Annotated in this window: 57 protein-coding genes (1 of these 57 cut by a window edge); 24 read left to right on the forward strand and 33 right to left on the reverse strand. The window is 39.2% G+C overall.

Annotated elements, in window-relative coordinates; all coding sequences use genetic code 11:
* Positions 1-23: 23 nt before the first annotated feature.
* From DV942_RS06875 to DV942_RS06885, 3 genes are all read left to right on the forward strand, one after another.
* Entirely contained in the window at positions 24-596 is a 573-nt protein-coding gene (locus DV942_RS06875; RefSeq protein WP_090982611.1) for a hypothetical protein, read from the forward strand.
* Positions 597-966: 370 nt separating this feature from the next.
* Entirely contained in the window at positions 967-2,286 is a 1,320-nt protein-coding gene (locus DV942_RS06880; protein WP_145856304.1) for a PQQ-dependent sugar dehydrogenase, read from the forward strand.
* 79 nt (positions 2,287-2,365) lie between these two features.
* Positions 2,366-4,417, forward strand: a complete 2,052-nt coding sequence (locus tag DV942_RS06885) for a TonB-dependent receptor (protein ID WP_145856306.1) — start codon at positions 2,366-2,368, stop codon at positions 4,415-4,417.
* Between the two features lie 55 nt (positions 4,418-4,472).
* Here DV942_RS06885 and DV942_RS06890 read toward each other — a convergent pair whose 3' ends face one another.
* Positions 4,473-4,820 carry a single-stranded DNA-binding protein gene (locus tag DV942_RS06890; protein WP_090982605.1) on the reverse strand — a complete coding sequence of 116 codons (348 nt, stop codon included), beginning with the start codon at positions 4,818-4,820 and terminating at the stop codon, positions 4,473-4,475.
* Positions 4,821-5,053: 233 nt separating this feature from the next.
* On the opposite strand from DV942_RS06890, the gene DV942_RS06895 reads away from it, so the two are divergent.
* The 6 genes from DV942_RS06895 (at position 5,054) to DV942_RS06920 (ending at position 8,177) form a co-directional block, all read left to right on the forward strand.
* Positions 5,054-5,413, forward strand: a complete 360-nt coding sequence (locus DV942_RS06895) for a hypothetical protein (RefSeq protein ID WP_090982604.1) — start codon at positions 5,054-5,056, stop codon at positions 5,411-5,413.
* A gap of 98 nt (positions 5,414-5,511) precedes the next feature.
* Entirely contained in the window at positions 5,512-5,850 is a 339-nt protein-coding gene (locus DV942_RS06900; RefSeq protein ID WP_090982602.1) for a n-acetylglutamate synthase, read from the forward strand.
* A gap of 26 nt (positions 5,851-5,876) precedes the next feature.
* Positions 5,877-6,410, forward strand: coding sequence for a MepB family protein (locus tag DV942_RS06905; RefSeq protein WP_145856308.1), 534 nt, complete (start codon positions 5,877-5,879; stop codon positions 6,408-6,410).
* An 89-nt stretch (positions 6,411-6,499) separates the two neighbouring features.
* A complete protein-coding gene (locus tag DV942_RS06910) occupies positions 6,500-7,348 on the forward strand; it encodes a bifunctional helix-turn-helix domain-containing protein/methylated-DNA--[protein]-cysteine S-methyltransferase (protein ID WP_145856310.1) in 849 nt (282 codons plus the stop codon).
* The gene (locus tag DV942_RS06915) at positions 7,345-7,632 is read left to right on the forward strand and encodes an Ada metal-binding domain-containing protein (RefSeq protein WP_145856312.1); all 288 of its coding nucleotides are present in this window, start codon (positions 7,345-7,347) and stop codon (positions 7,630-7,632) included. The genes DV942_RS06910 and DV942_RS06915 overlap by 4 nt, the downstream gene beginning before the upstream one ends.
* Positions 7,569-8,177, forward strand: a complete 609-nt coding sequence (locus DV942_RS06920) for an alpha-ketoglutarate-dependent dioxygenase AlkB family protein (protein ID WP_134203994.1) — start codon at positions 7,569-7,571, stop codon at positions 8,175-8,177. The genes DV942_RS06915 and DV942_RS06920 overlap by 64 nt, the downstream gene beginning before the upstream one ends.
* 440 nt (positions 8,178-8,617) lie before the next feature.
* On the opposite strand, the gene DV942_RS06925 is transcribed toward DV942_RS06920, so the two are convergent.
* Positions 8,618-9,409 (reverse strand): hypothetical protein, encoded by a 792-nt coding sequence (locus tag DV942_RS06925; RefSeq protein WP_145856314.1) that lies wholly within the window; start codon positions 9,407-9,409, stop codon positions 8,618-8,620.
* A gap of 393 nt (positions 9,410-9,802) precedes the next feature.
* Here DV942_RS06925 and DV942_RS06930 point away from each other — a divergent pair, with 393 nt between their 5' ends.
* The 5 genes from DV942_RS06930 to DV942_RS06950 all read left to right on the forward strand — a co-directional run bounded on the left by DV942_RS06930 (position 9,803) and on the right by DV942_RS06950 (position 13,038).
* The gene (locus DV942_RS06930) at positions 9,803-10,216 is read left to right on the forward strand and encodes a response regulator transcription factor (protein WP_244950839.1); all 414 of its coding nucleotides are present in this window, start codon (positions 9,803-9,805) and stop codon (positions 10,214-10,216) included.
* A 106-nt stretch (positions 10,217-10,322) separates the two neighbouring features.
* Positions 10,323-10,865, forward strand: a complete 543-nt coding sequence (locus tag DV942_RS06935; protein ID WP_145856318.1) for a DUF4199 domain-containing protein — start codon at positions 10,323-10,325, stop codon at positions 10,863-10,865.
* Positions 10,866-11,041: 176 nt separating this feature from the next.
* Positions 11,042-11,581: a GNAT family N-acetyltransferase gene (locus tag DV942_RS06940; RefSeq protein WP_134203998.1), complete on the forward strand. Its 540-nt coding sequence runs from the start codon at positions 11,042-11,044 to the stop codon at positions 11,579-11,581.
* Between the two features lie 60 nt (positions 11,582-11,641).
* Positions 11,642-12,040, forward strand: coding sequence for an META domain-containing protein (locus tag DV942_RS06945; protein ID WP_145856320.1), 399 nt, complete (start codon positions 11,642-11,644; stop codon positions 12,038-12,040).
* 74 nt (positions 12,041-12,114) lie between these two features.
* Complete coding sequence (locus tag DV942_RS06950) at positions 12,115-13,038, forward strand: YihY/virulence factor BrkB family protein (protein ID WP_145856322.1); 924 nt, start codon at positions 12,115-12,117, stop codon at positions 13,036-13,038.
* A 6-nt stretch (positions 13,039-13,044) separates the two neighbouring features.
* On the opposite strand, the gene DV942_RS06955 is transcribed toward DV942_RS06950, so the two are convergent.
* The 4 genes from DV942_RS06955 to DV942_RS06970 all read right to left on the reverse strand — a co-directional run bounded on the left by DV942_RS06955 (position 13,045) and on the right by DV942_RS06970 (position 15,308).
* Complete coding sequence (locus DV942_RS06955) at positions 13,045-13,479, reverse strand: MarR family winged helix-turn-helix transcriptional regulator (RefSeq protein WP_145856324.1); 435 nt, start codon at positions 13,477-13,479, stop codon at positions 13,045-13,047.
* Positions 13,480-13,801: 322 nt separating this feature from the next.
* Positions 13,802-14,221, reverse strand: coding sequence for an organic hydroperoxide resistance protein (locus tag DV942_RS06960; protein WP_145856326.1), 420 nt, complete (start codon positions 14,219-14,221; stop codon positions 13,802-13,804).
* 187 nt (positions 14,222-14,408) lie between these two features.
* Entirely contained in the window at positions 14,409-14,999 is a 591-nt protein-coding gene (locus DV942_RS06965) for a porin family protein (protein WP_145856328.1), read from the reverse strand.
* A 12-nt stretch (positions 15,000-15,011) separates the two neighbouring features.
* A complete protein-coding gene (locus DV942_RS06970) occupies positions 15,012-15,308 on the reverse strand; it encodes a hypothetical protein (protein ID WP_145856330.1) in 297 nt (98 codons plus the stop codon).
* Between the two features lie 129 nt (positions 15,309-15,437).
* Here DV942_RS06970 and DV942_RS06975 point away from each other — a divergent pair, with 129 nt between their 5' ends.
* Positions 15,438-16,592 carry a tetratricopeptide repeat protein gene (locus DV942_RS06975; RefSeq protein WP_145856332.1) on the forward strand — a complete coding sequence of 385 codons (1,155 nt, stop codon included), beginning with the start codon at positions 15,438-15,440 and terminating at the stop codon, positions 16,590-16,592.
* Here the strand turns inward: DV942_RS06975 and DV942_RS06980 are convergent.
* From DV942_RS06980 to DV942_RS07000, 5 genes are all read right to left on the reverse strand, one after another.
* Entirely contained in the window at positions 16,589-17,050 is a 462-nt protein-coding gene (locus DV942_RS06980) for a DUF4268 domain-containing protein (RefSeq protein ID WP_145856334.1), read from the reverse strand. The two genes, DV942_RS06975 and DV942_RS06980, sit on opposite strands and share 4 nt — an antisense overlap.
* Before the next feature lie 170 nt (positions 17,051-17,220).
* Positions 17,221-19,863, reverse strand: a complete 2,643-nt coding sequence (locus DV942_RS06985; protein ID WP_145856336.1) for a glycoside hydrolase family 78 protein — start codon at positions 19,861-19,863, stop codon at positions 17,221-17,223.
* 144 nt (positions 19,864-20,007) lie between these two features.
* On the reverse strand, positions 20,008-20,592 hold the full coding sequence (locus tag DV942_RS06990; RefSeq protein ID WP_145856338.1) for a riboflavin synthase: 585 nt from the start codon (positions 20,590-20,592) through the stop codon (positions 20,008-20,010).
* Between the two features lie 108 nt (positions 20,593-20,700).
* A complete protein-coding gene (accC, locus tag DV942_RS06995; RefSeq protein WP_145856340.1) occupies positions 20,701-22,212 on the reverse strand; it encodes an acetyl-CoA carboxylase biotin carboxylase subunit in 1,512 nt (503 codons plus the stop codon).
* A 63-nt stretch (positions 22,213-22,275) separates the two neighbouring features.
* Complete coding sequence (locus tag DV942_RS07000) at positions 22,276-23,301, reverse strand: threonine aldolase family protein (RefSeq protein WP_145856342.1); 1,026 nt, start codon at positions 23,299-23,301, stop codon at positions 22,276-22,278.
* 220 nt (positions 23,302-23,521) lie between these two features.
* Here DV942_RS07000 and DV942_RS07005 point away from each other — a divergent pair, with 220 nt between their 5' ends.
* Entirely contained in the window at positions 23,522-24,382 is an 861-nt protein-coding gene (locus DV942_RS07005; protein ID WP_090982560.1) for an N-acetylglucosamine kinase, read from the forward strand.
* A 214-nt stretch (positions 24,383-24,596) separates the two neighbouring features.
* Here DV942_RS07005 and DV942_RS07010 read toward each other — a convergent pair whose 3' ends face one another.
* Positions 24,597-25,286 (reverse strand): NUDIX hydrolase, encoded by a 690-nt coding sequence (locus DV942_RS07010; RefSeq protein WP_090982558.1) that lies wholly within the window; start codon positions 25,284-25,286, stop codon positions 24,597-24,599.
* 111 nt (positions 25,287-25,397) lie between these two features.
* Between DV942_RS07010 and pfkA the strand changes: the two genes are divergently transcribed.
* From pfkA to DV942_RS07030, 4 genes are all read left to right on the forward strand, one after another.
* Entirely contained in the window at positions 25,398-26,384 is a 987-nt protein-coding gene (pfkA, locus tag DV942_RS07015) for a 6-phosphofructokinase (protein WP_090982556.1), read from the forward strand.
* A gap of 1 nt (position 26,385) precedes the next feature.
* Complete coding sequence (locus DV942_RS07020) at positions 26,386-27,228, forward strand: hypothetical protein (protein WP_145856344.1); 843 nt, start codon at positions 26,386-26,388, stop codon at positions 27,226-27,228.
* A 6-nt stretch (positions 27,229-27,234) separates the two neighbouring features.
* Positions 27,235-28,233, forward strand: a complete 999-nt coding sequence (gap, locus tag DV942_RS07025) for a type I glyceraldehyde-3-phosphate dehydrogenase (RefSeq protein ID WP_090982552.1) — start codon at positions 27,235-27,237, stop codon at positions 28,231-28,233.
* 843 nt (positions 28,234-29,076) lie between these two features.
* Entirely contained in the window at positions 29,077-30,300 is a 1,224-nt protein-coding gene (locus DV942_RS07030; protein ID WP_145856346.1) for a GAF domain-containing sensor histidine kinase, read from the forward strand.
* Positions 30,301-30,735: 435 nt separating this feature from the next.
* Here DV942_RS07030 and DV942_RS07035 read toward each other — a convergent pair whose 3' ends face one another.
* The 12 genes from DV942_RS07035 to DV942_RS07090 form a co-directional block, all read right to left on the reverse strand.
* On the reverse strand, positions 30,736-31,344 hold the full coding sequence (locus tag DV942_RS07035; protein ID WP_090982548.1) for a Crp/Fnr family transcriptional regulator: 609 nt from the start codon (positions 31,342-31,344) through the stop codon (positions 30,736-30,738).
* Positions 31,345-31,425: 81 nt separating this feature from the next.
* Positions 31,426-31,773 (reverse strand): hypothetical protein, encoded by a 348-nt coding sequence (locus DV942_RS07040; protein ID WP_145856348.1) that lies wholly within the window; start codon positions 31,771-31,773, stop codon positions 31,426-31,428.
* A gap of 189 nt (positions 31,774-31,962) precedes the next feature.
* On the reverse strand, positions 31,963-32,934 hold the full coding sequence (locus DV942_RS07045) for a PorP/SprF family type IX secretion system membrane protein (RefSeq protein ID WP_145856350.1): 972 nt from the start codon (positions 32,932-32,934) through the stop codon (positions 31,963-31,965).
* Between the two features lie 22 nt (positions 32,935-32,956).
* On the reverse strand, positions 32,957-33,892 hold the full coding sequence (locus DV942_RS07050) for a T9SS type B sorting domain-containing protein (RefSeq protein ID WP_145856352.1): 936 nt from the start codon (positions 33,890-33,892) through the stop codon (positions 32,957-32,959).
* A 31-nt stretch (positions 33,893-33,923) separates the two neighbouring features.
* Positions 33,924-34,643 carry a hypothetical protein gene (locus DV942_RS07055; RefSeq protein WP_145856354.1) on the reverse strand — a complete coding sequence of 240 codons (720 nt, stop codon included), beginning with the start codon at positions 34,641-34,643 and terminating at the stop codon, positions 33,924-33,926.
* Positions 34,644-34,680: 37 nt separating this feature from the next.
* Positions 34,681-36,840: an Ig-like domain-containing protein gene (locus DV942_RS07060; protein WP_145856356.1), complete on the reverse strand. Its 2,160-nt coding sequence runs from the start codon at positions 36,838-36,840 to the stop codon at positions 34,681-34,683.
* Between the two features lie 672 nt (positions 36,841-37,512).
* Positions 37,513-39,477, reverse strand: coding sequence for a 1,4-alpha-glucan branching protein GlgB (gene glgB / locus DV942_RS07065; RefSeq protein ID WP_145856358.1), 1,965 nt, complete (start codon positions 39,475-39,477; stop codon positions 37,513-37,515).
* Positions 39,478-39,539: 62 nt separating this feature from the next.
* The gene (locus DV942_RS07070; protein WP_145856360.1) at positions 39,540-42,002 is read right to left on the reverse strand and encodes a glycoside hydrolase family 31 protein; all 2,463 of its coding nucleotides are present in this window, start codon (positions 42,000-42,002) and stop codon (positions 39,540-39,542) included.
* 154 nt (positions 42,003-42,156) lie between these two features.
* On the reverse strand, positions 42,157-43,095 hold the full coding sequence (locus DV942_RS07075) for a HipA domain-containing protein (RefSeq protein WP_145856362.1): 939 nt from the start codon (positions 43,093-43,095) through the stop codon (positions 42,157-42,159).
* A complete protein-coding gene (locus DV942_RS07080; protein WP_145856364.1) occupies positions 43,088-43,423 on the reverse strand; it encodes a HipA N-terminal domain-containing protein in 336 nt (111 codons plus the stop codon). The genes DV942_RS07075 and DV942_RS07080 overlap by 8 nt, the downstream gene beginning before the upstream one ends.
* A complete protein-coding gene (locus DV942_RS07085) occupies positions 43,416-43,625 on the reverse strand; it encodes a helix-turn-helix transcriptional regulator (RefSeq protein WP_145856366.1) in 210 nt (69 codons plus the stop codon). Before DV942_RS07085 ends, DV942_RS07080 begins: the two co-directional genes overlap by 8 nt.
* Positions 43,626-43,873: 248 nt before the next feature.
* The gene (locus DV942_RS07090; RefSeq protein WP_145856368.1) at positions 43,874-46,783 is read right to left on the reverse strand and encodes a TonB-dependent receptor; all 2,910 of its coding nucleotides are present in this window, start codon (positions 46,781-46,783) and stop codon (positions 43,874-43,876) included.
* A gap of 196 nt (positions 46,784-46,979) precedes the next feature.
* Between DV942_RS07090 and DV942_RS07095 the strand changes: the two genes are divergently transcribed.
* Genes DV942_RS07095 through DV942_RS07105 form a run of 3 tightly spaced genes read left to right on the forward strand, consistent with a single transcriptional unit; the run spans position 46,980 to position 50,778 of the window.
* Positions 46,980-49,409 (forward strand): penicillin acylase family protein, encoded by a 2,430-nt coding sequence (locus tag DV942_RS07095; protein ID WP_145856370.1) that lies wholly within the window; start codon positions 46,980-46,982, stop codon positions 49,407-49,409.
* Positions 49,410-49,415: 6 nt separating this feature from the next.
* Positions 49,416-49,775, forward strand: coding sequence for a hypothetical protein (locus tag DV942_RS07100; protein ID WP_145856372.1), 360 nt, complete (start codon positions 49,416-49,418; stop codon positions 49,773-49,775).
* A gap of 19 nt (positions 49,776-49,794) precedes the next feature.
* Positions 49,795-50,778 carry a LuxE/PaaK family acyltransferase gene (locus DV942_RS07105; RefSeq protein ID WP_145856374.1) on the forward strand — a complete coding sequence of 328 codons (984 nt, stop codon included), beginning with the start codon at positions 49,795-49,797 and terminating at the stop codon, positions 50,776-50,778.
* A gap of 2 nt (positions 50,779-50,780) precedes the next feature.
* Here DV942_RS07105 and DV942_RS07110 read toward each other — a convergent pair whose 3' ends face one another.
* From DV942_RS07110 to DV942_RS07140, 8 genes are read right to left on the reverse strand one after another with little or no spacing between them, the layout of a single operon-like run.
* On the reverse strand, positions 50,781-51,218 hold the full coding sequence (locus DV942_RS07110) for a Fur family transcriptional regulator (RefSeq protein WP_090982523.1): 438 nt from the start codon (positions 51,216-51,218) through the stop codon (positions 50,781-50,783).
* A 20-nt stretch (positions 51,219-51,238) separates the two neighbouring features.
* The gene (locus DV942_RS07115) at positions 51,239-51,688 is read right to left on the reverse strand and encodes a hypothetical protein (protein WP_244950840.1); all 450 of its coding nucleotides are present in this window, start codon (positions 51,686-51,688) and stop codon (positions 51,239-51,241) included.
* Positions 51,685-52,119, reverse strand: a complete 435-nt coding sequence (locus DV942_RS07120; RefSeq protein ID WP_145856376.1) for a hypothetical protein — start codon at positions 52,117-52,119, stop codon at positions 51,685-51,687. The genes DV942_RS07115 and DV942_RS07120 overlap by 4 nt, the downstream gene beginning before the upstream one ends.
* A 12-nt stretch (positions 52,120-52,131) precedes the next feature.
* Positions 52,132-52,572: a hypothetical protein gene (locus DV942_RS07125; RefSeq protein ID WP_145856378.1), complete on the reverse strand. Its 441-nt coding sequence runs from the start codon at positions 52,570-52,572 to the stop codon at positions 52,132-52,134.
* Positions 52,573-53,787, reverse strand: a complete 1,215-nt coding sequence (locus DV942_RS07130) for an ABC transporter permease (protein ID WP_145856380.1) — start codon at positions 53,785-53,787, stop codon at positions 52,573-52,575. It lies immediately after the preceding gene.
* Positions 53,787-54,413, reverse strand: a complete 627-nt coding sequence (locus DV942_RS07135) for an ABC transporter ATP-binding protein (RefSeq protein WP_145856382.1) — start codon at positions 54,411-54,413, stop codon at positions 53,787-53,789. The genes DV942_RS07130 and DV942_RS07135 overlap by 1 nt, the downstream gene beginning before the upstream one ends.
* The gene (locus tag DV942_RS23435; RefSeq protein ID WP_186462439.1) at positions 54,406-54,564 is read right to left on the reverse strand and encodes a hypothetical protein; all 159 of its coding nucleotides are present in this window, start codon (positions 54,562-54,564) and stop codon (positions 54,406-54,408) included. Before DV942_RS23435 ends, DV942_RS07135 begins: the two co-directional genes overlap by 8 nt.
* A 13-nt stretch (positions 54,565-54,577) precedes the next feature.
* A complete protein-coding gene (locus DV942_RS07140) occupies positions 54,578-54,970 on the reverse strand; it encodes a MerC domain-containing protein (RefSeq protein ID WP_145856384.1) in 393 nt (130 codons plus the stop codon).
* An 86-nt stretch (positions 54,971-55,056) separates the two neighbouring features.
* On the opposite strand from DV942_RS07140, the gene DV942_RS07145 reads away from it, so the two are divergent.
* A complete protein-coding gene (locus tag DV942_RS07145) occupies positions 55,057-56,268 on the forward strand; it encodes a GTP-binding protein (protein WP_145856386.1) in 1,212 nt (403 codons plus the stop codon).
* A gap of 476 nt (positions 56,269-56,744) precedes the next feature.
* On the opposite strand, the gene tyrS is transcribed toward DV942_RS07145, so the two are convergent.
* On the reverse strand, positions 56,745-57,671 hold the 3' portion of the coding sequence (gene tyrS, locus DV942_RS07150; RefSeq protein ID WP_145856388.1) for a tyrosine--tRNA ligase. The gene runs 360 nt beyond the window's last position; only the last 927 of its 1,287 coding nucleotides appear in the window; its start codon lies off the right edge, out of view — the gene reads right to left on this strand; the stop codon is at positions 56,745-56,747.

The following is a 57,671-nucleotide window of genomic DNA, read 5'->3' on the forward strand; positions in this document are numbered from 1 at the left end:
CCGACAATATAATGCTCACACAAATGAAAAATCTTACTAAAATCAGATCACCATTATTTAGCCTTCTTCTACTCTCCATCTTTATATACGCCTGTTCTCCGAAATTGTATGTTGACGAAAGTAAACGTTATCAGGCGGGTACATTATCTGAAACACAAATCGATTCGCTGCATACTTTCTTAAAACAAAACGAAAGGCTCAGTCTAAAAGATACCATCATTATTAAATACGATTTCAATAAAGACGTTTGCTGGAATGACCTTAGCTACCAAAACGCAGAATTCCTGAACAATGTGAGGTGGGCCTTTCAAAAAAACATTCAGGAAAAAGCGGAGGCCAGGCCAAAAGTTGCTATTTACCAATACCGGGAACCGGGAGAAAGTTTCAGCCCGATTAAATCGAAGGGTTTAGAAATTGAAACTGATTCGGGCTTCCTTAGAAAATTATTATTTAAAGAGGTTACTACCTGCGGAACTTCAGCTATTATCCTTCCAAACGGAAAATTTCTACTGGTGAAATCAGATCCGCAATTTTCTGCGCTGATTTTAAATGCCAAAGATATTGAGCAAAAATTACAGGAAAATTTGGTTAGATAAGGCTAAAAAAAATCAACCTTGAATTTAACAAAATTTAACTAAAACATTAGGTTAATGTTCGTAATTTAGTTTTTATAATCGCTTTCAAATGAATAACCGGAACCTAATGTTTAATACCTTAAGCTAAAAATAACGCCTTTTTGTTGTCCGTTCTTGTACACCAAACAACGATTTCAATTTAAATGTATGCCATAAAGGTACTTTCCTGCCGTTATTAACAGGGAAAATAATATGCGCTCTCCAGGAAGGTGCTCTCGGGTGCTTTCCTTTTATTATTTAAGCCTTGGGCAATTATGCTTGCGCTAAAAACTTCTCTCCTTTTTCGATGTTATCTTTTTAAGATAAAAACCTTAATCAAAAACCGGTTAACATGAAAAATAAGATTTTTTACGCATCAGTACTTTCTACTGCCTTCCTGTTTGGATGTCAATCCAATTCGAATTCGCAAAAACAAGGAGAAGATACTACGGTAACTACCAAAATCGGAGCGGTAGATTTGCCTGCACCAGATACCAATGCGGCCAAAAACAAATTCAGCAAAGTAATTGGCTGGCCTGACGGGAAAACACCTGTTGCGCCTGAAGGCTTTGTGGTTACGAAATTTGCAGCCAACATTAAAAGCCCACGCAACACCTACATCACACCAAATGGCGATGTATTGGTAGCACTTTCCAACTCAGAGAGAAGTACTGTCGAAGCGGTGGCCAATAAGGTAACGGGCAAAGCAAAGTCAGAAGTACCAGGAAAAAGCGCCAATACCATCCTTCTCTATCGTGATGAAAATAAGGATGGTAAACCCGAAATGGTGACCACTTTTTTAAATGGCCTGAACCAGCCTTTCGGCATGCTGATTATTGGCAATTCATTTTATGTCGCTAATACCGATGGCATCTGGCAATATCCTTATAAACAAGGCGATACCAAAATAACTGCCACAGGTAAAAAGATTTTGAGCCTTCCTGCTGGTGGTTATAATAACCACTGGACAAGGAATCTGATTGCCAATGCAGATAAAAGCAAGATTTATGTAACTGTCGGATCGGGCAGCAACATCGGTGAAAATGGAATGGAAAATGAGGTAAGAAGGGCCAATATCTTAGAAATTAATCCTGATGGAACCGGTGAAAAGATTTATGCCAGCGGTTTGCGGAATCCTGTCGGGATAGACTGGGCACCAGAAACAAATATGCTGTGGACAGCGGTCAACGAACGCGATGGATTAGGCGACGATCTCGTTCCAGATTACATCACAAGTGTTAAACAAGGTGCATTTTACGGTTGGCCATATTCCTATTATGGTCAGAATGAAGATCCCCGCTTAAAAGGACAGAACCCGGAAATGGTTAAAAAAGCAATTGCTCCGGATGTGGCGGTTGGTGCACATACGGCATCATTAGGGCTGGCTTTCTATAAAGACAAAAAATTCCCGCAGAAATATCAGGGAGGTGCGTTTATAGGCCAGCATGGTTCATGGAACCGATCGGCTATTTCTGGATATAAAGTAGCTTTCGTACCTTTTAAAAATGGAAAACCAATTGGAAAACCGGAAGATTTTTTAACCGGTTTTATTGCTGATGAGGAAAAGGCAGAAGTTTATGGCCGTCCGGTTGGCATTACCTTAACGCCTGACGGTGCTTTATTGGTGGCAGACGATGTGAGCGGTGTAATTTGGAAAGTAGCTGCAAAATAATTTAAAATTAGCCACAGATTATCAGAATATGCAGTAAATTTATTCGCTAATCTGTGGCTTAACACTAACTTTTCCCAATTTGAAATCGAACTTTACCTTACTGTTTACCCTATTCTTTTCTACTGCCTTAGCGCAGCACATCAAACCCGATTCGATCAAAAAACTCGAAGAAGTTACCGTAAAAGGCTATTATAACCACCAAACTTTACTCAGATCAGTATCAGCTGTAAACCTGATAGATAGCAGTTTGATAAAAAATCAACCGAACAGCTCATTAGTGAGTATGTTAAACACCGTACCAGGAGTACGCATGGAGGAACGCTCACCAGGGAGCTATCGCCTGTCACTTCGGGGCAGTTTACTTCGCTCCCCTTTCGGCATAAGAAATGTAAAAATTTATATTGATGATTTTCCATTAACTGATGCAGGAGGAAATACTTACTTGAATTTACTAGATGCTTCCGCAATAGGTACAATGGAAATTTATAAGGGTCCGGAAGCCAATATCTTTGGAGCAAATACCGGTGGCGCCATTTTAATTAATCCTTTTACCATCAACAACAATGAGATAAATGTGTCTGCCACTGGTGGTTCTTATGGCCTCTTCCATCAAAATGCATCAATCAGGCAGCAGTATAAAAAATACAGCTTTAGTGTTAATGAAGGCTATCAGCGAAGTGATGGCTATCGGCAAAACAGTGCAATGGACAGAAAATATTTTCAAACCTTGCAGCAATGGGATTATAGCAATGCGGGGAGTTTAAAGGCTTTTGCTTTTTATAGCGATTTAACGTACCAGACACCAGGAGGATTAACGGCTTCGCAGTTAGATCAAAATCCTAGACTGGCACGTCCGGCAACCGCTACTTTACCTGGCGCCCTTTCGCAGCAAGCTGCTATCTACAACAAAACCATTTTTGGGGGAATATCCAACTCTTATCAGATCAGCAAACGCTTAAAACACGTAATTGCTTTATTTACTTCTTATACCGACTTTAAAAATCCTTTTATTACCAATTATGAAAAACGCTATGAAAGTACACTCGGTTTAAGGACATTTCTGGATTATGCACAGGTTAAAGAAAACATAAGGCTTAATGCACAGATCGGGTTAGAAAGTTCAGGTACTAAAAGCCAGATCAAAAACTTTAATAATAATGGCGGAGAAGCTACTGCTCTACAAGCTTCTGATCAGTTAAAGGCAGGACAGGATTTTGCTTATCTGAGGTTAAATTTCGATATTAATAACAAACTTCTGATCGAACTTGCGTCGAGTTTAAACTTTTACAGATACCATTACGAGAGTTATTTTCCGAATGTTGTGGCCACTAAGCAAAGAAAATTCAATGCCCAGTTTATGCCAAAGGCAGCAGTATCTTATCTGATCACTTCTGATTTTTCGGCCAGGGCTTCGGTCAGTAAGGGCTATTCGCCACCAACTATTGCGGAAGTAAGGGCGTCAGATAATAATATCAATAATGACCTGCAGGCCGAGCTTGGCTGGAACTATGAATTGGGTTTACGTTATAAAGCCAAAAACAACCGCTTTTACACCAGTGCTAACCTATTCACTTATCATTTGAAAGATGCTATTGTCAGAAGGTTAAATCAAAACGACACGGAATACTTTACCAATGCCGGCGGAACCAGGCAACAAGGATTTGAACTGGAAACTGCCATTTGGATAATCAGAAATAACCCATCATTTTTAACCGGCTTACAATGGAGAGCTAATTACACTTATAACCATTTTAGATTCGAAAATTTTACAAGTGGTATGAATGTTTTTGATGGCAATAAACTTACAGGAGTTCCAGAAAACGTCTTAATCAATAGTTTAGAATTTGACTTTCCAAAAGCAATTTACCTTTTTGTGCAACATAATTATACCTCTTCAATCCCTTTGAATGATGCCAATACCGTCTTTGCGAACAGATATCATTTGGTTGAAGGCAAATTTGGTGTCAGAAATTTAAAGATAAACAAAATCCGTTTAGTTCTTTTTGCAGGAGTAAATAACCTGCTGAATGTACAATACAGTTTAGGCAACGATTTAAACGCGGCAAACGGAAGATATTTTAACACAGCCCCAGGCATTAATTTTTATACAGGCCTTGCTGTTAAATTGTAATTGCTAAATCGCATCATATAAATGATCTGTCTATATGATGCGATTTTGCTATAAACTAAAACATTTCTTTCTTTTCTTTTTCCTTAATCACGACATCGCCGACAACGATTTCGATTGCATAGCGTTTCTTCCCGTCTGCCCCATCATAACTATTGGTTTGCAATCTACCTTCAATGGTTAAAGCCGTCCCCTTTTTAACCTGCGCTTCGGCAAGTTCGGCTTTCGCATTCCAAAAAATTAAATTAAACCATTGTACTCTTTTTACTTCCTCTCCGGATGAATTTCTGTAGTTTTCGTTTATTGCCAGATTAACCTTAGCTAATTTTTGACTTCCAAAATTTTTAACCTCTGCATCTGCTCCTGCAAATCCGCTTAATACTACTTTGTTAACTGCACTTTCCATAATTTTTAAATTTAAGTTTCTAAATGTTTAACGAACAGTCATCACCTCGACAACCGACAGGACAAAATTGCAAACAGCGTCAAAAATTAGTCGGATGGTAAACATTTATAGCCGTTTATAAACGTTTATAAACGGATAATATACCTTTAAGCATCATTAAAGCTATTTATTTTTTATTCACTATTTTATTTTATAAATTAGGTCATCATCCCATAATAAAAAAAGCAATTATTATGGAACGTTTATGCTTAGACTGCGGAAGCCCGATAAGAGGCAGGGCTGATAAAAAATATTGCGATGATTCTTGCCGCAGCAATTACAACAATCGCTTAAATACTGAGGATAACCTCGTGATTAAACGGGTAAATAATATACTCAAAAAGAATCGTGCTATTCTCGCTACGCTAAATCCAAATGGTAAAACAAAGGTTTCCGGTAAAAAGCTTGTTTCGGCTGGCTTTAAGTTTGAATTCCATACCTCCAGTTACGAAACCCAAAACGGCAATACCTATACCTTCTGTTATGAATATGGTTATTTAGCCCTAAATGAAGATAGCTACCTCCTGGTAAAAAGAGAAGAAAGCCTGGGTTAAGTCCGTATGAAATATTTAATTTTCACTAAGAATTAGCGCGACGGGTGAGAGCTTATGTATTTTTTTATTCGACCGGAGATGATTAGTTTTATCGACTTATGATCAATTATAATGACAAGCTTTTTAAACCTGTAAACACTACAGAAAATAGCGAAACATCAAATGAAACCATCTTCAAATATAAACAAAGGGGAAATATCCTGACCGCCGAATACGAGGGTGGAAAAATTGTTTATGGCCATTTGCTTGGCTTGGTAGACCATGAAGGAAACATCGAAATGCGCTATCACCAAATAAACCAGGAAGGCGAATTAATGACTGGAACCTGTAGCTCAAAACCTGAGCTATTGGCCAATGGCAAAATCAGACTTCATGAAACCTGGCAATGGACATCAGGAGATCAATCGAAAGGGCAATCTATTATTGACGAACAATAAATTCTTTCCCAGTTGATAAGTCCAATATGCTGATAAAAAATCTCACCGGTCGTATTTCATCTGTATTACAAACTGCATTGGATTTAGTTTACAGTCCGATGGGTTATCAAATGTATAACTTGCAGATCGAGGATGAAGGTCGGGAATACAACGCCTGTACTTTTACATTAAACGCCCTGAAAATCAAACACCGGACTGCTAAAGTCACCCCAACCAAAACGGGTCGATTTGTAAGCATTTGGAAGAGGAATGAAGCTGGAATTACGACTCCCTTTACTGATCAGGATGAATTTGATTTATTGGTCATATCTGTTAATGATGCTGAACGATCCGGACAATTTATTTTTCCAAAAGCAATTTTGGTACACCATAAAATAATCGCTGCAAACGGAATAGCAGGTAAAAGGGGGATCAGGGTTTATGCACCCTGGGATATAGCAGCAAATAAACAGGCCGCGAAAACCCAAAAGTGGCAAGTGACTTATTTCCTTCAGATCGATATGAATGGAAGCACCGACCTTGCAAAAGCAGGGAAACTAATTGGTGACGAAATAAAATAAACACGTTATCAGATCTGGTTAAACTTAGCAAGTTTCGGGTAGTTTGCCTTTTCTTTAACAACTACTTTGGATGTGAATTATTCAAGACCATGAAAGTACAGGAAAAAATCAATTTTAACCGCATAGCTGAGGCCATCAGTTATATCAAAACGAATTTCAAAACACAGCCCGGTTTAGAAGAAATTGCAGAAAAAGTAAACTTAAGCCCTTTTCATTTCCAAAGATTATTTAGCGAGTGGGCAGGCACTACCCCAAAACGTTTTCTGCAATATATCAGCATTGGTTACGCTAAAGAAATGTTGAAAGAAAAAGAAAGTTTATTCGATACCGCATTAGCAACCGGCTTGTCGGGAACCAGCAGGCTACACGATCTTTTTGTAAACATTGAAGGAATGACACCAGGCGAATATAAGAACGGCGGCGAAAACCTTATCATCAATTACAGCTTTGCAGAAAGTCCATTTGGGAACATTATTGTAGCCAGTACTTCAAAAGGAATCTGCCATATTGCCTTTTATGATGATGAAAACATGGCTTTGATGAATTTGCAACGCCAATTTCCTGCTGCTCAGTATCAACAGATAATGGACAAGGAACAGCAAAATGCTTTATCGATTTTTGGTCACGACTGGAGTAAATTACAAAAGATTAAATTGCATTTAAAAGGATCCGACTTCCAGTTAAAAGTTTGGGAGGCTTTATTAAAGATCCCAATGGGCAAATTAGCAACTTATGGTAAGATTGCGAAACAACTGGAAAACCCAAAGGCATCAAGAGCGGTGGGCACTGCCATTGGCGATAATCCGGTGGCTTTTCTCATTCCCTGCCACCGGGTAATACAATCAAGCGGTGCATTGGGCGGCTATCACTGGGGAGTGAACCGAAAAACAGCCATGATTGGTTGGGAAGCCGCTAAAACCAATAACCAAACGGTATGATTAAACACATCAATATTTCAACTGAAGAATTTAAAAAAAAATTCAAAAACAGAGAAATCTGCTTCGGTGGAAATGCCCGATTGAAAATTTACGGACTGCTTAAATGCAGTTCGGGAAAGCGGATGAAAAAAGAAAACCGTGTTTTTTTTCGTTCTAAAGAAGAAGCATTTCAGCACGGCTATCGCCCCTGCGGACATTGCCTAAAAACAGCCTATAAACAATGGATTTATTTAACAGCACACCAGATCGTAGCCAAAACCTGCTCCCGCATGACGGAACAGTAAATTATTACGGCAAATTATTCCAGCAATCAGAAGCGGATCATTATTTTGATGTGCTGATGAAAACGATTGAGTGGAAAAACGACGAAGCCTTTATTATGGGCAAACACATCGTTACCAAACGGAAAGTAGCCTGGTACGGAGATGAGGCGTATTCTTACACCTACTCCAATAAATCGAAAACCGCCTTACCATGGACAAAGGAATTACTGCAATTGAAAAAGATTTCAGAAGAACAAGCCGGCACAACATTTAACTCATGCTTACTTAATTTATACCATAACGGCGATGAAGGCATGGCTTACCATAGTGATGACGAAAAGGCCCTGGCAAAAGATTCTGCCATTGCATCACTAAGTTTTGGTGCAGAGCGAAGATTTCTATTTAAACACAAAACCACTAAAGAAAAGGTGACCCTGTTTTTAGAAAACGGAAGTTTACTGGTGATGAAGGATGAAACGCAGACGAAATGGCTACACAGATTACCGACAAGCAAGAAGGTATATAAGCCGAGGATAAACCTCACTTTTAGAACAATGGTGGTTTAGGAATACAACCTCACTTGAATTAATCATCTGATCTTGAGTTTTTTTTTACTTTTTATTTTCTGAATGTCGCCCTGAATTTATTTCAGGGCGCCGTTATATAGAAAATATGCTGACCAGGTAGTAGCTATGAGGCAATTGAAAACGGAAGCACTGCTTGTAAAATGAATCTGACAGCTATCTGATCAGCATGACAATTAGCCTGTAAAAAACAAAAACTCACAGCAAAAAGATTGATATATAATAAGAGAAGCAATCTCTATGATAGAGATTGCTTCGTCGTTCCTCCTCGCAATGACTATTTTTATTATAGATTGATCAATAGCAAGTGTATAACAAAGGTTTTTTGTTTCAGTGGAAAAATCGTTCAAAAGGCCACACTAACAATTTTTTGATTGGAGTTAAAGCTACATTTACAATAATTGTTAATAATCTATAAAATCTTACCGTTTGAACTCACTAATATCTACAATACGGTCATCATCGGCATTTTTCTTTAAAAACGATGTTCCGTTAGAATTTTTCACCCAGGTATAATCTCTCTGGATATTGCCAACAAGGGTTTCAGGTTGGTTTGTCAACGCTGCTGGCAAAGGCAGATTAAAAGTTTCACCAGTTGCTGTATTTACCTGGTACAGAGAATTAGCAGTTAAAAACACCAACGTTGTTTTATCGCTCGAGTACATAAAGAATTTACCCTGGATGCGTTCATCCTCTTTTTGACGCTTGATCGGGTAAACCCTTGAATTAATGGTAGTGATAAAAAAATCGTTGTTCACCAACCAATTGCTTCTGGTTAATTCTTCCAGGCCTTTTGTATATTTTTTATCTTCAGCACCTTTTGATGGCTTGTCCAGGCTCACCACGTCTGTTTTTCCGCCATTTAAATAAATGATATAAAAAGAATTCATTTTATCCTTTCCATTATCACTCTGAACCAATACCGCTGTTCTTTGCGTATTGATAAAAGATGCAACCTTAAATTTCTTTACTTCAGCGTTTGGCGCATCATCTATAATGATAGCTGTATCTTTAGATTTGATGCTGAAACGATCGTCAGTGGCTAGTTTTCCGGAATCAGTTTTTACGATGGTTAATATGTCTGTTTTTGATTTCGGGAAGACATTAAAATCATCACTTGCCGCAAATGCGCGTGCTTTAAAGGTTTTTTCAGAATTTCCTCCGCAGCCGAATAAAACAACGGATAATAAGAGTGCATAAAGCGTAATTTTCATGGTTTAGCTATTTATATTTTGCGCTAATTTAAAACCTTTATTGCTTTCTATTACAAAATCACCAGAAAATTACCTGGTTCAACTACTGGCTTGGTATTGTAATTGTTGTCAGACCTTCCAGCGGCTAAGTAGGATATGGTGTTAGGATAAAAAAATAACATGATATGAGGAGCAAATGGCTGTCAGTATCCCACCAATTTCATAAAACACTGCAGATTAATATATTATCCTGATCACTTCTTCCATCCTCCTCTTTAATCTAACACACTTTCACCTGCCTAATTAAAACTAAATTTCCTACTTTAGATAAACGATTATTAACCAATGCGCGGCTCAACAAATTTTCTAACCAAAAATAAAAGCGTCATACTATATGGGTTATTTTTGGCTATAATGCTCTGTTTATTAAAATGGTTGGAGCTTAGGTTTATCGTGATCAATCATGCCTTTGAGATCTATGCAGGCGCTATTGCGGTTATTTTTACAGGCTTAGGCATTTGGCTGGCGTTAAAATTAACAAAACCTAAAACCATTCTGATTGAAAAAGAAGCCTTGTATGAAAAATCGGAAACATTTGTAATTAATGAAAAAGAAATAATCAGGCTAAATATCAGTAAAAGAGAACTGGAAGTTTTACAATTGATGTCGGAGGGATTGAGCAATCAGGAAATAGCAGAGCGGCTGTTTGTTTCATTGAATACCATTAAAACACATAATGCCAGGCTTTTTGGAAAACTAGAAGTAAAACGCAGAACCCAGGCTATAGAAATAGCTAAAAAACTCGGCCTTATCCCGCAATCGCGTTAATACTTTGGCATGAAAAATTATGTTGATTTGAAAATCACCCTAAAGTATGAAGGCGAAAACAACTATTTGGACCAATTTTGTGGCATAAACCCATAATAATTGAAACATGAAAAAAAATGTAACGGTATTCGGATTAATTGCAGGCGTAATTGTATCGGTGTTAATGGTACTCTCGATGATGAGATGTTATAACGACCCTAACCTGGAGCACAGCATGCTCATCGGTTATGCTTCGATGTTGTTGGCTTTCTCTTTTATTTTTGTTGGAATCAAAAACTACCGGGATAAGTACAACGAGGGGTTGATTACTTTCGGCAAAGCGTTTAAAATAGGTGCGCTGATCAGTTTAATAGCCTCAACTATATACGTTGTTGTTTGGCTTGTTGACTATTATTTATTTATGCCTGATTTTATGGATAAATATGTTGCTCAAGCATTAAGGGAAGCCAAAACTAATGGTGCATCGGCATCAGAATTAGCAAAATTGAGCAAAGAATTGGCTTTTAATCAGGAAATGTATAAAAATCCGGTTATGGTTGTACTCTTTACCTATATGGAAATATTGCCTGTCGGGGTACTGACTTCACTGGTAGCCGCGTTAATACTGAGAAAAAAGCCAATCAACACGGTGAAAACCCAGGCGGTTTAGACGACTGCTACCGTCTGCTCTCTTCATTTTAAATCCGCGTGACCATCACACACATATACCACGCGGATTTAGCAAATTAACGCAGATCTATTCCATCATCCCTCTTCCATATTAAATCTTATCATATTAAAACTTAAATAACTTTATGTTAATTTTGATCAATTGAGATCTACAGTATGAAGATTTTTGCCGAAACCGAACGTTTAATTTTACGCGAACTCATGCCTGCCGATGCTGAAGGTATGTTTGAATTGAACAGCGACCCTGACGTTCACCGGTATCTGGGTAATAAACCCGTAACGTCAATTGAGCAAAGTATAGCCGAAATTGAGTTTATCAGAAAACAATATGTAGAAAATGGTATTGGAAGATGGGCTGTTATCGAAAAAACATCGGGTAATTTTCTAGGGTGGTCGGGCTTAAAACTTATTACGGAAACTACAAACAACCATATCAATTATTACGATCTGGGCTATCGGTTTAGCAAACGGTTTTGGGGAAAGGGCTATGCCACAGAAACAGCAATGGCCGTGATAGACTATGGATTTACTGAACTAAAATTGAATGAGATTATTGGTATTGCAGACATTAATAACCTGGGATCTATCCATGTGCTCGAAAAAGTTGGTTTAAGGCGCGTATCTGTTTTTGATTATGATGGTACAAAACACCTCTGGATGAAAATTGAAAATCAGCCTAGCTTGATTAAAAGATGATTTTAACTTTTATTGGTTTAGTTTTTGATGATAAAAAGTAAATGATATAAACTTTTTGTTATGAAAAACCTTATTTACTGTGGCATTTTGATCTTATTACTGAGTTCTTGCAAAGAAAAATTAGATCCGGCAAAATTCACCAATACCAAATGGGAATTAATCTCGCTGCCAGGATTAACTTTGCCTTCAAACGCAAAGGCAACACTCAACTTTGCAGACAGCCTTAAATTTAGCGGAAAATCATTTTGCAACAGTTATGGTGGACAAGGCGAGATTACTGATCATAAAATAAACGTTAAAAATGTTTTTAGCACAAAAATGTTCTGCCAGGAAACAGAAGCTGCTGAACGTGCTTACTTACATGCCCTTAACCAGGTGAATAACGCCAAAATAGCTGATGATAAGCTACAGTTGTTAAATGGTGATAAAACGCTAATGGTTTTCACTAAAACCAACTAGAATCTTTACAATGATAAAAAGGCTGAATAAAGTATTTTTACTATTTTCGGCCTTTTGAGTTTAACGCAGGAGCAATGCCATTGATGATACTAGATCTGAAGTTTTTTTTCTCTACCATAAGAAAAGCATTTAATTTATTTCAGCAGAATGATCCCTTGCGATTGGCCGGCGCGACTGCATTTTTCACCAATTTTGCTTTACCCCCAATATTGATTATCCTGATCAGGCTTTTCGGCATGTTTACCGATAGGAGGTTACTGGCTACACACCTTTTTGAACGTTTGGCGAATATTCTGGACAATGAAAGCATATTACAGATCCGAAACACCCTTAGAAATATCCGGGGGATTGATCAGGCCTGGTATGTTACCTTGTTTAGTTTTATATTTTTTCTTTTTGTAGCCACCACATTATTTAATGTGATCAAAAACTCCCTGGAACAGATCTGGAACATTGGTCAGAAAGATAAAAAGGGAATTATTAATACCCTTAAATCGAGAGCCATATCCGTTACCATTATTTTGTTGGCCGGAATATTATTTTTTATAGGTCTGTTGGCTGATAGTGTGCAGGCCTACATAGGTGCTTTTCTTAAAAATGGAGCGCCATCTTTTGGATTAATTTTAACCTCAATTATTAATCAATTGGTTTTTGTAATTATCGTAACTACCTGGTTTACCATCCTTTTCAGGTATTTAACCAATGGTAGACCTACCTGGCGGGCGGCTATCTCAGGAGGCTTGTTAACCGGATGCCTGTTCACCGCCGGAAAGTATATCTTAAGGATTTTATTGCCGCTAAGCAACATCAGTAATATTTACGGGTCGGCGGGATCGATTATTGTTATTATGCTTTTTGTATTCTACTCTTCCCTGATATTCTATTTTGGGGCTTCATTTATAAAAGCATTAAGTGTTGGACGCGCCACCCCTATTGTACCAAAAAATGGGTCTTTCGCCTATGAGCTGACCGAGGTTGGATTGAAAAAGGAACATTAAATACCGTTATACAACCAGATTTTGAATCAGTTTATCAAGCAGGCTTTTGAGTTGAATACTTTCTTCTAAGCTAATCCCCAACTGCTCTCCAAGTTGAGCGCGTAAAGCTGGTGCTTTTTCTTTCAACGCTATTCCCTTTTCTGTGAGCGATATAACGATGCTTCTCTCATCCTTTAAAGATCTGACACGCGATACAAGACCAGTTTCCTGCATCCGCTTAAGCAATGGGGTTAAAGTATTCGATTGCAGCATTAATTTCTCTGAGAGCAAGCTTAAGTTAACAGCATCATTTTCCCACAATACAATTAAAACCAGGTATTGCGGATAGGTTATACCTAAGGTATCCAGCACAGGCTGGTAACATTTGGTTACTAACCTCGAGGCAGCATAAAGCGGAAAACACAACTGATTCTCCAGTTTTAAAGACTCATCTATTTCCATCACCTATTTCCTTTACAATAAAATCTTCAGCTAAGTAAATCATTTTCTCTCATCCTAAAAACCTGAGTTCGATTATTTGCTTAATATAAATAGTCTATTTTTAAATGTTTATAATGACGATATCGTTATGTTGAATTTATTTCAGCATCTTTTATACGAGATAGACCCTGAAATAAATTCAGGGTGACGACCAGCAAATAAAAACGCCCATAAACATCTTCAGAACAGATTATTAATCGAGCTCAGGTTAAAAAATTTGCTTTGGAACACTGTAGTTGGAATGACACTCCACCTAACACTTGTTCCATGCTGGAGTCAATAATTAAATCACTTCCAGTTTAACATCAATATTACCACGCGTTGCATTAGAGTACGGACATATTGCATGCGCTTTATCTACCAATTGTTGAGCCTGTGTAGTTTCTATTCCCGGAATCCGCACTTGCAACGAAACGCCTAATTTGAAGCCACCTTTTTCATCAGGATGCAGCGATACATTTGCTTTTACTGAAGACGGTTCTTCAGGTTTAACCTTATCCTGATGCATCACTAAGTTTAATGCACTATCAAAGCAACCGGCATAACCCGCCGCAAAAAGCTGTTCTGGATTGGTATATTCCCCGCCATTACCACCCAGCTCTTTTGGCACTCTCACTTCAAGTTCCAGAACTCCATTTTCACTTGTTATTTTTCCATTACGTCCGCCGGTTACCGTAGCGCTTGTTTCATATAACGTTTTCATATTATCTTTTTAATTTTAATCGCAAACGATTATATCGCTTACGATACAAATATAAACAACTATTTTAAAAAAGCAAATTATTCCATGAAACTGATATGGGCTTCCATTGGGGATCGAAGAAAAAAGTATCAGGCATAAAAAAGGTGTTTATTAGAAATAAACACCTTCCATTTTTTAGATTGATTTTTTATAAAATTCTATAACCTAAACCAATTGTAAATAAATTCAGTTTAGTACCTGGATAACCAGCCTTATTAATTTTAGAAAGTCCCAACTCGTAACGGGCATCAAAACTCAGCTTTTTAAGATCTAAACCTGCTCCAAATTGCCAGGCCAGGGCCTGATTTTTAAAGTCGGCACGGAAAACATTTCCTGCCGCCTGACCAAAGCTTTGGTTTTCATCTAATATCAGCGAGAACATGGGGCCCGTGTTCAAACGAAGTCCTACACCAGCTGCACCAAACTTTGTACCTACCAATAAAGGCACATCTAAGCTGGTAAAGCGCACTTTGTTTACCTCTCCTGTTGCATCACTTACCAAATCTGCTTTTTTTCCTGACAGGTAAAGCTCAGGTTGAAAATAAACGCCTGCAGCACCTACCCTGGCCCAAAGGCCGCCATAAAAACCAGTACGGTTGTTGCTGTTAAAAGTGTTTTCACTATCAAATTTCGAAAAATTTGCACCAGCTTTAACACCCAGCTGGAACGATGGCAGTACCTGTGCGCTGGCAAATAAGCCAACCAGTAAAAAGGCAACAGTTAATGATAAAAATTTCATATACAATTAAATTTAGCTGGTGGCATTGTTAATGGCTTCCTGTTCTTTTAAAGAATCAATATTATTTTTATCACCAAAGTTTTGGGTTTTACCTGCAAAATAATCTAAAATTCCCGAAATAGTATCTAAGTTATCAGCTAAGTTTTGATGAATTTCTGGCAAATCTTTTTCCAGACGGCTATCGCCTAATTCAATATTATCTACTTCAATCTTCGCAATTTTCTGAATAAGTGCCTGCTTAGAATTTTGCAAATCTTCCAATTCACGCACGATCTTCTCCATTAATTCAAACTTCTTTAAAGTATTCATAGGTTCTTATTTTAGTTAAACTATTCCTTATAAACCCCTTTGTATAGTTTTTGTTTTATTTCTCGATTTTTTACTCGCCGATTTGGAACTAACAAAAATAACTAATAATTTAGTTTAAAATCATCAGTTATGAAAAACCCATTTACGCTATTAGTCTTATTCATCTTAGCTTTAACAAGTTATGCACAGGATGCAAAAACGGTAGATAAGGAGAAGCTCTTCGACCTTTATCAAAACCAACGCTATGCAGATGCAGCGCAGTACCTAAAAAATACTTATGGAGATGAAGTAAATGATTTTAAAATCCTAAGCCAAATGGGTTATTGTTTTTTAATGGCTGGTAATAATGCAGAAGCAGAAAAATTTTATAGCAAGGCCAATACCTTACAGCCCCAGAACCTATCCGTTCTTTTTAGTCTTGGTAACATTAATACTAAAAGAGGCAATACCGAAAAAGCCAAACTGTATTATGGCGAAATTGTAAAGATAGACAGCAGTAATTTCAATGTATATAAACTATTGGCCAATCTGTACAATTCTCCGCAAGATGACTCGCTCAAACTCAACTACCTTTTAAAAGCTAACTTTATTAATCCACTGGAAGGCGATGTTGCCGCTGACCTTGCTGAAATGCATACCAGCTATCAGCAATACGAAAAAGCTTATCAGGTACTCAATATTGCCATTACTGGTGATAGTGATAACCTGGTACTTCAAAGAGCAAAACTGCCTATTGCCAACCAGCTGAAAAAATATGGTGAAGTGATTGCATCAGGTGAGAAATTATTGAAAGATAATGCAGATGCAGGAGTAATAAAGGACACCGCAAAAGCCTATTACTATACCAAAAAGTATCAAAAAGCGATAACGCTTTTTAAACAGCTGGAAGAGATGAAGATGGAGAACGAAGCTACCTTATACTACACATCATTAAGTTACCGCGCTTTAAAAGATTATCACCAGTCAGCACTTTATTCTCAGAAAACCATCGATGCAGGCATCTCGCCCAATACCTCCAGTTATTATGCCTTATTAGGATTGGTTTATGAAGAAAATAAACAATTGGCGCTGGCAGGCGCGGCTTATAAAAAAGGGTTGCAATTTAAAGCTACTCCCACATTGTATTATCGCCTGGCCGTATTCTATGACACCAGCTTAAAACAAGGCAAAAATGCGCTCAAATACTATAATCTTTATATAAAAAGCAAGCCCAGTCCAACGGATGATAAAGAAGAGATTAAATTTTCAAAAAGCAGGATTGAACAACTCAAACTGACCAATTAAACCAGATCTTCGAAAACAGGTTTTACGTTATCCCAAAATTCGTCCAGGGCGATTATTCGTGGTTTAAAAAAGGAAATTAATGTTGGCCAATGTTGCTGATTAAAGATGCTCACCCCAGCGAGGCTGATGGAAATCTTAGATACCGTTTTACCGAAATCATCGGTTGCGTCTTTAATCCATTCCCATTCCTCGTTCAATGTGTTGGTAAATAAACGTTTAAATTCTTCAAACTGCTCGAAAATAAGATGCCTGATATCGGGATCAGGATGAGAAAGCTGAATGCTGATGAAGGCTTTTTTGCCATCAACATCCATCTTAAAGAAGATGTTCTTCACACCGGTTTTATAGTTGGTCCAGTTTACTGTCGAACCGCTCGCTGATGGCACAGGCTTCATGTATTGCCCAAAACTGATCCAAAACTGTTGACGTAAACGGGCCGACTCTTCTTTACTGTACATTTATTTTTTTAGCATCTGATAAAGGCCTTATCATCGTTACCTAAATCGTCATTCCCGCGCAGACGGGAATCTTAAAGCAAATGCATTCGGATTCCCAATCAAGTTGGGAATGACGACTTCCTGTAAAAAAATATTCACGATGTCTCCTTACAAAGCTGCAATATTAGCGATTAATATTTACTTTCAAAATGGTAAGTCCCGGAGCCGATCTCTTCTCTTTTTAGGGCACCAGGCAGTACAACGGTTGCGGAGGCATTGGCGGGAACTGTTACGTCCAGCTTAAAGGTTCCATCAGTTAAAGTCCAGGAAGATTTTATCGTTCCATACACCGTTTCCAGCGCTGCTGAGGCACTGGTTAATTTACCTCCAGGTCTGGGTGCAATCAAAATATCTTTATAACCAGGCTTTGTAACAACCGGATTGATGCCTGCTATGTTTTTATACATCCAATCGCCAATGGCGCCGTAAGCATAATGGTTGAAAGAATTCATATCTGCGGTTTGAAACGAGCCATCCGGTTTAATACCATCCCAACGTTCCCATATGGTAGTAGCTCCCATTTTAACCGGATATAACCAGGAAGGATAACTTTCCTGCAGCAATAAGTCATAAGCTACGTCTTCATGCCCAAAACGGCTCAGTACATGGCACAGGTATGGGGTGCCTAAAAAACCCGTGGTGAGGTGGTTGCCGTAATCTTTTACATTATCCACCAATCTTTGCGCAGCCTGTGCACGTAAGTTTTCGGGCAGCATATCGAATTGCAATGCTAAAACATATGCTGTTTGCGTAGCAGAAACCAATTTGCCGCTTGGTGTCATATTTTCTTTGAGGTAAGCTGCTTTAACCTGATCTAAAAGTGCCTGGTACTTCACTACATCTTCCGTTTTACCTAATACCTTTGCAGCATTAATCAGCAACTGGGTTGAATGTGCATAAAATGTTTGGGCTATCATATACTTATCAGTCACAGCTGCACGACCATCGTTATCATCATTAGGCCGGTAAAATAACCAATCGCCAAAGTGGAAGCCCGTATTCCAGAGGTTATTTTTTGCTACTGAAGAAATATAATCTACCCATTTTTTCATGCTGTTGTACTGTGTTTCCAGTATTCCTTTATCGCCATATGATAAATACATATCCCATGGAACAATGGTGGCTACATCGGCCCATCCGGCAGAACCTGCATCATTCTGTGTCAATACATTTGGTATCACAAAAGGAACACTACCATTGGGGAGCTGATCTGCGGCAACATCTTTTAGCCATTTGGTAAAAAAGCCCGATACATTCATATTATACGCAGCGGTTAAAGCAAACGCCTGGGCATCGCCGGTCCAGCCTAAACGTTCGTCTCTCTGCGGACAATCTGTTGGCACATCAACAAAATTCCCTTTCTGCCCCCAGGTAATGTTGTGCTGCAACTGGTTCAGCAAAGGATTGGATGTGCTGAATTTTCCAGTGGTTTTCATGTCTGAATACACCGCTAAAGCAGTAAGGTCTTCTAATCTCAGTTCGCCTGGGTATCCATCTACTTTAACATACCTAAAGCCCTGGAAGGAAAAATGCGGTTCGAATGTCTGCTCAGTTCCGCCCTTTAAGATATAATTATGCTGTTGCCTTGCTGTTCTCAGGTTAGTTGTATAAAAATTCCCTTCTTTGGTTAATACTTCAGCATGGCTGATGGAGATTTTTGTCCCCGCCGGGCCTTTCGCTTTCAGCAATACCCAGCCCACTAAATTCTGACCAAAATCAACAACAGTTTCACCTTTCGGTGTTTTAAATATTTTTAAGGCTTTAAATTCTTCGTGTTTGGTTACCTGTGGTCCGCTCATTCCAACCAGTTTTTCAGGACCAAAGGCTAATTCCTGTACCGGCTTCCAGTTCAGGTCTTCTTTAAAACCTGTATTATTCCAGCCTTGGCGTTCCAAACGGGCGTCATAAGTTTCACCATCATAAATATTAGCGGCCAATATGGGTCCGTAACTTGTTTTCCAGGTATTATCTGTTACGATGGTTTCTTTGCTCCCATCAGCAAATTCTACTTCGAGCTGCATTAACAAAGCCCTGGTGTCGCCATAAAATTGCTTCTGATGATTAAATCCGATACGCCCTTTGTACCAGCCATCGCCCAGCGAAACACCAATTACATTGCCACCTGTCTTCAGCGATTGTTTAACATCATAAACCTGATATTGAATATGATCTTTATAACTGGTCCAGCCTGGGGCAAAATACGCATTACCAATCCGATTGCCGTTAATACTCGCCTCATATAAGCCTTTGGCGGTAATATAAACCAATGCAGATTTTACCCGTTTTTTAAGGTTAATTTCTTTTCTGAACAATGGACTCGCTAACGAAGTATCTTTTCCGGCTACCGAAATCCATTTCGCCTGCCAATCTTCAGGTTTTAAACCGGTTTGAAAATATTGCACCGGCGACCATGCGGATGTGTTTCCGTGATTATCTTTTACCCTAACCTGCCAGTAATATCTGGTTTTCGATGACAGTTTTGGGCCGTCATAGGCAACCAGCACAGACTGCTCACTGCTTACCCTTGCTTTCCATAAAACTTTACCAATGGTGGCCGTTTTACCCAGCTTGATTTCGTACTTACGCTGTTTGGTATTTTTGATGTCCGAAATTATTTTCCAGCTGAATCTGGGTTTCGGATGATCAACACTTAAAGGATTAACTAAATGCTCTACCGTTAAATCTTTTACCGAAACTTTCTGACTGAAGGTATCCGTTGTAAATAAAAACAACAAGACAAGACTGGTAAAGGGTACAAATAAGTTTTTGTTCATATTGGTTAGCGTTAATTTTCGATCTTAACAATGCGATAATCAACAATATTTTTAAACTAACCATCCTGCACTGTTATGAAAATAAACGCCGGCACAACGTCAATAAATTGACTGAACAAATTTTAGAAAATTAAAATAAATAACTTACCGATTCATCAACCTGGCCACATACTTGCCGATAATATCAAACTCCAAATTTACCGTATCGCCTACATAAACTTCCTGTAAATTGGTATGTTCGAAAGTATAAGGGATGATAAATACTGAAAATTCGTCATCAGCTGAATTTACAACAGTTAAGCTGATCCCGTTTACACAGGCTGAACCTTTTTCTACAGTTACATTTCCGGCGCCGGCATCATATTTAAAACGGTACTCCCAGCTGCCGTCAAGTTCTTCGCGTTTCACACAAACCGCAGTCTGGTCTACGTGGCCCTGCACAATATGGCCATCTAAGCGGGCATTCATCTGCATACAACGCTCAAGGTTCACTTTACTACCCACTTTCAAACCACCTAAATTGGTTTTGTTAAGGGTTTCATCAATTGCGGTAACCGTATGCGTTCCATCATGTAAAGCCACAACGGTTAAACATACCCCGTTATGGGCTACGCTCTGGTCAATTTTCAGTTCATGGCTAATTGCCGATGATATGGTAAAGTGGATATTGGTATGATCGTTTTTAATGGCAGTAACCTCGCCAAGTGTTTCTATAATTCCTGTGAACATTTTATAATTTATTTAAAATCCGTCATTCCCACGCATGCGTGTATTTATTACCGCGAAAGATGCTGAAACAAGTTCAGCATGACGGTCTCATCCGGACTTCTCTATGTTTTAATATTTTAATCTATTTTTTCTCCAATCGGAGCTATTTTTAACTGCAGTACCTCCTAACCCCACTTCTTTTTCAGCAAACAGTTTTGCAGCAATTACAGCGGCAATCAGTGCTTCTGTTTCATCCTGCTTTTTTAAACTTTCTGCTTTAAAGTATTTACCTACAAAGTGTGTGTCAAAATTACCTGTTCTGAAAGCCTCGTGTTGCATTACAAATTTACCAAAACCCAAAGTAGTCTCTATCCCGGTAATATCATATTCTTCAATAGCCCTAATCATCCGCTCTATTGCTTCTCCTCTATCTTTGCCGTAAGTAACCAGTTTGGCAATCATCGGATCATAATAAATAGGGATTTCCATTCCCTGTTCAAAGCCATCATCTACCCTTACCCCGTTACCTTTGGGGGTATTATAAGTTTGCAAAGTTCCGATATCAGGAAGGAAATTATTGGCCGGATCTTCAGCATAAACCCTCAGTTCGATGGCGTGTCCACTGATTTGTAAGTCATCCTGACTAAAACTCAATTTTTCTCCTGAAGCAATTTTGATCTGCTCTTTTACCAGATCTATGCCTGTGATCAGCTCGGTTACCGGATGTTCTACCTGCAAGCGGGTATTCATTTCGAGGAAAAAGAAGTCGAGGTTTTCATCAAGAATAAATTCGACTGTACCCGCTCCGGTATAATTTACAGAACGCGCAACATCTACCGCACATTGCCCCATTTTTTGCCTGATTTCTTCAGTTAACACAGATGAGGGGGCTTCTTCTACTACCTTCTGGTGTCGGCGCTGTATAGAACACTCACGCTCAAATAAATGAACGATATTACCATGGCTATCGCCTAAAACCTGTATTTCAATATGCCTCGGAGAGGTAACATAACGTTCGATAAAAACTGCGCCATCGCCAAATGCCGAAGTAGCTTCGCTTACGGCAAGTTGCATCTGTTCTTCAAAATCTTCAGCCCGCTCCACAATGCGCATTCCCTTACCACCTCCTCCTGCAGCTGCTTTGATTAAGATCGGAAAACCAACTTCAATGGCCCGTTGCTTTGCCTCATCTACATCCTGAACGGCCTCTTCCGTTCCGGGAACCATCGGGATATTATATTTTAATGCTGCGGCTTTTGCAGCTAATTTATTGCCCATGGTTTCCATAGCCTGTGGCGAAGGACCAACCAGAATAAGGCCGGCATCAGCAACCATTTGTGCAAAACTGGCATTTTCTGATAAAAACCCATAACCCGGGTGGATGGCCTCAGCGCCTGTTAGCTTACAGGCGTCTATAATCTTTTCCCCCACCAAATAACTCTGGTTAGAGGGCGCAGGGCCAATACATACGGCCTCATCGGCATAACGCACATGCAGCGCATTCCGGTCTGCTTCAGAATAAACAGCTACTGTTTTAACTCCCATTTCCTTTGCCGAACGCATAATCCGCAAAGCGATTTCGCCACGGTTAGCGATTAGAAGTTTGGAGATTGGGGTTTGAAGTTTGGAGTTTTCGGGCATTTTGGTTAGCATTTCATTAGACATATTGACTCAGGACTGAATACTTGCAACTTAGGACTCTATCTAAGACAAATGTAATATTATTTCAATTGCCTGATCAATCATTTCCGGAGTTAGATCAAGGTGAGTTACCAAACGGATGGTACTGGCGCTGGTGGTATTGCAATACAACCCTTTTTCCTTTAATTGGTGTACAACCTTCTCTGCCGATCCCTTTCCGACTTCAAAAATAACGATATTGGTTTCAACAGGCATTACTGATTTTACATATTTTGCGCCGGCCAGTGCATTGGCCAAGGCTTGCGCATGTGCATGATCCTCCTTTAACCGTGTTACGTGATGATCGAGTGCATAAATACCTGCTGCCGCTAAAAAACCTGCCTGGCGCATGCCCCCACCAAAAGCCTTTCTGATTTTTCGCGCTTTATGGATCATTTGTTTAGTACCTAACAATACCGAACCCACTGGTGCACCGAGTCCTTTAGATAAACAAACTGAAATCCCGTCAAAATATTTACCGTATTCGCTGGCCTGATCGCCGGTAGCCATGAGTGCATTAAAAACACGGGCACCATCCAAATGTAGCTTTAATCCTTTTATGTTACAGAGGTGATGAATGGGTGCAATTTGCGATAAGGTATAACAACTTCCTCCACCTTTATTTACTGTATTTTCTAAAACAACCAAACTGGATGTAGGATAATGGATATTGTCTTCATTAATTTCAGGCTCGATCAGCTCCGGTGTCAGGATTCCACGTTCACCGTGAAGTAGCCTGACCGATGCGCCAGAGTGAAAAGCAATGCCTCCGATTTCATAGCGGTAAACATGTGCAGTCTGATCACAAATGACCTCGTCCATAGGCTGTGTAAAACACTTGATGGCAATCTGGTTGGTCATCGTTCCGGACGGGCAGAAAAGCCCGGCTTCCATATTAAAAATTGAGGCCAATTTTGTCTCCAAAGCCTGCACCGTTTCATCTTCACCAAAAACGTCATCGCCTACTTTTGCATTCATCATGGCATCCAACATTCCGGCAGTTGGCCTGGTCACCGTATCACTCCTAAAATCTAAAAATCGCTTGTTCATCTGGCTATTTTCTTGTAAAATATTGTTGACGTTAAAAAAAAGACCACTGCCCTTTCTGGTATAATTTTAAGGTTTTTCGGCGATTAAACGCCTTATATAGTGTATTTTTTACACACTTAATTTTCAGTAACAACAAATTGTTAAAAATTTATTAAAAAAAAGGATACAAAATATAAGACTTTTTATACTTTTATCGTGCTAAAACCAAAAATAAATAAAAATGATAGTAATTGCAGACGGCGGATCTACCAAAACAAATTGGTGTTTGATTAACGAGGCCGGCAGAAAAATTTACTTTAACACCGAAGGTTACAATCCATATTTTTCAAAAGGAGAGTACATTGTAAAGTCTTTGAATGAGACTCTTCCAGACCACTTGGAAAGAGAAAAATTGACAGCGGTTTATTACTACGGTGCCGGTTGTTCTACACCTGCAAATGTTAAGATAGTATCCGATGCCATGCAACAGATTTTCACCAATGCAAATATCTTTGTGGGCCATGATTTACTTGCTTCCTGCAGAGCATTGCTTGGAAATGAGCCGGGATTTGCCGCTATTTTAGGCACAGGTACAAATTCATGCCTTTACGATGGTACTGAAATTACCATGAACATCGATTCCCTGGGTTATTTCCTTGGCGATGAGGGTAGTGGTTCTTATATTGGTAAACGCATTTTAAGCGATTACATGAAAGGATATATGCCAAAAGGATTACGTGAAGCTTTTTATGATAATTATGCCTTAACCAACGAAGATATTTTCGATAATATTTACAATAAGCCGTTGCCGAACCGTTTCTGCGCAAGCTTTAGTAAATTTTTATACGATTTTAAAGATAACTATGAAGATTATGCTTTCAGCACGATCGATTATGCATTTACCGCATTTTTTGAAGCTTTGGTTATCCACTATCCAAACTATAAAGACCACAAATTAAACTGTGTGGGTTCTGTAGGTTATAGTTTCCGCGATATTTTAAGTATTGTAGCCGACCGTTACGAAATGGGTGTAGGCAAAATTATCCGTTCGCCTATAGATGACCTGGTACATTACCACTTAGAGTTGGCACCTAAGGCTTAGTCTTTAGTCCTAAGTCTGGAGTCTTTAGTCCAGATTCGTATAAAACATATTATACAAGCAAAAAAATCCCGGTTTGAATTTCAAACCGGGATTTTTTTGTTTATAACAGACGATGCTGCTTTCGTTTTTATCTTTTGACACCCTTCCACCTCACATCTCAAATCTCAAATCTCAAATCTAAACTCTCAAATCTAACCCCTCAAATCTTAACCCGCTAGAACGAAATCTCCTTGCCAAAAAGTTTTGCATATTTCCGCTTATCAAAACGATATAGGGTAGCTGCGCGATAGGAAACTCCTTTTTGTTTTTCATCAAGTTCTTTGAGCACACCAAAGCTTACAATTTTCTTTCTAAAATTCCTTTTATCAAGTTTTTTACCCAGCACCAGTTCGTAAACGTGCTGCAATTGTGTTAAGGTGAATTTCTCTGGCAAGAGTTCAAACGCAATAGGTTGGTGTTTGATCCGCCGTTTTATTTTTTCTAATCCTTTATCGTAAATTTTCTGGTGATCAAAAGCCAATTTAGGCAGATCGGTAATCGGCAGCCAATTGGCCCGCTTGGCATAAGTGCTGATCGGGCGTAATTCCTTGTCTCCGCCCAAACGGATCAAGGCATAGTAGGCCAAAGTGATTACCCGCCCTTGCGGGTGCCTGTTCGGATCACCAAAAGCATAATACTGCTCCATATAAATACCACGCAAACCGGTAAGTTCATACAAAATCCTGGAGGCTGATTGATCTAAACTTTCATCAGGACCAACAATATTACCGGGCAATGCCCACCAATCTTTAAACGGTTCTTCATTCCTTTCGATTAGCAGGATTTTTAATTCCTTACCATCAAATCCGAACAAAACGCAATCTATCGAGAATACGGAATCTAAATGAGGTAAAATTTGTTCCAAAGTAAAAATTAGTTATTTTAAGCAGATAAAGGTATAACTTTCAATATTAAGTAAAAAAAATAAAATAAATTACTTAGTGTAAAAAATACACACTATATTCGTATTATAAAGATGAAGCCAAATATAAAAAATATAGCTGTACTAACTTCTGGAGGCGATGCCCCTGGGATGAATGCAGCAATCAGAGCTGTTGTTCGTACCGGAATTTACCACGGCATTAACATGTTTGGGGTAATGCAAGGTTACCAGGGTTTAATAACCGACAACATAAAACCAATGGATGCCCGTTCTGTAAGTAATATTTTACACCTGGGTGGTACGATTTTAAAAACTGCGCGCTGTTTAGAATTTAAAACAGACGAAGGCCAGCAAATTGCCTACAACAATTTAAAGAAAAATGACATTGATGGCCTGGTGGTTATTGGTGGAGACGGGACATTTACCGGAGCTAAACGTTTTTCAGAAACTTTTGGGGTTAAGGTAATTGGTATACCGGGAACAATTGATAACGATTTAGTAGGATCTGACTTTACGTTGGGTTATGATACTGCTATTAATACCGTAATTGAAGCCATTGATAAAATCAGGGATACTGCCGATGCACACGACCGTTTATTTTTTATAGAGGTAATGGGCCGTGATTCTGGCTGTATTGCCCTAAGAAGTTCGATTGCAAGTGGTGCCGAAGCGGTATTATTGCCGGAAAGAGAAACCAGTGTTCATGAATTAATTGATAAACTGGCTGTAGGTGCGGCAACAAAAAAATCATCGAGCATTGTCATCGTAGCTGAAGGCCATAAACAGGGCGGCGCTTACGATATTGCCAAAAAAGTAAAAGAAACCTTTGATCATTACGACACCAAAGTAACCATTCTTGGTCACCTTCAAAGAGGCGGAAGCCCTAGCAGTTTCGACAGAATTTTGGGCAGTCGTTTAGGTTTTGCGGCAGTAAATGCGTTAATTGCAGGCGAAACGGAGCAAATGGTAGGTTTAAAAGGAAACGAGATAAAATTAACCAGCATAAGAGAGGCGTTAACGGCTCATTCTTTTAAACTCGAACCCGATTTAATGGAAATGACAGAGGTACTTTCAATATAATATGGTAGCAGTTGTTTATAGCGGATCGAAAACAGCATTTTGGAAAATAACCCGAAATGGACAGGTAGTAGCCCATTGCAATACTACAGGTTTAAACCCCTGCTTTGTTGATCCGAAAACAATTTTACAGATACTAAATAAAAAGGTCGTCCTCGTTAACCATGCAGAAAATATCAAAAAGATCTATTTTTTTGCAGCCGGGGCATCATCATCAGATAGAAAAGAAGTACTGGCCAAAACCCTGGCGTCATTTTTCAGATACAGTAAAATTGTAGTCGAAAATGATTTATTCGGTGCAGCTAAAGCCGCCTGTTATAATCAGCCGGGTATTGTTGGCATGCTGGGCAGCGGTGCACATTGCGCCTATTTCGATGGAAAAAAACCACTGAACAACAATTTTGGCTTAGGCTATATCCTGGGAGATGAAGGCTCATCAAATTATTTCGGAAAAATACTCCTGAAAGAATTTTTAAGCAAGAAAATGCCAAAGGATATTGAAGCAAAATTTACACTGACCTACAATCTGGATCGTCCTCAGATATTAGAACGTATTTATAATAAGCCGCAGGCCAATATATTTCTGACTTCGTTTTTCGATTTTATTACCCATAACAGTAAACATGAGTATATCTGTAAATTGATTGATGAGGGGTTTGAAAAATATTTCGATATATATATTTTACCTACATGGCTGAAACATAAAGATAGTGAACTGCATATTGTAGGCAAGGTAGCTGCCGAACTCGAAGACCGGTTAAGGTTGGCGGCCAGCAAGTATGACCTAAACATTAAAAGCATCATTAAAGAACCAATACAAAATTTATTAAAACATTACATTAATTAACAAACAATGAGCAAAATTGGAATAAACGGCTTTGGCCGTATTGGCAGACTGGTTTTCAGAGCCGCATTAAAAAGAGGATTGGATATTGTAGCGATTAACGATTTGATCGAGCCTGATTATATGGCATACATGTTAAAATATGATACTACACACGGCAAATTTGATGGTACTATTGATGTTGTTGACGGCAACTTAGTTGTTAACGGTAAAACCATCCGCGTAACTGCAGAAAGAAATCCTGCTGATTTAAAATGGGATGCTGTAGGTGTTGAAGTTGTAATCGAATCAACAGGTTTATTCTTAACCCGCGTTGACGCTGAAAAACACATTGCTGCAGGTGCTAAAAAAGTAGTTTTCTCAGCTCCAGCTAAAGATAGCGACATCCCTACTTATGTAATGGGTGTTAACCACGATAAATTAACTGCAGATCAAACGATTGTTTCTAACGCATCTTGTACTACAAACTGTTTAGCACCAATTGCTAAAGTTTTAAACGATAACTTTGGTATTGTTGAAGGTTTAATGAGTACGATCCATGCGGTAACAGCAACTCAAAAAACAGTTGATGGTCCTTCTGCTAAAGACTGGAGAGGTGGACGTGGTGGTTTTTCTAACATCATCCCTTCTTCTACCGGTGCTGCTAAAGCAGTAGGCATGGTATTACCTGAGTTAAAAGGTAAATTAACAGGTATGTCTTTCCGCGTTCCTGTTGCTGATGTTTCAGTAGTAGATTTAACTGCGCGTTTAGAAAAACCAGCGACTTACGAGCAAATTAAAGCCGCTATGAAAGCAGCTTCTGAAGGTGAATTAAAAGGTGTATTGGCTTATACTGAAGACGAAGTTGTTTCTTCTGACTTTATTGGCGATGACCACGCTTCGATTTTTGATGCTAAAGCTGGTATTTCATTAAATGATAACTTCGTTAAAGTGGTATCTTGGTACGATAACGAATGGGGTTACTCTTCTGCACTAGCTAAATTTGTAGAATACTACGCTAGTTTATAACAAAAAAATTGCTTTAAGCAATTTCAACATCATAAAAGGCAACATTAATTAAATAATGTTGCCTTTTTATTTTGAAAATAAGTTTCACCAGTAAAAGTGCACCCTGAAAACATACAAAAAAATTTAATTAGCAAAAAAACGCAGCTTATTATTTCACTAATTAACCTAAAAAAGCAAAAATACACTTTAATAACATGCTTAAAATTTGTTTTAAAGCAAAAAAGACATAAAATTCAAAAACAAAACAGCCAATTTGAACTTATTTAACAATTTATTAACACATTTTTACGTTATCTTTGTTGTATCATGATTTTAATTCCGGAAATCTTCTGAAAAAAGAACAGGAAATAAAAAATGACAAAAAAAATACTTAAAATTTTCTTAGTGTATTTTTTACACTATCATTTTTTTTACTATATTTGTATCATAATAAACGGAACGATGTTTGTTATTAATAGAAATAGATAAATCACTTTCCGGATAAACTCAGATTTAGAAAGAAAGTTAAAGACAAAGCCTGGCTCATAACAGGTTTATATTTGGTTAGAAAAAAGAGATACGTCTGGATGGAGTATCTCTTTTCTTTTATACGGAGTTTTGATTTATGCCCCCGTTTAATCACACCTCATCAAGCCAAATCATTAAGGAACGACTCAACATTACAATTGCTTCAAAATAAATAAAATGCTTCCTCTCCTTTTACCTCAACCTAAATATTTACGATTACGATTAACCATTTAAAACATTCCTGATCTGGCTAAGCTAAATTACAGAATAAAACTTCTTTGGTTTATATTTGTTAGAAACCTTGACCATCTGGCAATTTTAAAACAACCTCCATTCATGAGTAAGTTTAGCAAACCCTCAGATAACATAACAGAATATGAATTACAGCGTCTAAACAAACTTAGGCGGTATGATATTATTGATTCGCCTCCGGAACTTCTCTTTGATCTGATTGCAGAAATAGCGAAGACTACTTTTAAAGCATCGGGATCATTTATTTCATTTATTGATGAAGCAAAAATATATTTTAAGGCAAATACCAGCCCCATACCGGTCTCAGTTATTGAAAAAGAAGATAGCTTATGCGTAGTGGCGTCACAAACGGCGGAGATTACCCTAATTGAGGACACCCATTCCTATCCTGAAATCAGCAATAACGCTTACGTTAAAATGGACAATGGAATCAGATTTTATGCTGCCGCACCAATAATTACGATGGAAGGCTTTATAATTGGAACCGTAAGCGTAATAGACGAAAAGCCAAGGCATGACATTGAACAAGACCAACTGTTGGTACTGAAATGGCTGGCCAGGATCACCCTGGAAAAATTGGAATCGCGACTCATTAACCGCATTTCGGTACGCGCTTACGATGACCGTTTGCACAGACTGGCACACGACATGAAAAACCCGGCCACATCGCTGATTGCTTACGGACAACTTTTAGATAAAGGCTTGCTCTCTCAGGAAAAACTTGTATCACTAGGTAAAAAAATTGAGCAAACCGGCCGGAACATCGAGCAAACGATGAACAATCTGCTGAATGAAGCTAAAAATGAGAATGCTGCCATAGATCTCAGATTCGAAACAGTCGAAGTAATCAACCTGATCAATGCAGCGGCTGCAACTTTTGATTCTACATTGAAAGAAAAACAGCAAACGCTTAAAATCAGCTGCCAAACTGATGGCTATATCCAGGTAGATCAGGAACGTATAAATGACGTTTTAAATAACCTATTAAGTAATGCAATTAAATATTCGCATGAAGGAGCAACCATAGAGATTATCTGCAGCGAGGAAGCCAATAGTATTATATTCGAATTTAAAGACAACGGCTTAGGCCTGACCAGAGAAGACATTTCCAAGTTGTTTACGAAATTTGCCAAGCTCTCATCGGTACCGACTGCAAAAGAACGCTCTAACGGCATTGGGTTATATATCGTTAAAACACTGGTGCAACTGCATGGCGGTAAAGTATGGGCAAGCAGCGCCGGTAAAAATTTAGGTAGTTCCTTTTTTATTTCCCTGCCAAAACAAGAAAGCTTACCCATTACGGATTAGCATAAAATTCCTTTCCATTTTATTTCACCCTTTATTCAGTGAGTTCGATCCAGATTCGCTTCGCAGGATATGGAAGTAGCCATCAATACTGATCAATTGGCCACTACATCAACGGATTCGGTTTCCCGCCGAAAAAGCCTTTAACTTAAGGGACCTGACAATATAAATAACACATGTTATTACCGGAAACAAGTGATTGAAATAACGTATACGCCCCAAATACCCTAGCCAAGAAAAAAGGATGTAACCAGTTGGCTACATCCTTATCTAAATTAACGCTCTCAACTTATGAAGTTGTATAAGGCTCTCACCCCTTATGCCTACAATATTACGGTAGAAAGATTAAGATTTGATGAAGAAATGTATTTTTGATCAATTATTTTTAAAAATTAATGCTAATTCCATCTGCGTTGTATTTTTCTGCAACTAGATCTATTATACTACCTGCCTAACCATTTTACTCCGTATTCTGCTCAACGTTTCGAGGCGCATACCTAAGTAAGTAGCCATACAGCGCAAAGGAACCCTGGATGCATCAACAGAATTTAGCTCCATAAATTTCTCGTAACGCCTTTCGGCAGACGGGATACGTGCCAGCATTGATCGTTCTGAAGCTGCATGGTACTGGAATTGGAGTATTTTTCGCCATATGATGTTTGTTTCAGGATAATTTGAATAAAGCTCATCAATTAATAGGTATGGAATTGCAACTAATTCTGATTTAGCCAAGGCCTGTATATATTCAATAGAAGGTTTGGGAGGAGCACCCGGATGCTGAATAGCACCAACAAATTCATTGCCTGCGCTAATCCAGGTGGTAATTTCTTTATTGCCTTCTCTAATAAACCCTCTCACTAAGCCTGATACCACAAAAAAAACGCAATTATTATTATCAATAGGCGATAGAATGTGTTTATTCTTCTTAATAAGAAGCGGCTCCACATTTTTTTCTATTTCCTGGATAAATTCTGATGATATCGGAGACAACTGGCTGAAATAGTTTAACACAGCGTTTACCAAAAACACCTTTTGAGATTCGAGCATACAAATTGGGTTAGACTTTAGACCCTTAATTATAGCAATTTCGAATGGAATATAAAAATGTTACAGATTATAAACCGCTTTTTAAAGCGTAAACTTCTTGATAGCTTGAAGGGCAAATTGATTTATCCAGGTAAAAATTCTGAATTTAGTTTGATCAAATTGCGGAAAAGCTTCCCAAACTTCACAAAATGTTTGCTGTAAAATTAGTTTAGCTTTTTCTTCATTATCTACATGCCTGATAATATTCCCATAAATAGCGGCAGAATATTTCTGATAGAGCGCTTTGAATGCAGCACCGTCATAGGGCTGTAGTGTCGTAAAAAAGAATTGATCATCCGATAAATCAGCGTTACCGCCAACATTTACTTCTTGATGGGTATTTCTTTTATATAACGGTTGCATGAGTAATTTGATATGGAATAATAACACATCGACATTCTGTTTGTTTATGCAAGGGAACAAAATCAAACAACCGAATGGAGTAAGAAGCGTATGGCTTCCGAAAATAAAGTCATGAAGATTGACTCCCTGATATTTCTTCAGAATAAACAGGCGGCTTATCCTATATGCTCAGCGATGTAAACGACTATAGACACTGATATTGTAAAAACCAGGGCATCAAAAATAACACTTTGGCTTTCTGCTTTTTGCTGTTTGCAAGTAATAACCAATAGATATCTCGTGAGAGCCATAATCATAGTTACCCAGCTTATTTAAACTATAATCGTAACCGTAACCAATCCTGAGGTTGTTGCGGACAAAGAATTCGGTAATCAGTCCAACGGCACTTCTTGCACGCAAGTCATTTGACAATGCCGGTTTAGGATAAAGTTTTACAGAGGTTCGATACGCAGCACCTAACCAAAACTTTTCCCTGATCAATAAAAAAGCATTCAGATCCAATGAGGTTGGCCCGTTTAAATCGTCTTTAATTAAAAAAGTGGGTTTGAACGTAAAGTCGTTATCCATGGGAAATACCATGCCGGCCGTTAAGTAAAAATGTGGCTTCGCGGCAATACTAAGGAGATTATTATTCCTAAAAACTGGAAGATACTGCGTAAGCAGGTTATTGGCAGAGAAGCCCACAAATAATTTCTGGTTCGAATAATGCACCCCTGCCCTGATATCTGGTACAGTTCTGCTTTCATATCCGGTTGGAATCCGGTTATCGCCGGTTTCTGTAGGATTCAATAAACTACCGTTCAATCCCATTTGTACTACGCCAATGCCAACACCAAATGCCAGGATATTGGTTGCAATACGGTCCAGTTTAATCCGGTATGCAAAATTACCTGATAAATTCAGGGAATTCTGCGCGCCGATTTTATCTTTGGACACCAATAAACCCAACCCTAAACTTTCTTCTTTAACCGCAGCATCTACAGATAAAGAAAGCGTTTGTGGTGCACCCTGAATACCTGCCCATTGCGCCCGGACAAAGGCCTGCATATAAAGTTCTTCTTTATAGCCGGCATAAGCCGGATTGATGTAAAGACCATTGAACATGTATTGTCCAAACTGGGCATTCTGCTGCGCGAACAGACAGAGACAAAGCAAATTAAACAATATTGTTAAAAATATCTTTTTCATATCCTCACCTTTTAACTTTCATTTATCTCATTACGGTTACGTAACCTTTAAATTCCTGCCATTGCGTATTTGCAGTTTTCACCCTAATCACATAAAAATAAGTCCCATCTGTCAAACCATCTGCAGTCCAATCGTTTAGATATCCCTTCTTTTCATAAACTGTGCTTCCCCAGCGGTTAATAATGGTAAGCTGATTTTCGTTATAAAGGTCCAAACCCTCAATAAAAAAGGTTTCATTCTTTCCATCACCATTTGGTGTAAATACATTTGGGATTTTAAGTCCGATAACGTCCTTATTATCTATAGATACGTTGTTTGATAGATCAGGATCGGTTTCATTAATGGTAACCGAAGCACGATTAATCACTTTACCAGGTTTAACTGACCTTACATTAATGATCAGCTCAACAAAACTGCCATTAGCAAGAGATGGTATAGTCCAGAATAACGTTTTGGTTTGCTGATTATAATTAACGGCACCAATAATAGCAGGATCAACACTAACAAAGATTAGATTTTCCGGAAGCTCGTCTTTAACCTGCAGGTTAGTCGCCATGCCCAGTCCGTTATTGCGAACCGATAGATTGTATTTAAATACTTCCGTATTCATTACCTGCCTGCTTTCAGATCTTTTAATAATGGAAACATCGGCTAAAACCCTTGGTTCCATAACCACTTCCATCTCTTCAGATCGGTCTGAACTACATCCACCTGAACTAAAGGTGATAACGGTGTATTTTCCGGCTGCATTGACCACATAATCTTGCAAAGTAGCACCTAGAATAGCTTCTCCATTTCTAAACCATTGATAAGATGCAGCACCTGTACCATTGGCCCTGAGTTTAACAGTAGCACCTGGTTTAAGGTTCAATCTGTTTAGATCAGGCGATTGCGCAAAGCATGCCGTTGCATAAAGCAGCGGCACACTGAACGCAATTATTCCAATTCTGTTAAACATCACGATAATGAAAACAACTCAACAGTAATACCTATGGTGCTACAGAAATTGTTGCTTTACCTGGTTTAGCAGTAACGGTTATGGCTTTACTTGCAGTTGCCGTACAAGTTGCTGCATCTACAATCGGAACAGTACCAGTAGCATAACTTCCAACAGCAGCGAAAACATAATCACCCGGAGCCACGCCAGCTTTAAGCGTAAAAGTATCTCCTGAACCAGATGCTGTACCCAAAGTGCTAATATCGGTTACCGCGGTACCGCCTAGCGTTGCTGACCAGGTATAGGTCATGGTTACCCCGGCCGGTAGTGTTATTGAAGCATCCTTGCTTGCTGTAATTACAGTAGTCGCTGTTTGGTCGGTACAATAAGTACTTCCAGGCGCTGCTACAGCGATAACAGGTGCAGGCAATTTTTCCACAACGGTATTATCAGAGGCATCGCTGGGACAAAGATTTCCATCAGCCGGTATAACCTGAACCGAATACGTATGGCTTCCGACAGCCAGGCCGGCAGCAATCTGATAGAAAGCATTTGAACCGTTATAGACTACCGGAGCTTCCGCAGTTCCGTCAACCGTCCATACAATTCTATCGCCGTTAGCTGGTGTATACCCAGGGAAAGCAGGATTCAATTTCACGGTATTCGTTCCGCACAGATATACACTTGGGCTTTGTGCAAGAGCACTTACCGGCAATAAGCAAATTAAAAATACAAAGATTTTCAGGTTACGTTTTTTAGTTCTTTTTGTCATAATTTTAAATGGTTTGAGTGAATAATTTATTTTCTTTTTAGTTAATGGATACTGTTGGTTTATGTGGCACCAGCTTAACCCTCAAACTAAAAGGGATAGCGCGCTCACAGCCATTTTCATTTTTAATGGTTAAAACTCCCTGGTACACTGCAACAGGAGTAGTTGGTGGTATGTTAATGGTAATTTCATTTGCCGGTAAAGCCTGATTTAAGACGGCAGGCAATAAATTACCGGCCCAAGAAACACTATAATTTATGGGGTTAGAAATGGCATTGAAGTAAGTAATTTTGGTTGCGGTTAATCCTTCACAAATACTTATTTCCGAACCCAATGTTAAATTGGGCCGGGGATTTACAGCTAATGGGAAATCTACTTTTTTGGCACAATAAGTCGCATCTTCAGCAACGGTATAACTTATTACGGCATTACCAGCAGCTATTGCAGTAACCTTACCGGTGGCATCTATCGTTGCCGTTCCAGCATCAGTTGTACTCCAAACTCCATTTGGATAAACATTTGTAAATGTTGTACTTGTTCCTGCGCACATAACAGTTGCACCACTTATTGCGGGGACAGGGGCATATTGTTTTACTTTGACTTCTACAGCTTGAGCGCCACCGGCATTTTTACATCCTGTTGCTGTATTAACCGCTTCTACATAATAAATAGTACTTGCAGTTAAAAGGGGTGTAGTGTATGTAGTACCCGTATAAAATGGCGTAACGCCAGAGGACGAAGAATACCAATTATAAGTGTAACCCGCATCAGGTGCCGTAACTGAAAGTGTAGCAGAAGAACCACTACAGATTATCGTGCTTAGTACGGTGACCACAGGCAACGCATTCACCTTGAATTTTACCCTTAAACGTTCAGAAACGGAGGTAACGCAATAGGTTCTGTTTGCCTGAACATAATAGTTATAATCGCCTGGTGTAAGCGTATTTGGCGGAGCGAAAGTTAGGCCGGTATGTATCAAATTACCCCCTGTTTCAGCATCGTACCATTTGTATTCGGTGCAGGTTTGTGCATTTAGAATAGCAAATGTTGCCGTTTGCCCCTGACAAACCATTTTTTCGTCTGTAAATGAAGGATCGGCCAATGTGCGCGGCTTTACCAGCTTACGCTTAATATCATATATCCTTAAACGGCTGAAAGCGCCAGTAAGTCCGCCCATCGAAATCTCAAGGCGATCGTAAACATTAGCTACCGCAAACTTTAAGCTATATTTACTGCTTGATCCAGGAAGTAATTTAAGGTCTAAAAACGTACTTGTGTTTGCAAATGCTGACCCGGCTTTAACTCCATTCAGATAAGGCTGTATGGTAAAACCTGTTAAAAGACTGAGATCCAACAGTCCACCACCAGGATTTTCAAGTATAATACTAACCGAATCTGCTGGTTGCGAGGGTTTATTGAATACAGCTGTAAGATATACCTGATTGAGTACGGAAGTACCCACATCGATCAGTGCAAAGCTATTTAGATCAGCATCAATGGCATTGAAAGGGTTAGTAACACTTCCTGTTAGATTTGCAATACCACCTAGAGAAGTTGGTTTCACTCCCGATAATACATCAATTGCCTCATCACAATTGACTGAACCTGTATTGGGTTCCAAAATATACGCATGGAAAATTTTTATTGATAAAGCTGTAGAAGCTACCGCACCCACAATCTTAATATATATCCCGTTGAAAGCTTGTGTAGGGGTAACCGTAATTTCCATCTCTCCTGCCCCGCCAATCACCCCGGCAATATTTGCAGCTGTATAAATCGGGTTCTTTGTTGCATCATATCCAGAATCATATCCATAACCTACCAAAGGCTTACTTGCTGAAACAGGATGTAGATCCGTAAAACTTCCAATTTCAAAATTGCTCAGGAGCCCGAGAAGTTCTTTGGGTAGCGCTAGTTTAACTGTTACTGTCGTATTTGCAGCAATTGTGCGTTTACCAGCATTGGTACCATCATTGGTAAATTCCAGAAATTGTGTGGCAGAACCTGTAAGCGCGAGTACTCCAATTGGAACTGATAAGGTTGATGCATCTTTAACTTGCCCATTTACAGCATTTGAAGCATTGGCGATGTTACCGTATAAACTTCCACCTAAAACACTCAATCCATCAAGGTAGCCCCCCTGAAAGTTTGCGTATGTGCGCCCCGTATTTTCACACTGTGCATATAAATACGCAGGCATAAAAAACAACAGAAATACCAAGAAAAATTGACAAGAGCGCCTTTTCAATGTGAGTTTGAAATAATGTGAAAAATAATTTTGTCTGTTTGCCAGTACAAACATACTACTGACAAACGCTACATTATCCGTTCACTTTATTCATTATCATTTATCAAAAAGTAAGAGCGTGACCAGCTGATACCATCATCGAAAAACAGGAACCTTAAGGTAATGCTGTATTTGCTTTCTGCAAAAGAAATTTGATCTCCATATCAAACGCTTTGGTTTCATGCCATCCAATTGATCAGCTTATATCAGGATTATCCGTATCGGGTTACTTTATAGCACTTAGCGCTGCATTTATCATAGCAGGCACATTTTGTGGGCGAAGTGGCTTTGATGAGTGCTTTATATCATCTGGCATCAAACCGATTAATGGGGTACCAGAATAAGAAAAAATTAGACATTTTAATCTATATATAGGAGATTATGATAGCAATATCTTTGCTTCTTGGTATTTAAAAAATAATATTGCAAGAGACGGTGTTTATTGTATCTTTGCACCCACTCTGGAAGCTTCCAGTCCGGAGTTTAAGAAAGCTTTCCAGCAATGGGAAGCTTTTCTTATTTAAAGTAATTGGTTATCCTTCCAAACCGAATTACAAGGTTTGGAAGGATAAAGCAGGTAGTACCTTATTTACTTTTAAAAATCACTACCGCTAAGGGTGGTAAATCGACAACAATTGAATATTTTTGCCCATTATAGTCTTTCAGATCGGGAACAATATCTCCTCTGTTGTTGATACCGCCACCATAAAAGCTAATATTATCAGTATTAAAAATCTCTTTCCATTTCGTTTTAAACGGCACGCCAATCCGATAATTTTCCCGAACCACCGGGGTTAAATTTATTGCAATAATCAAAGTATCTTTAGCTTTCGGTCCTTTGCGCATATACACAAATACAGATTCGTTTGCATTATCGGCATCAATCCATTGAAAACCTTCATAACTAAAGTTGAAATGATATAATGCAGGCTCTTTGCGGTATAAAAAATTTAAGGCTTTAACTGTTTCCTGCATGCCTTTATGGGGAGCATACTGTAATAAATGCCAATCCAATGATTGTGTAAAATTCCACTCTTTGGTTTGAGCAAACTCATTACCCATAAATAACAGTTTTGCTCCGGGATGTGTAAACATATAACCATAAAGTGCCCTTAAGTTGGCGAACTTCTGCCAATCATCACCAGGCATTTTATAAAGCATCGGCGACTTACCATGCACCACTTCATCGTGTGAAAACGGAAGCATAAAGTTTTCGGTAAATGCGTAAGTCATGCTAAAACTCAACTGATTATGATGGTGTTTTCTATTTAATGTATCTACCTTGAAATACTTTAAAGTATCGTTCATCCAACCCATCATCCATTTCATACCAAAACCCAATCCACCAGCATGTACCGGATGTGTAACACCAGGGTAAGTACTGCTTTCTTCTGCAATAGTTTGCACGCCTTCAAAATTTCCATAAACAGCAATGTTCAGATCTTGCAAAAACTGTATTGCTCCCAGGTTTTCACTTCCACCATATTCATTGGTTGCGGATTCTCCTTCCTCCCGGGAAAAAGTAAAATACAACATCGAAGCCACCGCATCCACTCTTAATCCGTCGGCATGATACTGATCCAGCCAGAATATGGCATTGCTGATCAGAAACGATCTTACCTCATTCCTGTCGTAATTAAAAATATATGATTTCCAGTCCGGATGGAATCCTTTGCGCATGTCAGCATGTTCGTAAAGATGGGTGCCATCAAACTCATATAAACCATGTCTATCACCAGGAAAATGAGAAGGTACCCAATCCAATATTACCGCAATATTGGCTTTATGCAATGCATCGATAAGGTACATTAAATCCTGTGGAGAGCCGTAGCGTGAGCTTGCCCCAAAATACCCGGTTATCTGGTAGCCCCAGCTTGGGAAAAACGGAAACTCCATTACAGGCATTAGTTCTACATGCGTAAAACCCATCTCCTTTACATAAGGCACTAGCCTGCCAGCCACTTCCCTGCAGGTTAAAACACGTTCCGGATTATCCGGATCGCGCTCCCATGAGCCTAAATGTATTTCATATACCGATATCGGTTGGTCTAAAGCATTCAGCTTTGCCCTCTTATTTAACCAGCTCTTGTCTTTCCATGTATAATCGGTGTCCCAAACAATAGAAGCGGTTTGCGGCGGATGTTCCCACCTGCGCGCATAAGGATCGCCTTTTAAATGTTCAGATTCATCAAAGCCTTTTACAAAATATTTATAAACTTCACCCTTTGCTATACCTGGAATAAAACCTTCCCAAATACCTGACTTATCCCACCTTTTGTTCAGGCCATGTGAGGTATTGGTCCAACTGTTAAAGTTACCCACAACGCTTACAGCAGTAGCATTAGGCGCCCATACCGAAAAATAAACCCCTGCGGTACCATTAACCGAAATGAGGTGAGAACCCATTTTCTCATAAAGCCTGAAATGCTTTCCAACCAGAAAAAGATCAATATCGTAATCGGTAAATAAACTGTGTACCCAAACCGCTTTTGTGTGATCGGTTTTGGCTAAAACTGCTTTTTTTGCAGTAACTTTTTTTGCTGATGGCATAGCTGTTTTTTGGCTAGATAAATTTAGCCCCAAATGCTAAACAACATTTGGGGCTAAAAGATTTACAGACTTAAAATCTGTATCTCAGAGAAATTTTTATTGCATTTGAAATGCAGTACTTGCTTATCATCCGTATAAAAATCAGTGACTTCTTTATTATCGATAATAATTTTTCTCACCTGGAATTTTACGCCAATAACATTACATACATAAAACTCATAATTCGGCGTATACAAGCCTTCAATACGTTGATTTATCTTTATGGCTTGTGTATCGCCTTTTACGGTAAACTTTTTTTCGAGGTAAATATCCTGTTCATATGCGAAGGTGTCTCCATGGTCCTCGTACATATATGAATTCACTTCATAATCACTATGATAGATATTCAAAATTACCTCTGTAATCGATTTTTCATCTACATATTGCATTACCGGATATTCTGGTAAAGCAGAACCTGCACGCACAAACATTGGCATGCTGTCTATCTTGGCATCAACGGTATATTCGTTACCGCCTTCTAAAGTCTCATTGGTCCAGAAATTATACCAGGTGCCTTTAGGCAGGTAAACTTTACGCGAGATGGCTCCCTGCTCCAAAACGGGACAGATCAAAAGTTTATCGCCATAGCAAAACTCATCCTGACGGAAGCTGTTGCTGATGTTTTCCTGCTCAAGCATAACCAATGGCCTTAAAATAGGAAAGCCATAACGGTGGTGCTCCCAGAATACTGAATATAGATAAGGCATTAAACGGTACCTTAACTCAATAAATTTGCGGTTAATGTTTTCAAAAAACTCACCAAAGCTCCAGGGCTCCCGCTCGGCAGTATCACCAGCAGAGTGCGCACGCATAAACGGTGAGAAAGTACCCAGCTGAATCCATCGGGTAAACAATTCGCCATCAGGCTCACCGCTAAATCCACCGATGTCCGTTCCGCAGAAAGGCACACCCGACACCGATAAACGCTGACATTGGATGTTTCCGATCTTTAGGTGTTCCCAGGTTGCAATATTATCGCCAGTCCACACACTTGCGTAACGCTGCATGCCCGAATAGCCAGCCCTTGTAATGGTAAAGGGGCGTTTATTGCGCATGAGTTTTTTAAGCCCTTCGTAAGTAGAACGAACCATCTGCATACCATAAACATTGTGTGCTTTGCGGTGAGAGCCGCGATAGCCATCGTAATTGTGGCGTACATCGTTCGGGAAGGTACCCGAGCCAAATACTGCAGGCTCATTCATGTCGTTCCAGAAACCTGCAACGCCCATATCTACCAGTTCTTTGTATAAATTGCCCCACCAGATACGCACCTTTGGGTTGGTAAAATCAGGAAACTGGCAACGGCCGGGCCAAACATGCCCTTCCATATAATAATCATCGCTGCGGCGGCAGAAAAACCTTTTTTCTTTACCTTCTTTGAACACCCAGTAATCATCATCAACTTTGATCCCCGGATCAATCATCACCACGGTTTTGAAACCATCGTCAGAAAGTTCCTTAATCATTCTCTGCGGATCCGGAAAGTACTTTTTATTCCAGGTGAAACAGCGGTAGCCATCCATGTAATCGATATCCAGGTAAATGGCGTCACAAGGAATTTTACGTTCCCGAAACTGCCTGGCGATTTCTTTAACTTTAGTTTCAGGATAGTAGCTCCAGCGGCATTGCTGATAGCCCAAAGTCCATTTTGGTGGCATTGGATGCGTACCTGTCAAGGTAGCATAACGTTTAACTACATCCATGATATGTGGTCCGTGAATATAGTAATACTGCAATTCACCACCATCGGCCCAGAAACTGGTTTTATTTACATCTTCAGATCCGAAATCGAAATATGATTTAAAAGTATTATCGAAGAAGATACCGTATGCAGCCTGGTTATGCAAACCAATATAGAATGGTATGGTACGGTACAGCGGATCCTGGTTCCAGCCATAAGAATAAGCATCGGTATTCCAGTTTTCGAAACGACGGCCACGAAGGTTGAAATTACCCGATTTATCACCCAAACCGAAGAAATTTTCCTCCGGATGGCATTTTTTTGTTGCATAGATATAATAACCACCAAAATCTACATTTTCTTCCCAATGCATCGAGTTGGCTTCATCAACCATCATCACATTGGTAATATTATCATGGAAAGAAATATGGAAATTGGCTTTTTCTATTTTGCAGGTTACAGAATGGGTAGAAATTGTATAATGATCATCATGTTCCTGCATTTTAAATACCGAAACCTTTTGATCTACTTCGGGTACTGCGTAAGAAAAATCATCTAAAAAGACACCATGGGGCGCCAGGCGGACCCTAATCATCTCATCACTTACCACCCGTATTTCTACCCTCGCATCACCGTCAGAGAAATAAAAACGATTACCTTCTTTCTTAACTTTTTTTACTTCACCAAGGTATTGTTTAACAATTGGCTTTACAGATATATCTACCGGATTGTTCAGGTGCTGTATTTCCTGCTCCTTATCAATCAAATCATTTGTTTCGTTGCTTTTATCGTTTTGCGCTTCCATCCTTTTGTATCTATAATCTAACAAACAGTCCCTAAACCGGGATTCGTTTAAGAAAGTACTATAATACAAATATTTTATTAAAAGGGATCAAGCTTTTTTTCAAGGCCTGTTTAGTAAAGTGTATTATTTACACTAAGAAACATAGTTTATGGTATCATTGATGGATGAGCAGGTTTATTTGCCTCATCTTATTTTGAAATATTTTCGAATAACCCTGTTTATATTCTTCTGTTAAAAAGCTCCTTTCAATCAAGTCCCGAACATTGTCAAATTGCTTTGAGAATTCCTTGTAGATGTTGTCCCTAACCTTATTTGAAATCCCTAAACTGACCGTAAATTGATCAAAGTCAGCCTTTTTTATTTTCTGCTTTCTGCCCCCTAATGTCAAGGCTAAATCTTCCTGATCTTTTGGGTAAATCAAATTAACATTCAGCAAATCATAAGCTGGCGAAAAAAGAATTCCTCGATCAGTATGCAAAAGGGAAAAATTTTTAAGATGCATATCATTATTTCCTGTTAAAAATGAAAATAGAACCAATCGAAAAAATTTAACTACATCTAGTCCTGAGTTTGATGCGTAATGTTTAATGACCTTTCCTACACGTTCATAGGAGCTTTTATATTTTTGTTCAGTTAATAATTCAGAAAGCTGGCACAAATCTTCTACATGAACTTTCCTATCCTCAACACGGTCAAATCTTTTTGTTATATAAGCAAGTTCATTTGTTGAAGTTTTAATTAAAGCATGTTGAGCAGTTTCAATTTTAAAAAGCTTGGCCAGGTGCATTGTCAGATCTTCTACTTCTGGCATAAATTTTAAATCTGTTGATTGTGGCTTCAATATGAAATCGCCCCACAACCCAACTAAAGTTAACCTTTTGTTAGCCTTCTCTCCTGTTAAACTCAATGATATTTTAGGCTGAACTCCTGTAACTGCCAATCTTTCATTTACAGTAAATTGCGCCAATTGTCTTAACTTTTCCTTATCCAATTCTAATTTTGGCACTTCTGCTGTTCCAAAAAACTTTTTTGAGCAGGCCACATGATATTCCCCTGTTTCAAGTGCTTGATAGCAAAACAAACAATTAGCCATTTTCTTCTTCCTCCATTGGATACACGGAAACCGCTCCAATTGTATCTCTACATAAATTTATCAATAACTCGAAGCGATCATTCGGATTAAGTTTCCAATATTTTTCACCAATATCCAACAACCAGCCTTCCGGTATCAGTCCATCAAAAAAAGGGAATAATACTTTATTACGGTATTGATGCTCAGCAAGAGGTAATGTCAGGCTAATTGCAAAAGCATTTTCGCTTTTCAAATACTCCAGATCATATTGAAATGCGTATCCATCATCTGTTTCTGAAAGATGTCCGGCCAACTGATTTTGGTAATATATTTTTGCTTTTCTAATCATTTTCATCAGTATGGTTAACAATACCAACCTCCTTCCCAAACAAGGCTAAAACATCATTTACCTTATCTAATCGAAGGGTTTTCTTACCCTGCTCTAAATTTCGAACGAAATTTAATCCGACACCTGCATTTAAAGCTAAATCTTCCTGGGTTAAACCCAATTCTTTCCGTTTCGCTTTTATAAAAGTCCTTATTGTTTTCATATTATATGCTATCGAATATAAAAATAATAATTTTAGTTAAAAATATATGCGATCGGATATAAAAAGTAACAAATCAACTAAAACTATATTCGATCGGATATAAAAATTAGATAAAAAGCAAAATTATATCCGATTGCATATAATTTTGAATTTATGAGAAAGAGATCTAATAAACTCAAATTCATTGGATTTTAAACAAAAAAGCCCGCTGAGTTGGTATACAGCGGGCTTAAAAATCAATAAGTTAATTATGGATTAAAAGTCAACCCAACATAGTAGATTGCACCTGCCATAGGGTTGCCATAAGAAGTGATATAATATTTATTCAACACGTTAGAACAACCCAATTTAACAACTGATTGCACCGAAGGAATCCTTAAGCTGACCTGGGCATCCAGAGAACTGTATGCAGGTACCTGACCAGAAGCAAAAGATGAATTCCAATAGAATTGATCTTGCCACCGGTAAGCAACATTGAAACCAAAATTTTTAATGATCTCTTTATTGCCCAGGCCCAGATTATAACGTATTTTCGGCGTATTGAAATCGTTAATGTAGTTAACCGGCAAATCCCCGATCTGGTTGTAAGAAACGTTACCGCTCATGTTCCATTTGCCTACCAGGTAATCAAGACCTAAAGCAGCGCCGTAAGAAGTCACTTCTCCTTCGGCATTAACTGGAACACCGAATTTCACAAAACTTCCGTTTACATTCTGATAAACGTCGACAGCTGTGATAAAATCTTTATAAATATTGTAATAACCATAAGCATCAATCAATAAATTAGGCAAGATCAAACCTTTATAGCCTAACTCATAAGATTGTACACTTTCAGGACGTACACCTTTGGCGTCAAAATTATATTGTTGCAAAAGCGCCGGATTTGGCGTTCCTGTAGCCGCAGCCGATGCCAGAAATGCGCGGTAGCTCACATCAGTATAGGGTTTGTTGGTATCTAAGTGGTATTTGTCGAAAATAATTTCTGGCAAACCACCAATTAAGCGCTGCGAACCACCACCAACAGATAGATCTATATATTGGTTTTGCGTAGTTGGGTTACGATAACCGGTTTGATAGGAAACCCTGATGTTGTTATTTTTGGCAACCGTAAATACTCCGGTTACTCTTGGTGTAAAACGGCCTTCAAAGTTCTGGCTTTTATCATAACGGCCGGCAAAGGTAAATTTAACCTTGTCGTTAAAGAACTTTTTACCGATCTGTCCAAATGCACCATATTCTTTAATGTCAATGGAATTAATTAAGTCATTGAAAATGGTTCCTGCCGAATTTAAATCATAAAGACGGTAAGAGGCACCAACCTGAAATTCTACCACATTATCAAAAAGATTGGTAAAGTTGTACATTCCTTCGTAGTGGTATAAATTGGATTTATCATCGAATTTAGCACCATAAATGCCTTTGGATGGATCAGAAGCACTGATGGTGGTATTCATAATCTTATCTTTTGCCTGATTAAACTGAGGCGAACCTGGCTCAAAACGGCCCTGGTTAGCGGCAGTTCTGGCTAAAGCATGTGCGGCTGCATCACTTTGTCCGACAGCCCTGGCACCTACATAATTGCCGATATATTGTGGAAACCATGTGGTAGATGGTTTTGAAAGTTCATTAATATAACTGCCTAAAATAGATGAAATATAAGAATCGCCAGAGCGCTCCTGAGTAGTATATGCTTTAACGAAGAAATCTTCACCCTTTATTTCCAGTTTATACTGGCCAATATTAAAATTACGTAAAGAGTAACGATCAGAGCCGGTATAAACTGAAGTTCCTGTACCCCAATTGGCTTGCGCTACTGCCTGCACTGTATTGCTGATATTGTAATATAATGCCCCGGAAGCTTTTAGTGATTTAGTGCCATAATCAACAAGATTTTCTTCATTATAGCCCGTTCTTGATACATTTTGATCAGGAATTAAGTTAGCCTTTAAGCCTACATAAAAGGGCAGATAATTTTGTACTGCCGGACGTAATGCTGCAGGCAGACCGGCAAGAAAACCAGCCTGTTGCGTCGCATTTGGAATAGTTGCCCCGAAAGCGCCGTCCATAGCCGCTTTGATGTTAGGGATTAAACCACCCGAACCTGCATTAATTCCTGAAATGGTGGCATTTTGAACGCTTAGCGCCACATTTCGCATATTCTGACTTACCTCATCTCCATAAACATTTATCCCATCGTAATTGGTGTCGCTGTTGCGGTCGCCAGCTTTAGCGGTCCTGGCAATCCTGTCGAAATTTGAATAGTTATTTCCAAACCAGTCTTTGGCCTGAAGAAATGAAAACGCAGCTTTTACCCCAAATTTATTGTTCCATGATTTTGCCATGCGTACATCCAATTGATTGAAAGGCTGTACCGTACTGTTATTATCATTAACATGGTTAACACCGGTTTTGTATTGAAAACTAGCGCCAGGATATTTGAAAGGATCTTTTGAAGTCATTAATAAGGTACCGCTGATGCCGCCTGCTCCGTAAAGTGCAGATGAAGCTCCTGGCAAAAGTTCCACATTATCCACATCAAGTTCGGTAATACCCACAATGTTACCTACCGAGAAATTTAATCCGGGAGCCTGGTTATCCATTCCATCTATATATTGGTTAAAGCGCGTATTACCATTTGAATTAAAACCGCGGGTATTGATCGACTTGAAAGTTAAACTCTGCATGCTGCTCTCTACCCCTTTCATATTGTTCAAGGCATCGTAAAACGACGGCGCAGCGATCTCCCTGATTGTGGCTGCACTCATCCGTTCGATAGAAACCGGCGATTCTAAAATACGTTCCGGTGTACGCGAAGCAGAAACCACCACATCCCCGCCCAATACAATTGCGGTTTCCATTTCGAGATTAATACCTGAAGTACTCCCTGTAATTTGCTGCTCAACCGTACCATAACCTACATAAGATGCCACTAAAGTAAAAGGTAATTTTGCCGTTGTACTAAAACTGAAAGTTCCGTTGGCTGTAGATGCCGTCCCGCCTGACTGGCCCCTAATGGTTAAACTAACTCCAGCCAATCCTTCTTTAGTCTGCTTGTCTTTTACGGTTCCGCTTACCGTAATACCCTGTGCCCGTGCCGCCATATTACCAGCAAACACAAATAAGAACACATAGAAAATCTGTGTAAAAATCCTGCTCATACGCGATTATTAATTTGGTTATTTGTATTATTAGTTATATAAACTTAATTTCTTTTTTTGAATTAAACAAATTATGTAAGCATAATATTTTCAAAACAAATTATAATTTTGATTGATATACAGTTTGTTGTATTTTGCATTAGACATAAACCGTCATTTTGCCCTATCTTAGCAAAAGACTTGTTAGCTAGCCATTATGAATAAAGTTAAAGCCCTGTTCTGCATCGTAATCCCGATCGCATTAGCTTTTTTATTTAACACCAAATTAGGCAACATGCCTCCATTGTTAAAATTTCTAAACCCTTTTATGGGTTTCTGGCAAAATGCGGAGAACAATCATTTTATGTTTAACCATAAAGCGAAAATAAAAGGAGCGATTGATAAAATTGAAATCGTTTTCGACGATCGCATGATCCCGCATATTTTTGCGCAGAATGATCACGATCTTTATTTGGCACAAGGTTACGTTACGGCTATGCACCGCCTTTGGCAAATGGATTTCCAGACCCGTTTTGCCGCCGGAAGAATTAGTGAAGTGGTGGGCGATAAAGCGATAGAGGTAGACCAGTATCAACGCCGGATGGGCATGGTTTATGGTGCGGAACGCTCATTGAAGGGGATGATGGCCGATCCAAAAGCCAAAGAAATGATTTTAGCCTATACCGAAGGAATTAATGCCTACATTAAAACACTTTCTAAAGCAAATTATCCGATAGAATATAAAATTCTGGATTTTAAACCCGAAAACTGGACACCTGTAAAATGTGCTTTGTTGCTGAAGCAGATGTCGGCCGTATTAGCAATGGGTTCAGATGAATTTTACATGACCAATATCCTCAAAAAATTTGGCCCTGAGGTGACTAAAAATCTTTTTCCGGATTATCCTTTCCGCGAAGATCCCATTATCCCCGTTGGCACGAAATGGAATTTCTCTCCTTTACCAATACCTAAAACGCCAGAAAGCTTCACGCAGGCACAAACCGGCGAAGTGAAGACCGCTCAAAAAGTAGAAGGTATTGGCAGTAATAACTGGGCGTTATCCGGTACAAAAACTGCATCAGGATATCCGATCTTAGCAAACGACCCCCATTTAGATTTAACACTTCCATCAATCTGGTATCAGATTCAGTTACATGCGCCTGGGGTAAACACCTATGGGGTTTCTTTACCTGGTGCTCCTGGGGTAATTATAGGCTTTAACCAAAAAATAGCCTGGGGAGTAACCAATGTTGCTGCTGATGTACTCGATTTTTATCAGATTAAATTTAAGGATTCGACCCATCATGAATATTGGTATAACAATAAATGGAACGCTACCAGCAAAAGACTGGAAACCATTAAAGTACGCGGCGGAAAAGATGAAGTAGATACCGTTTACTACACCCATCACGGCCCGGTTGTTTATTTCCAGAAACCAAAATATGGCAGGGCCGACAATGTGCCTGTTGGCGATGCACTCAGGTGGATCGCACATGATGAATCAAATGAACTCATGACTTTTTATTACCTTAACCGGGGTAAAAATTATAACGATTACCGCAAAGCGTTAACTTTTTATACCGCTCCTGCACAGAATTTTGTTTTCGCCAGTATAGATAATGATATCGCCATTACGCCAAATGGTAAATTCCCTTTAAAATGGAAAGACCAGGGTAAATTTATTCTAGATGGTACCGATCCTGCTTACGATTGGCAGGGCTGGATCCCAAATGCACAGAACCCAACGGTTAAAAATCCGCCGCGTGGTTTTGTGAGTTCGGCCAACCAGTCTTCTACCGACACCACCTATCCATACTACATCAACTGGGAATTTGCACCCTATGAGCGAGGCAAACGTATTAACGACCGTTTATCGGTAATGAAGAAGGCTAATTTAGACAGTATCCGCCTCATGCAAACCGATAATTACAGCATCATGGCACAGAACCTGGCTCCAGCTTTATTGCCTTTACTGAACAATGAACAGTTAAATGCTACGCAAAAAGAAGCATTGGCTTACCTGCGCAAATGGAACAAACGTTATGATGCCCATGAAATTGCAGCCAGCGTATTTGAAATCTGGACCAAACGCTTATTGTATGATATCTGGGCTGATGAATTTGAAGTGAAAGGCATCCCGATGCGTTACCCTTCAAGAGACCGTACGGTAGAGATGATCTTAAAAGAACCCAACGCAACCTGGTATGATAATATTAATACCACCAAAAAAGAAACCTTAGCTGATCTGGTTAACGAAGCTTTTAAATTTAGCTGCGATAGTTTAGAAAGGCGTTTTGGCCCTATAAACAAAGATTGGGCCTGGGCAAATGTAAAACAGACCAATGTACCGCACCTGGCCAAAATACCAGGATTTGGTTCGAAAGTTTTACAGATTGGTGGCGCCAAAAGCACCATTAACGCTTTGAGTGAAACCAACGGACCTTCCTGGCGGATGGTGATTGAGCTGGGAAAAACACCAAAAGGCCATGGTGTTTATCCGGGTGGACAGTCGGGTAACCCTGGAAGCAAATTTTATGATAATATGATCGATACCTGGGCAAAGGGCAAATTATACGATCTGTTTTACATGCAAAATCCTGATGATAAATCGGGCACAGTTATTTCTCGTTTAAAAATATCTAAATAGTTTAAAATGGTTTTCATCGTTATATTAATCATTTGTTTCCTTTTACAAATGATTGCCCCGTGGTGGGTCATCATCGTCATTTCTTTTGCTACCTGTGGTATTATTGGCAAAACAGGAAAAATAGCCTTTTGGCAATCATTTTTTGCCATTTTTTTGCTTTGGATCGGCTATGCCTTGTTTAAAAGCCTGCCTAATGACAATATACTTGCCGGCCGTGTAGCCGTAATGACGGGCATAAAAATATGGTGGGCGTTGCTATTGCTTACCGGAATTTTAAGTGGCTTGGTGGCAGGAATTAGTGGTTATTGCGGCTATCAGTTCAGAATGGCTATGCTGGCTAAAAAAACTGACGAGAAAATAGCATAATGCTTTGTATTTTTGCCTTGTGAATTTAACCGCTAACGAGATTTTCTCTGTAAAAGACAGTAATGCATTTAATGCCCTTGCTTTAAATATTTTTAAGTTACAGGGCCAAAATTGTAATATTTACCGCGAATATATCTTTCACCTTGGTATTGATGCCGAGTTGGTAACCGACATTTCAGCTATTCCGTTTTTACCCATAAGCTTTTTTAAAAGTCATGCTGTTCTGAGCAGCAATGAACCTGTTGAAATTACCTTCAGCAGTTCGGGTACAACGGGTATGGTCCAAAGCAGTCATCATGTAACCGATGTTATGTTATATGAACAAAGTTACCTTCAGGCATTTGCCCGGTTTTATGGTAACGTTACCGACTATTGCTTCCTGGCATTGTTACCTTCCTATCAACAACGGTCGGGTTCGTCGTTAATCTACATGGTAAACGACCTGATCGAAAAAAGCGGTCATCCGCAAAGTGGTTACTTTTTATATAACCATGAAGAGCTGTTACAAACGCTGCTCGATCTGAAGATCAAAAAACAGAAAACAGTTTTAATTGGCGTAACCTATGCGTTGCTTGATTTTATAGAACAATATGATATTGAGTTTCCTGAGCTCATCGTAATGGAAACCGGCGGAATGAAGGGAAAACGTAAGGAAATGGTACGCGAAGAGCTTCATGAGCAGTTAACCAAAGGATTTGGTGTAAAAAATATCCATAGCGAATATGGAATGACCGAATTGCTTTCTCAGGCTTATTCTTTGGGTGAAGGCATTTTCAATTGCCCGAGCTGGATGCAAATTTTGATCCGAGACACCAATGATCCTTTAAGCTTAATGGAAACCGGCAGGACCGGTGGCATCAATGTAATCGACCTGGCCAATATCAATTCCTGTTCATTTATTGCCACTCAGGACCTGGGCAGAATCAATCCCGATCAAAGTTTTGAAGTACTGGGCCGGTTTGATCATTCCGATATCAGGGGATGTAATCTTTTGGTACAGTAATTCTAGTTCACCTTATCAGCGCAACTGGCGCATAAGCCTGTGGCAATCAGATTAAGATGATTTACCTTAAATCCGGCAGGAACTTTTAATGCCGGAATTTTAACGGTATCCAAACAGTAAATTTTATGGCAGTTATCGCAGTTAAAATGCACATGCTCATCATGATGCTCATGCGCACTGCAACCATCCGAACAAATGGCATAATTGGCCGTGCCCTGCTGGTCTAAAACCTTGTGGATAATTCCCTTCTCTTCAAAAGCCTGCAAAACACGGTAAAGGGTAACACGGTCTGCATCCTTTCCCATCACCTGCTCTAAATACGGTTGAGATGTGGCAGAATCCCTCCCACTCAAAATTTCCAGCACCTGCAAACGCGGGGCGGTTCTTTTTAGTCCGTTTTTAACCAAAAGTTTTTCGAAACGTGCAGTATTATCTTCCATAGCAATACAAAAATAAGCAATTAATCAATGAGTTTGGCATTTTTGATGGTTATTGGTGGCTTATTGCTCGCATCCTTTTCTTCTAATTTTAAAATGCCCTGTACGTGAATAGGTTTTTCAGAATAGGGAACCGCATTCGTCATCTCAATCATAATCATCACCGGAATACCATTTTGTCCGCAAAAATAACATTGATTAACAGGCAAGGTGGCCAGAAGAAATTTCTGCTGTTTCTGTCCGCTTTTTATAGGAATCAGGTAACCGGTTAAATCAAATTCCCTGTTTTCAAAACGCCTGATTGTTTCTGTAAAAAGAGGGAGAATTTCATTCTTATCAGTCAGTTCAAACTTTACCGAGCCAATCACGTCCCAGTTTAAAGAGCGTAACTGGTCATTCGGGTTATGCTTTTTCGTTTGTGCCTGAGCTGAGCAAACTAAAAACAGAATTATAACAACATATAAATACTTCATTTTTTTACTGCATCTAAAAGGAAAAACGTAGACCGGCTATCGCCCGAATCATTGATTATAAATTTACCACGAAGGGTAATGGGTGTCTCAGTCCAGTTGATGGGTTTTAAAGTTTTCACTTCTATCATTGAGGGTATATCGCCCATGCCACAATAAGGACAAGAAGCAACTGGAACCATAGAAAACATAAATTCATTAAAGCTATTACCAACCTTCGTAGGAATAATGTACCCCGGAAGCTCAATTATCTTATTATGTATAGCCTTTAGTGCGGGTGGAAAAACAGCCTGCCAAACAAGGGGTTTTACCTGCTTATCGTATTTCAGACCGATAAGATTCCAGGTATCGGTCCGTGTTTCACGATGAACAGGTACCTGGGCAAACGTAGTATTGGAAATTAAAACAAAGAGTAACAGCATGTATTTCTTCATCACTAATCGGGTTTATAACTGTTTTGCGTTTAAGAGAAAAAATTCACTCCTGTCATCGCCCGAATCGTTGATGACGAAGATTCCCCTAAGTTTAATGGGTTTTTCGGTAATAGGTATCGCATTTAGCATTTTTACCTGCACCATTGACGGAATATCACCTGAACCACAATATGGACAGGAGGCAATAGGCACTATGGAGAGCATGAACTCGCTGAATTTCGATCCGACCTTTGTTGGGATGATGTAACCGGGCAATTCAATTATCTTATTGTTTAGTGCTTTCAATGCTGGCGGAAAAACACTCCCCCATTTACGGGGCGCAATTTCGGCATCGTACCTCAGCCCGATTAAATTCCAGGTTGGCGTGCGCATGTCGGTATGTACCTTAACCTGCGCAGCCAATTTCTGGTAACCTAAACATAAGAAAACTAAAAAAATCAATGTCTTCATCATTTAACGGTCTTTCGTTAATGTTTCCGCTATATCAACTTTGTAAATCTGCATGGCAGGAATAAGCGAAGCCAAAGCGCCGATAAAAAGACCGGTCCAGATCAGGTATATTTCTTGAGGGAAAGCAGTAAATCCTGTTAATCTGGCCTGAGAAGCTCCCTGACAGGCCCCAATCACCTCCAGGGCAACATGCCCGATGAACAGTCCCAAACAGGTACCGATAAACGTTACCAGAATTCCTTCAAACAGGACCAGAAAAAATACTTTAAATTTTGATGCACCTAAACAACGCATAATGGCCAGGTCGTATTTCCGTTCTTTCATCGCATTATAAAGGCTGATAAAAATGCTCAGCGCCGCAACTCCCATAATAAAAATGGCAAACCATTTTAAGGTATCAATTCCAACCCCGATAAGCGAAAATAGCCTTGCACTTTCCATTGCCGGAGAGGCTGCCTGCATATTGGTACTCTGGTTAACCATCCGAGGGAAAACGATTACTGACATTGGTGATTTATACTGGATCAACAATGCTGTAATCTGTTTATCGCTAAGTTCTTTGGTATCTTCTGTTGTTGTATGGCTATGGTTTTCGTCATGCTTCTCTTCATGCATTTTGTACACACTGCCAATATTGGTAAGAATCAGGTTATCAGTTATGTTACCCTCTGGTTTCAAGATTCCCTTAACCAGGTATGCGTGCTGCTTATGGATATCGCCGTTGCCCGTTAATCCGTGCGCTCCGAAAAACGAATCGCCAACTTTCAGTTTCGATTCAGAAGCCACTGCACTGCCGATGGTTACCTCCAAATCTTTTTGCCAGAAATTTCCCTGCTGAACAGCTAAACCATAAAGGTGGCTGAAAGTGGTATCGGTACCTACAATGCGGTAACCCTTATAATTATCACCTAATGCCAATGGAACAGCCCTTTTTACCATGGGATTGTGCATCAATTTGTAGGCATCTTTGGCTGGAATATTTCCGGTTGGGTTATCAATATGGTAAATACTGCTTAATATTAATTGCAACGGACTTCCTTTTGCGCCCACAACCAGATCAATATCCTTTGCATTTTTCTCCAGTTTGTTGTTTATCTGTGTAGAAGCGAGAAAAAGAACAGAAAGAATGCCCACACCAAAAGCCACTAAAATAATATTCAGAATGGTGGTTAACTTATTCCTGATTAGATTTTTGCCGCTGATTTTAAAGATATTCATTAGAGTAGATAGGTTTTAGTAAAGTGATCCCGAACCCTTGCATCGTGGGTAGCGATGAGCAGCGCCGCACCATTATCTTTAGCCTGGATAGCCAACATTCTGATTACCTGACCGGCGTTTTCGTCATCTAAACTGGAAGTTGGCTCATCAGCGATCAGGAGATCGGGTTTATTTACCAATGCACGTGCTACCGAAACCCTTTGCAGCTGGCCCTGACTTAATTGATCAGGATAATTTTTTGCCAGCTCGCTAATACCCAGATCAGCTAAAAGCGAAAGGTTTCGTTCACGATCTACCGGCAAACCGGCCATCACCGCAGCAAGCTCCAGGTTATCGAGTATGTCTAAAGAACGGATAAGATGTGGTTTTTGAAAAACAATGCCAATATGCTTCCCCCGGAAACTATCGCGCTCACGTGCAGACAAAGCATACAAATCGGTCCCGTTAATTAAAACTTCACCTTGTCCCGGCTTTAAAAGACCGGCAATAATATTAAGAAGTGTACTCTTGCCACTGCCTGATGCACCTAATAACAGCCATTGCTCCATATCGCCGATTTCCCAATCCGGAAACTTCAAACTCCTCCCCTGATCGTAAACATGCACTAATGAACTGATCCTAATCATGGCGAACTACTTTTTGCACTTTTTTAACAACCAGATTTTTTATTGCATAACGCCTGTAAAGTGCTATCCCATCGTTTGTGCCATGTTTGCAGGCAGGGCTTAACACTGAAATAAAGAATAATGCAGTAACAAAGAAGATTTTATATTTCATTTGGTATAATTGATTATCGATGCCCCAATGGACAAGATTTGAGCATTCGTAAATTAATGTAATGGGCAGCGGCAACGGTAAGGCCACCAATAGGGATCAAGACGGGTTCTAACAATTCAACACCCGAAAAATGCCCAAAAGCGATACAGGCAAAGCCGGTAATCAATACCAGAATTGGCGTTATGCGGCAATGCTGTTTGCGATATGCAGCACTTAAACTCCAAATACCGATGATCAGTGAAAATGCAATCATAGTAATCTCCACGGCTTCATTAGCCAAAAAACCCATTCCCCATAAAGGTAAAACGCTAATTAAAAACGGCAATGCGGCACAATGTATGGCACACAATGTTGAGGCTGTAATGCCGATCCGGTCGAGGTTAATTTTGTAGCTCCTTTGTTTCATTCCATAAAAATTTATGGTCAAATATAAAAGCAATTTAGTTGCATTTGAAATAATACATATTATATTTGCAACATAATTGCATTAAAATGATAAAGAAATTACCCGTAACCGTATTGAACGGTTTTTTAGGTAGCGGAAAAACAACGCTTCTTAACGCCATATTGAGAAATAAACAGGATTTAAAGGTAGCCGTTATTGTAAATGATATGAGTGAGGTAAACGTTGACGCCGCTTTGGTTAAAAATCAGCACACCTTGTCTAAAACGGATGAGAAACTGGTAGAGATGAGCAATGGCTGTATCTGCTGCACCCTGCGCGAAGACCTGATGATTGAAGTAGAAAGATTGGCAAAAGAAAACCGGTTCGATTACCTGCTGATTGAAAGTACCGGAATATCCGAACCCATCCCGGTAGCGCAAACGTTTTCATTTATTGATGAAGCTTCAGGTATAGACCTCAGCAGATTTAGCCGGTTAGATACGATGGTAACGGTTGTGGACGCTTTTAATTTTTATCGGGATTTTGGTTCGGCAGACAAACTTACCGACCGGAAGATGGCTGATGACTTAGCAGACAAACGTACTATTGTAAATCTGCTTACCGACCAGATTGAGTTTGCCAATGTAATTTTATTAAATAAAACCGATCTGGTAAGCGACACCGACCTTAAAGTATTAAAGGCATTAATTGCAAAACTTAACCCAACGGCTAAAATATACCACACCCTTTTTGGAGAAATAAACCCGGCTTTAATTTTAAATACTGGTTTATTTGATTTTGAATCAGCATCAGATGGAGCTGGATGGAAAAAAGAACTGGAAGAAATCCATCAACCGGAAACTGAAGAATACGGGATAAGTTCGACTGTATTTCATTCTAAAAAACCTTTTCACCCTGAAAGGTTATGGCATTATCTTAACAAGGAATTTCCACAGAATATTATCCGTTCAAAGGGAATTTTCTATTTAGCGGCCATGCCAAACCAGGCTATTAATTTCTCGCAAGCAGGTGGCTCTTTACGCATCGATCTGGCTGAGGTTTGGTGGGCAAGTATGCAACAGCGTGAGCGTGAGCAATACGTGGACTACCTGGAAAACAAAATAGAAATTGATGCTGAATGGGATAAAGATTTTGGAGACCGTAAAAACGAACTGGTTTTTATCGGGCAGGAAATGGATAATGAAGAATTGAAAAAATCGTTAAGTACCTGTTTGTTAAATGACAGTGAAATTAAAGATTACCAGACAGGTAATGGTTTTACGAACCCGTTTGAGAATCTACTCTTTCAACACGCATAAATATTCCTTAAAAGAATAAAATTATCAGTTTTATAATACAAAATGCTTTTTATTTGGTAAATTTGAGCTCCCAAACAACTATTCGTATTATGACATCGCCTAAAGAATTATCTGATGCTTTAAACTGCCCTCCCTGTAAAAAATGTAAGAATCCCGAGACCTACAGAATACCCAGGACTTTTATATTTAAGACACTGATGCCATGGTTGCCCGTTAAACGTTATGTATGCTTTAAATGTTTAAATAAATTTCACGTATTTAATTAGCGATCTAACCGCCCCCCGGTTTGTATTACAAATAGCAACGGCATACTGAGATTGATGGTATTCAATTAATAATCAAAAACGTCTTAGTCGTTGTTATTAATTCAAGAGCAAAATGTCTTAACAGAAGCGCTCTAGGGCGAGTCGTCTTTCAATTTAAATTCAAGCCCAATGAACGATCTTTTACGATCAGTTTCATTGGGCTTGTAAATATTATCCGGCGATTAAAAGAAAATAGTTTTTCTTTCCCTTTTGTACCACGATAAATTTATCATTGATCAGGTTTGCTGTATCAAACACCTGCATTACATCCGCTACTTTTTCTTTATTTACAGAAACACCTCCGCCCTGGATCAGTTTCTTGGTTTCGCCTTTGGAAGGGAATACCTTGGTTTTTTCCGCAAGTAAAGTGGCTGCATCAATGCCTTCAGCTAAATCAGATTTGGATATATTAAATTGTGGAATACCCTCAAACATTTCCAATACCTGATTTTCGGTCAATGTTTTTAAAAATTCCAACGATCCGTTGCCAAACAAAAATTCAGATGTTTTAATCGCTGTTTCCAAAGCTTCAGCAGAGTGAGTTTTGATCGTAATATCTTCGGCCAAAGCCTTTTGAAGAATACGCAGATGTGGCGCCGCATCATGTTCCTTTTCCAAGGCTTCTATTTCTTCCTTATTTTTCAGCGTAAAAATCCGGATCCATTTTTTCACATCATCATCTGATGCATTTAACCAAAACTGGTAGAATTTATATGGAGAAGTTTTCTCCGGATCAAGCCAAACGGCACCGCTTTCGGTTTTACCAAACTTAGTTCCATCGGCTTTTTTAATTAATTGTGTAGTAATGGCATAAGCAGTTCCGCCATCTTTTCTTCTGATCAGCTCTGTACCGGTAACAATGTTTCCCCACTGATCAGATCCGCCCATTTGCACCAGACAGTTTTCGTTTTTCCACAAGTGATAGAAATCGTACCCTTGAATCAATTGGTAACAAAATTCGGTAAAAGACAGGCCTGAATCGCCTTCCAAACGTCTTTTTACGCTATCTTTCGCCATCATGTAGTTTACGGTAATGTGTTTACCTACATCCCTGATAAAGGTAAAGAGGTTCATATCATTAAACCAATCGGCGTTGTT

The sequence above is a fragment of the Pedobacter suwonensis genome, from assembly GCF_007833675.1.
Classification (GTDB): domain Bacteria; phylum Bacteroidota; class Bacteroidia; order Sphingobacteriales; family Sphingobacteriaceae; genus Pedobacter; species Pedobacter suwonensis.

What these genes read in the sequence shown, in the direction of transcription:
- DV942_RS06895 (WP_090982604.1), top strand. Translation starts at nt 5,054, where the DNA reads ATGGAACGTTTATGCTTAGACTGCGGAAGCCCGATAAGAGGCAGGGCT.
- DV942_RS06980 (WP_145856334.1), bottom strand. Translation starts at nt 17,050, where the DNA reads ATGTACAGTAAAGAAGAGTCGGCCCGTTTACGTCAACAGTTTTGGATC.
- DV942_RS06910 (WP_145856310.1), top strand. Translation starts at nt 6,500, where the DNA reads ATGAAAGTACAGGAAAAAATCAATTTTAACCGCATAGCTGAGGCCATC.
- DV942_RS07095 (WP_145856370.1), top strand. Translation starts at nt 46,980, where the DNA reads ATGAATAAAGTTAAAGCCCTGTTCTGCATCGTAATCCCGATCGCATTA.
- DV942_RS07020 (WP_145856344.1), top strand. Translation starts at nt 26,386, where the DNA reads ATGGTAGCAGTTGTTTATAGCGGATCGAAAACAGCATTTTGGAAAATA.
- DV942_RS06985 (WP_145856336.1), bottom strand. Translation starts at nt 19,863, where the DNA reads ATGAACAAAAACTTATTTGTACCCTTTACCAGTCTTGTCTTGTTGTTT.
- DV942_RS06905 (WP_145856308.1), top strand. Translation starts at nt 5,877, where the DNA reads ATGCTGATAAAAAATCTCACCGGTCGTATTTCATCTGTATTACAAACT.
- DV942_RS06970 (WP_145856330.1), bottom strand. Translation starts at nt 15,308, where the DNA reads ATGAATACTTTAAAGAAGTTTGAATTAATGGAGAAGATCGTGCGTGAA.
- DV942_RS06880 (WP_145856304.1), top strand. Translation starts at nt 967, where the DNA reads ATGAAAAATAAGATTTTTTACGCATCAGTACTTTCTACTGCCTTCCTG.
- DV942_RS07110 (WP_090982523.1), bottom strand. Translation starts at nt 51,218, where the DNA reads ATGGAAGATAATACTGCACGTTTCGAAAAACTTTTGGTTAAAAACGGA.
- DV942_RS06875 (WP_090982611.1), top strand. Translation starts at nt 24, where the DNA reads ATGAAAAATCTTACTAAAATCAGATCACCATTATTTAGCCTTCTTCTA.
- pfkA (WP_090982556.1), top strand. Translation starts at nt 25,398, where the DNA reads ATGAAGCCAAATATAAAAAATATAGCTGTACTAACTTCTGGAGGCGAT.
- DV942_RS07085 (WP_145856366.1), bottom strand. Translation starts at nt 43,625, where the DNA reads ATGAAAACAATAAGGACTTTTATAAAAGCGAAACGGAAAGAATTGGGT.
- DV942_RS06950 (WP_145856322.1), top strand. Translation starts at nt 12,115, where the DNA reads ATGCCATTGATGATACTAGATCTGAAGTTTTTTTTCTCTACCATAAGA.
- DV942_RS07060 (WP_145856356.1), bottom strand. Translation starts at nt 36,840, where the DNA reads ATGCCTGCGTATTTATATGCACAGTGTGAAAATACGGGGCGCACATAC.
- DV942_RS06935 (WP_145856318.1), top strand. Translation starts at nt 10,323, where the DNA reads ATGAAAAAAAATGTAACGGTATTCGGATTAATTGCAGGCGTAATTGTA.
- glgB (WP_145856358.1), bottom strand. Translation starts at nt 39,477, where the DNA reads ATGCCATCAGCAAAAAAAGTTACTGCAAAAAAAGCAGTTTTAGCCAAA.
- DV942_RS06900 (WP_090982602.1), top strand. Translation starts at nt 5,512, where the DNA reads ATGATCAATTATAATGACAAGCTTTTTAAACCTGTAAACACTACAGAA.
- DV942_RS06925 (WP_145856314.1), bottom strand. Translation starts at nt 9,409, where the DNA reads ATGAAAATTACGCTTTATGCACTCTTATTATCCGTTGTTTTATTCGGC.
- DV942_RS07000 (WP_145856342.1), bottom strand. Translation starts at nt 23,301, where the DNA reads ATGAACAAGCGATTTTTAGATTTTAGGAGTGATACGGTGACCAGGCCA.
- DV942_RS07100 (WP_145856372.1), top strand. Translation starts at nt 49,416, where the DNA reads ATGGTTTTCATCGTTATATTAATCATTTGTTTCCTTTTACAAATGATT.
- DV942_RS07055 (WP_145856354.1), bottom strand. Translation starts at nt 34,643, where the DNA reads ATGACAAAAAGAACTAAAAAACGTAACCTGAAAATCTTTGTATTTTTA.
- DV942_RS07140 (WP_145856384.1), bottom strand. Translation starts at nt 54,970, where the DNA reads ATGAAACAAAGGAGCTACAAAATTAACCTCGACCGGATCGGCATTACA.
- DV942_RS07115 (WP_244950840.1), bottom strand. Translation starts at nt 51,688, where the DNA reads ATGAAGTATTTATATGTTGTTATAATTCTGTTTTTAGTTTGCTCAGCT.
- DV942_RS07005 (WP_090982560.1), top strand. Translation starts at nt 23,522, where the DNA reads ATGATAGTAATTGCAGACGGCGGATCTACCAAAACAAATTGGTGTTTG.
- DV942_RS06975 (WP_145856332.1), top strand. Translation starts at nt 15,438, where the DNA reads ATGAAAAACCCATTTACGCTATTAGTCTTATTCATCTTAGCTTTAACA.
- DV942_RS07045 (WP_145856350.1), bottom strand. Translation starts at nt 32,934, where the DNA reads ATGAAAAAGATATTTTTAACAATATTGTTTAATTTGCTTTGTCTCTGT.
- DV942_RS06960 (WP_145856326.1), bottom strand. Translation starts at nt 14,221, where the DNA reads ATGAAAACGTTATATGAAACAAGCGCTACGGTAACCGGCGGACGTAAT.
- DV942_RS06915 (WP_145856312.1), top strand. Translation starts at nt 7,345, where the DNA reads ATGATTAAACACATCAATATTTCAACTGAAGAATTTAAAAAAAAATTC.
- DV942_RS06940 (WP_134203998.1), top strand. Translation starts at nt 11,042, where the DNA reads ATGAAGATTTTTGCCGAAACCGAACGTTTAATTTTACGCGAACTCATG.
- DV942_RS06965 (WP_145856328.1), bottom strand. Translation starts at nt 14,999, where the DNA reads ATGAAATTTTTATCATTAACTGTTGCCTTTTTACTGGTTGGCTTATTT.
- DV942_RS06945 (WP_145856320.1), top strand. Translation starts at nt 11,642, where the DNA reads ATGAAAAACCTTATTTACTGTGGCATTTTGATCTTATTACTGAGTTCT.
- DV942_RS07075 (WP_145856362.1), bottom strand. Translation starts at nt 43,095, where the DNA reads ATGGCTAATTGTTTGTTTTGCTATCAAGCACTTGAAACAGGGGAATAT.
- DV942_RS07090 (WP_145856368.1), bottom strand. Translation starts at nt 46,783, where the DNA reads ATGAGCAGGATTTTTACACAGATTTTCTATGTGTTCTTATTTGTGTTT.
- DV942_RS07030 (WP_145856346.1), top strand. Translation starts at nt 29,077, where the DNA reads ATGAGTAAGTTTAGCAAACCCTCAGATAACATAACAGAATATGAATTA.
- gap (WP_090982552.1), top strand. Translation starts at nt 27,235, where the DNA reads ATGAGCAAAATTGGAATAAACGGCTTTGGCCGTATTGGCAGACTGGTT.
- accC (WP_145856340.1), bottom strand. Translation starts at nt 22,212, where the DNA reads ATGCCCGAAAACTCCAAACTTCAAACCCCAATCTCCAAACTTCTAATC.
- DV942_RS07125 (WP_145856378.1), bottom strand. Translation starts at nt 52,572, where the DNA reads ATGATGAAGACATTGATTTTTTTAGTTTTCTTATGTTTAGGTTACCAG.
- DV942_RS06890 (WP_090982605.1), bottom strand. Translation starts at nt 4,820, where the DNA reads ATGGAAAGTGCAGTTAACAAAGTAGTATTAAGCGGATTTGCAGGAGCA.
- DV942_RS07070 (WP_145856360.1), bottom strand. Translation starts at nt 42,002, where the DNA reads ATGGAAGCGCAAAACGATAAAAGCAACGAAACAAATGATTTGATTGAT.
- DV942_RS07035 (WP_090982548.1), bottom strand. Translation starts at nt 31,344, where the DNA reads ATGCTCGAATCTCAAAAGGTGTTTTTGGTAAACGCTGTGTTAAACTAT.
- DV942_RS07135 (WP_145856382.1), bottom strand. Translation starts at nt 54,413, where the DNA reads ATGATTAGGATCAGTTCATTAGTGCATGTTTACGATCAGGGGAGGAGT.
- DV942_RS06920 (WP_134203994.1), top strand. Translation starts at nt 7,569, where the DNA reads ATGGATTTATTTAACAGCACACCAGATCGTAGCCAAAACCTGCTCCCG.
- DV942_RS07120 (WP_145856376.1), bottom strand. Translation starts at nt 52,119, where the DNA reads ATGAAGAAATACATGCTGTTACTCTTTGTTTTAATTTCCAATACTACG.
- DV942_RS07050 (WP_145856352.1), bottom strand. Translation starts at nt 33,892, where the DNA reads ATGTTTAACAGAATTGGAATAATTGCGTTCAGTGTGCCGCTGCTTTAT.
- DV942_RS06930 (WP_244950839.1), top strand. Translation starts at nt 9,803, where the DNA reads ATGCTCTGTTTATTAAAATGGTTGGAGCTTAGGTTTATCGTGATCAAT.
- DV942_RS07145 (WP_145856386.1), top strand. Translation starts at nt 55,057, where the DNA reads ATGATAAAGAAATTACCCGTAACCGTATTGAACGGTTTTTTAGGTAGC.
- DV942_RS23435 (WP_186462439.1), bottom strand. Translation starts at nt 54,564, where the DNA reads ATGAAATATAAAATCTTCTTTGTTACTGCATTATTCTTTATTTCAGTG.
- DV942_RS07080 (WP_145856364.1), bottom strand. Translation starts at nt 43,423, where the DNA reads ATGATTAGAAAAGCAAAAATATATTACCAAAATCAGTTGGCCGGACAT.
- DV942_RS06955 (WP_145856324.1), bottom strand. Translation starts at nt 13,479, where the DNA reads ATGGAAATAGATGAGTCTTTAAAACTGGAGAATCAGTTGTGTTTTCCG.
- DV942_RS06990 (WP_145856338.1), bottom strand. Translation starts at nt 20,592, where the DNA reads ATGTTCACAGGAATTATAGAAACACTTGGCGAGGTTACTGCCATTAAA.
- DV942_RS07130 (WP_145856380.1), bottom strand. Translation starts at nt 53,787, where the DNA reads ATGAATATCTTTAAAATCAGCGGCAAAAATCTAATCAGGAATAAGTTA.